The organism is Streptomyces sp. NPDC057249, assembly GCF_042669245.1.
In the GTDB taxonomy this organism is placed as follows: Bacteria; Actinomycetota; Actinomycetes; order Streptomycetales; family Streptomycetaceae; genus Streptomyces.
This window is the reverse complement of record NZ_JBHUXS010000007.1, coordinates 339,653-393,634: the sequence shown is the minus strand read 5'-3', so window position 1 is coordinate 393,634 and position 53,982 is coordinate 339,653. Positions and strand designations below refer to the sequence as shown.

52 protein-coding genes and 2 tRNA genes are annotated in these 53,982 nt (G+C 71.1%); 36 read left to right on the top strand and 18 right to left on the bottom strand.

Annotated features, from left to right (window positions below):
- Window positions 1-101 precede the first annotated feature (101 nt).
- Together ACFUJY_RS16395 and ACFUJY_RS16390 are read left to right on the top strand one after the other, a co-directional pair.
- Complete coding sequence (locus ACFUJY_RS16395; RefSeq protein WP_383299383.1) at window positions 102-1,535, top strand: NAD-dependent malic enzyme; 1,434 nt, start codon at window positions 102-104, stop codon at window positions 1,533-1,535.
- A 352-nt stretch (window positions 1,536-1,887) separates the two neighbouring features.
- Window positions 1,888-2,169: an HU family DNA-binding protein gene (locus ACFUJY_RS16390; protein WP_017237029.1), complete on the top strand. Its 282-nt coding sequence runs from the start codon at window positions 1,888-1,890 to the stop codon at window positions 2,167-2,169.
- 86 nt (window positions 2,170-2,255) lie between these two features.
- Here the strand turns inward: ACFUJY_RS16390 and murA are convergent, their stop codons facing one another.
- On the bottom strand, window positions 2,256-3,596 hold the full coding sequence (gene murA, locus ACFUJY_RS16385; RefSeq protein ID WP_383299380.1) for a UDP-N-acetylglucosamine 1-carboxyvinyltransferase: 1,341 nt from the start codon (window positions 3,594-3,596) through the stop codon (window positions 2,256-2,258).
- A gap of 276 nt (window positions 3,597-3,872) precedes the next feature.
- On the opposite strand from murA, the gene ACFUJY_RS16380 reads away from it, so the two are divergent.
- The 9 genes from ACFUJY_RS16380 (at window position 3,873) to ACFUJY_RS16340 (ending at window position 14,768) form a co-directional block, all read left to right on the top strand.
- Window positions 3,873-4,433 carry a YqgE/AlgH family protein gene (locus ACFUJY_RS16380; protein ID WP_161211409.1) on the top strand — a complete coding sequence of 187 codons (561 nt, stop codon included), beginning with the start codon at window positions 3,873-3,875 and terminating at the stop codon, window positions 4,431-4,433.
- A 29-nt stretch (window positions 4,434-4,462) separates the two neighbouring features.
- On the top strand, window positions 4,463-4,750 hold the full coding sequence (locus ACFUJY_RS16375) for a DUF3039 domain-containing protein (protein WP_026171211.1): 288 nt from the start codon (window positions 4,463-4,465) through the stop codon (window positions 4,748-4,750).
- Window positions 4,751-4,984: 234 nt separating this feature from the next.
- Window positions 4,985-6,289, top strand: coding sequence for an extracellular solute-binding protein (locus ACFUJY_RS16370; RefSeq protein WP_383299377.1), 1,305 nt, complete (start codon window positions 4,985-4,987; stop codon window positions 6,287-6,289).
- A 2-nt stretch (window positions 6,290-6,291) separates the two neighbouring features.
- Window positions 6,292-7,239, top strand: coding sequence for a carbohydrate ABC transporter permease (locus ACFUJY_RS16365; protein ID WP_383299375.1), 948 nt, complete (start codon window positions 6,292-6,294; stop codon window positions 7,237-7,239).
- Window positions 7,236-8,084 (top strand): carbohydrate ABC transporter permease, encoded by an 849-nt coding sequence (locus ACFUJY_RS16360; RefSeq protein ID WP_383299372.1) that lies wholly within the window; start codon window positions 7,236-7,238, stop codon window positions 8,082-8,084. Before ACFUJY_RS16365 ends, ACFUJY_RS16360 begins: the two co-directional genes overlap by 4 nt.
- Window positions 8,085-8,088: 4 nt before the next feature.
- The gene (locus ACFUJY_RS16355; RefSeq protein WP_383299370.1) at window positions 8,089-9,723 is read left to right on the top strand and encodes a beta-N-acetylhexosaminidase; all 1,635 of its coding nucleotides are present in this window, start codon (window positions 8,089-8,091) and stop codon (window positions 9,721-9,723) included.
- Between the two features lie 307 nt (window positions 9,724-10,030).
- The gene (locus ACFUJY_RS16350) at window positions 10,031-10,927 is read left to right on the top strand and encodes an FAD binding domain-containing protein (protein ID WP_361034052.1); all 897 of its coding nucleotides are present in this window, start codon (window positions 10,031-10,033) and stop codon (window positions 10,925-10,927) included.
- Complete coding sequence (locus ACFUJY_RS16345; RefSeq protein WP_383299367.1) at window positions 10,924-12,435, top strand: 2Fe-2S iron-sulfur cluster-binding protein; 1,512 nt, start codon at window positions 10,924-10,926, stop codon at window positions 12,433-12,435. Before ACFUJY_RS16350 ends, ACFUJY_RS16345 begins: the two co-directional genes overlap by 4 nt.
- Window positions 12,432-14,768, top strand: a complete 2,337-nt coding sequence (locus ACFUJY_RS16340; RefSeq protein WP_383299364.1) for a xanthine dehydrogenase family protein molybdopterin-binding subunit — start codon at window positions 12,432-12,434, stop codon at window positions 14,766-14,768. Before ACFUJY_RS16345 ends, ACFUJY_RS16340 begins: the two co-directional genes overlap by 4 nt.
- Window positions 14,769-14,821: 53 nt before the next feature.
- Here the strand turns inward: ACFUJY_RS16340 and ACFUJY_RS16335 are convergent.
- Window positions 14,822-14,896 (bottom strand) — tRNA-Cys (locus ACFUJY_RS16335).
- A 183-nt stretch (window positions 14,897-15,079) separates the two neighbouring features.
- On the opposite strand from ACFUJY_RS16335, the gene ACFUJY_RS16330 reads away from it, so the two are divergent.
- From ACFUJY_RS16330 to ACFUJY_RS16305, 6 genes are all read left to right on the top strand, one after another.
- Window positions 15,080-16,543, top strand: a complete 1,464-nt coding sequence (locus ACFUJY_RS16330) for an MFS transporter (protein WP_383299362.1) — start codon at window positions 15,080-15,082, stop codon at window positions 16,541-16,543.
- Between the two features lie 39 nt (window positions 16,544-16,582).
- Entirely contained in the window at window positions 16,583-16,783 is a 201-nt protein-coding gene (locus tag ACFUJY_RS16325; protein ID WP_266534908.1) for a CopG family transcriptional regulator, read from the top strand.
- The gene (locus ACFUJY_RS16320; RefSeq protein WP_383299360.1) at window positions 16,780-17,169 is read left to right on the top strand and encodes a type II toxin-antitoxin system death-on-curing family toxin; all 390 of its coding nucleotides are present in this window, start codon (window positions 16,780-16,782) and stop codon (window positions 17,167-17,169) included. The genes ACFUJY_RS16325 and ACFUJY_RS16320 overlap by 4 nt, the downstream gene beginning before the upstream one ends.
- A gap of 150 nt (window positions 17,170-17,319) precedes the next feature.
- A complete protein-coding gene (locus ACFUJY_RS16315) occupies window positions 17,320-19,101 on the top strand; it encodes a DEAD/DEAH box helicase (protein ID WP_383299358.1) in 1,782 nt (593 codons plus the stop codon).
- Between the two features lie 434 nt (window positions 19,102-19,535).
- Window positions 19,536-20,177, top strand: a complete 642-nt coding sequence (locus ACFUJY_RS16310; RefSeq protein ID WP_018100771.1) for an IclR family transcriptional regulator — start codon at window positions 19,536-19,538, stop codon at window positions 20,175-20,177.
- Window positions 20,178-20,227: 50 nt separating this feature from the next.
- Window positions 20,228-21,001, top strand: a complete 774-nt coding sequence (locus ACFUJY_RS16305) for a S16 family serine protease (RefSeq protein WP_383299354.1) — start codon at window positions 20,228-20,230, stop codon at window positions 20,999-21,001.
- A gap of 21 nt (window positions 21,002-21,022) precedes the next feature.
- Here the strand turns inward: ACFUJY_RS16305 and ACFUJY_RS16300 are convergent, their stop codons facing one another.
- Genes ACFUJY_RS16300 through ACFUJY_RS16280 form a run of 5 tightly spaced genes read right to left on the bottom strand, consistent with a single transcriptional unit; the run spans window position 21,023 to window position 25,250 of the window.
- Window positions 21,023-21,988, bottom strand: coding sequence for a glycine betaine ABC transporter substrate-binding protein (locus ACFUJY_RS16300; RefSeq protein ID WP_383299432.1), 966 nt, complete (start codon window positions 21,986-21,988; stop codon window positions 21,023-21,025).
- An 8-nt stretch (window positions 21,989-21,996) separates the two neighbouring features.
- Entirely contained in the window at window positions 21,997-22,869 is an 873-nt protein-coding gene (locus ACFUJY_RS16295) for an ABC transporter permease (protein ID WP_383299351.1), read from the bottom strand.
- Window positions 22,866-24,122, bottom strand: a complete 1,257-nt coding sequence (locus ACFUJY_RS16290; RefSeq protein ID WP_383299348.1) for a betaine/proline/choline family ABC transporter ATP-binding protein — start codon at window positions 24,120-24,122, stop codon at window positions 22,866-22,868. The genes ACFUJY_RS16295 and ACFUJY_RS16290 overlap by 4 nt, the downstream gene beginning before the upstream one ends.
- Complete coding sequence (locus ACFUJY_RS16285) at window positions 24,115-24,762, bottom strand: ABC transporter permease (RefSeq protein ID WP_018100766.1); 648 nt, start codon at window positions 24,760-24,762, stop codon at window positions 24,115-24,117. Before ACFUJY_RS16285 ends, ACFUJY_RS16290 begins: the two co-directional genes overlap by 8 nt.
- A gap of 14 nt (window positions 24,763-24,776) precedes the next feature.
- A complete protein-coding gene (locus ACFUJY_RS16280; protein WP_330315234.1) occupies window positions 24,777-25,250 on the bottom strand; it encodes an Lrp/AsnC family transcriptional regulator in 474 nt (157 codons plus the stop codon).
- A gap of 130 nt (window positions 25,251-25,380) precedes the next feature.
- Between ACFUJY_RS16280 and hppD the strand changes: the two genes are divergently transcribed.
- The gene (hppD, locus tag ACFUJY_RS16275) at window positions 25,381-26,526 is read left to right on the top strand and encodes a 4-hydroxyphenylpyruvate dioxygenase (RefSeq protein ID WP_383299344.1); all 1,146 of its coding nucleotides are present in this window, start codon (window positions 25,381-25,383) and stop codon (window positions 26,524-26,526) included.
- 58 nt (window positions 26,527-26,584) lie between these two features.
- Here the strand turns inward: hppD and ACFUJY_RS16270 are convergent, their stop codons facing one another.
- Window positions 26,585-28,288, bottom strand: a complete 1,704-nt coding sequence (locus ACFUJY_RS16270; protein WP_383299342.1) for a tetratricopeptide repeat protein — start codon at window positions 28,286-28,288, stop codon at window positions 26,585-26,587.
- A gap of 97 nt (window positions 28,289-28,385) precedes the next feature.
- Here ACFUJY_RS16270 and ACFUJY_RS16265 point away from each other — a divergent pair, with 97 nt between their 5' ends.
- A complete protein-coding gene (locus tag ACFUJY_RS16265; protein WP_383299340.1) occupies window positions 28,386-29,753 on the top strand; it encodes an FAD-binding oxidoreductase in 1,368 nt (455 codons plus the stop codon).
- 26 nt (window positions 29,754-29,779) lie between these two features.
- On the opposite strand, the gene ACFUJY_RS16260 is transcribed toward ACFUJY_RS16265, so the two are convergent.
- The gene (locus ACFUJY_RS16260) at window positions 29,780-30,256 is read right to left on the bottom strand and encodes an SsgA family sporulation/cell division regulator (RefSeq protein WP_383299337.1); all 477 of its coding nucleotides are present in this window, start codon (window positions 30,254-30,256) and stop codon (window positions 29,780-29,782) included.
- Between the two features lie 209 nt (window positions 30,257-30,465).
- Between ACFUJY_RS16260 and ACFUJY_RS16255 the strand changes: the two genes are divergently transcribed.
- Together ACFUJY_RS16255 and ACFUJY_RS16250 are read left to right on the top strand one after the other, a co-directional pair.
- Window positions 30,466-31,536 (top strand): RDD family protein, encoded by a 1,071-nt coding sequence (locus ACFUJY_RS16255; protein WP_383299334.1) that lies wholly within the window; start codon window positions 30,466-30,468, stop codon window positions 31,534-31,536.
- Window positions 31,537-31,600: 64 nt separating this feature from the next.
- Window positions 31,601-32,266, top strand: a complete 666-nt coding sequence (locus ACFUJY_RS16250; RefSeq protein ID WP_383299332.1) for an RDD family protein — start codon at window positions 31,601-31,603, stop codon at window positions 32,264-32,266.
- 25 nt (window positions 32,267-32,291) lie between these two features.
- On the opposite strand, the gene ACFUJY_RS16245 is transcribed toward ACFUJY_RS16250, so the two are convergent.
- Entirely contained in the window at window positions 32,292-32,579 is a 288-nt protein-coding gene (locus tag ACFUJY_RS16245) for a hypothetical protein (protein ID WP_383299330.1), read from the bottom strand.
- A gap of 369 nt (window positions 32,580-32,948) precedes the next feature.
- On the opposite strand from ACFUJY_RS16245, the gene ACFUJY_RS16240 reads away from it, so the two are divergent.
- Entirely contained in the window at window positions 32,949-35,345 is a 2,397-nt protein-coding gene (locus ACFUJY_RS16240; RefSeq protein ID WP_383299327.1) for an immune inhibitor A domain-containing protein, read from the top strand.
- Between the two features lie 124 nt (window positions 35,346-35,469).
- Window positions 35,470-35,811 carry a hypothetical protein gene (locus ACFUJY_RS16235; protein ID WP_383299324.1) on the top strand — a complete coding sequence of 114 codons (342 nt, stop codon included), beginning with the start codon at window positions 35,470-35,472 and terminating at the stop codon, window positions 35,809-35,811.
- Window positions 35,812-35,827: 16 nt separating this feature from the next.
- Here ACFUJY_RS16235 and ACFUJY_RS16230 read toward each other — a convergent pair whose 3' ends face one another.
- Both ACFUJY_RS16230 and ACFUJY_RS16225 read right to left on the bottom strand, forming a co-directional pair.
- Window positions 35,828-36,412 carry an isochorismatase family protein gene (locus ACFUJY_RS16230; RefSeq protein WP_383299322.1) on the bottom strand — a complete coding sequence of 195 codons (585 nt, stop codon included), beginning with the start codon at window positions 36,410-36,412 and terminating at the stop codon, window positions 35,828-35,830.
- A 100-nt stretch (window positions 36,413-36,512) separates the two neighbouring features.
- Window positions 36,513-37,841: a nicotinate phosphoribosyltransferase gene (locus ACFUJY_RS16225; protein ID WP_383299320.1), complete on the bottom strand. Its 1,329-nt coding sequence runs from the start codon at window positions 37,839-37,841 to the stop codon at window positions 36,513-36,515.
- Window positions 37,842-37,931: 90 nt separating this feature from the next.
- On the opposite strand from ACFUJY_RS16225, the gene clpS reads away from it, so the two are divergent.
- The 8 genes from clpS to ACFUJY_RS16185 all read left to right on the top strand — a co-directional run bounded on the left by clpS (window position 37,932) and on the right by ACFUJY_RS16185 (window position 43,872).
- Window positions 37,932-38,246 carry an ATP-dependent Clp protease adapter ClpS gene (clpS, locus tag ACFUJY_RS16220; RefSeq protein ID WP_073964985.1) on the top strand — a complete coding sequence of 105 codons (315 nt, stop codon included), beginning with the start codon at window positions 37,932-37,934 and terminating at the stop codon, window positions 38,244-38,246.
- A 67-nt stretch (window positions 38,247-38,313) separates the two neighbouring features.
- Window positions 38,314-38,898 carry a DUF2017 domain-containing protein gene (locus tag ACFUJY_RS16215; protein ID WP_383299317.1) on the top strand — a complete coding sequence of 195 codons (585 nt, stop codon included), beginning with the start codon at window positions 38,314-38,316 and terminating at the stop codon, window positions 38,896-38,898.
- Window positions 38,899-39,215: 317 nt separating this feature from the next.
- The gene (locus tag ACFUJY_RS16210) at window positions 39,216-40,664 is read left to right on the top strand and encodes an amino acid permease (protein ID WP_383299314.1); all 1,449 of its coding nucleotides are present in this window, start codon (window positions 39,216-39,218) and stop codon (window positions 40,662-40,664) included.
- Between the two features lie 92 nt (window positions 40,665-40,756).
- Window positions 40,757-41,188 carry a Mov34/MPN/PAD-1 family protein gene (locus ACFUJY_RS16205; protein ID WP_383299312.1) on the top strand — a complete coding sequence of 144 codons (432 nt, stop codon included), beginning with the start codon at window positions 40,757-40,759 and terminating at the stop codon, window positions 41,186-41,188.
- Between the two features lie 132 nt (window positions 41,189-41,320).
- Window positions 41,321-41,446 carry a putative leader peptide gene (locus ACFUJY_RS16200; RefSeq protein ID WP_275408399.1) on the top strand — a complete coding sequence of 42 codons (126 nt, stop codon included), beginning with the start codon at window positions 41,321-41,323 and terminating at the stop codon, window positions 41,444-41,446.
- Window positions 41,447-41,573: 127 nt separating this feature from the next.
- Window positions 41,574-41,852, top strand: coding sequence for a MoaD/ThiS family protein (locus tag ACFUJY_RS16195; protein WP_143616195.1), 279 nt, complete (start codon window positions 41,574-41,576; stop codon window positions 41,850-41,852).
- Window positions 41,852-42,802, top strand: coding sequence for a PLP-dependent cysteine synthase family protein (locus ACFUJY_RS16190; RefSeq protein ID WP_383299309.1), 951 nt, complete (start codon window positions 41,852-41,854; stop codon window positions 42,800-42,802). Before ACFUJY_RS16195 ends, ACFUJY_RS16190 begins: the two co-directional genes overlap by 1 nt.
- A 317-nt stretch (window positions 42,803-43,119) precedes the next feature.
- Window positions 43,120-43,872: an MBL fold metallo-hydrolase gene (locus ACFUJY_RS16185; protein ID WP_383299306.1), complete on the top strand. Its 753-nt coding sequence runs from the start codon at window positions 43,120-43,122 to the stop codon at window positions 43,870-43,872.
- Window positions 43,873-43,962: 90 nt separating this feature from the next.
- On the opposite strand, the gene ACFUJY_RS16180 is transcribed toward ACFUJY_RS16185, so the two are convergent.
- Together ACFUJY_RS16180 and ACFUJY_RS16175 are read right to left on the bottom strand one after the other, a co-directional pair.
- Complete coding sequence (locus tag ACFUJY_RS16180; RefSeq protein WP_383299303.1) at window positions 43,963-45,222, bottom strand: PTS transporter subunit EIIC; 1,260 nt, start codon at window positions 45,220-45,222, stop codon at window positions 43,963-43,965.
- A gap of 264 nt (window positions 45,223-45,486) precedes the next feature.
- Window positions 45,487-46,746 carry a PTS transporter subunit EIIC gene (locus tag ACFUJY_RS16175; protein WP_383299300.1) on the bottom strand — a complete coding sequence of 420 codons (1,260 nt, stop codon included), beginning with the start codon at window positions 46,744-46,746 and terminating at the stop codon, window positions 45,487-45,489.
- Between the two features lie 223 nt (window positions 46,747-46,969).
- Here ACFUJY_RS16175 and ACFUJY_RS16170 point away from each other — a divergent pair, with 223 nt between their 5' ends.
- From ACFUJY_RS16170 to ACFUJY_RS16160, 3 genes are all read left to right on the top strand, one after another.
- Window positions 46,970-47,203, top strand: coding sequence for a PTS glucose/sucrose transporter subunit IIB (locus tag ACFUJY_RS16170; protein ID WP_290349524.1), 234 nt, complete (start codon window positions 46,970-46,972; stop codon window positions 47,201-47,203).
- A 98-nt stretch (window positions 47,204-47,301) separates the two neighbouring features.
- A complete protein-coding gene (gene rph / locus ACFUJY_RS16165) occupies window positions 47,302-48,042 on the top strand; it encodes a ribonuclease PH (RefSeq protein ID WP_383299296.1) in 741 nt (246 codons plus the stop codon).
- A 123-nt stretch (window positions 48,043-48,165) separates the two neighbouring features.
- Window positions 48,166-48,558: a hypothetical protein gene (locus ACFUJY_RS16160; protein ID WP_383299293.1), complete on the top strand. Its 393-nt coding sequence runs from the start codon at window positions 48,166-48,168 to the stop codon at window positions 48,556-48,558.
- A 52-nt stretch (window positions 48,559-48,610) separates the two neighbouring features.
- Here the strand turns inward: ACFUJY_RS16160 and ACFUJY_RS16155 are convergent, their stop codons facing one another.
- On the bottom strand, window positions 48,611-50,203 hold the full coding sequence (locus ACFUJY_RS16155) for a carboxylesterase/lipase family protein (RefSeq protein ID WP_383299290.1): 1,593 nt from the start codon (window positions 50,201-50,203) through the stop codon (window positions 48,611-48,613).
- A 156-nt stretch (window positions 50,204-50,359) separates the two neighbouring features.
- Between ACFUJY_RS16155 and ACFUJY_RS16150 the strand changes: the two genes are divergently transcribed.
- Complete coding sequence (locus tag ACFUJY_RS16150) at window positions 50,360-50,926, top strand: TetR/AcrR family transcriptional regulator (protein WP_383299287.1); 567 nt, start codon at window positions 50,360-50,362, stop codon at window positions 50,924-50,926.
- Window positions 50,927-50,951: 25 nt separating this feature from the next.
- Complete coding sequence (gene rdgB / locus ACFUJY_RS16145; protein WP_383299284.1) at window positions 50,952-51,554, top strand: RdgB/HAM1 family non-canonical purine NTP pyrophosphatase; 603 nt, start codon at window positions 50,952-50,954, stop codon at window positions 51,552-51,554.
- A 61-nt stretch (window positions 51,555-51,615) separates the two neighbouring features.
- Here the strand turns inward: rdgB and ACFUJY_RS16140 are convergent.
- From ACFUJY_RS16140 to bcp, 3 genes are all read right to left on the bottom strand, one after another.
- Window positions 51,616-51,699, bottom strand: a tRNA-Leu gene (locus ACFUJY_RS16140).
- A gap of 93 nt (window positions 51,700-51,792) precedes the next feature.
- Complete coding sequence (gene proP, locus ACFUJY_RS16135) at window positions 51,793-53,289, bottom strand: glycine betaine/L-proline transporter ProP (RefSeq protein ID WP_383299282.1); 1,497 nt, start codon at window positions 53,287-53,289, stop codon at window positions 51,793-51,795.
- Window positions 53,290-53,461: 172 nt separating this feature from the next.
- On the bottom strand, window positions 53,462-53,929 hold the full coding sequence (gene bcp / locus ACFUJY_RS16130; RefSeq protein ID WP_383299279.1) for a thioredoxin-dependent thiol peroxidase: 468 nt from the start codon (window positions 53,927-53,929) through the stop codon (window positions 53,462-53,464).
- Window positions 53,930-53,982 lie beyond the last annotated feature (53 nt).

Below are 53,982 nucleotides of genomic sequence, written 5' to 3'. Positions count from 1 at the left end.
TTACCGGCTACCGGCCAGTAGGTGCGAATATCGGGAAGCGTGTCCGAGGCGAGCGCCCCGGCCGCGCAGCAATGAAGCTAGGGAAAGCGAAGGACTCGGCCATGGCAACGGCGCCCAGCGTCTCGTACTCGATGACGGTCAGGCTGGAGGTGCCCGCGAGCGGCACCGCGGTCTCCCAGCTCACCACGGCCGTGGAGTCCTCCGGCGGTTCGGTCACCGGCCTCGACGTGACCGCTTCCGGCCACGAGAAGCTGCGGATCGACGTCACGATCGCCGCCTCCTCCACCGCGCACGCCGACGAGATCGTCGAGGGGCTGCGCGGCATCGAGGGCGTCGTGCTCGGCAAGGTCTCCGACCGTACGTTCCTCATGCACCTCGGCGGCAAGATCGAGATGGCGTCCAAGCACCCCATCCGCAACCGCGACGACCTCTCGATGATCTACACCCCCGGCGTGGCCCGGGTCTGCATGGCGATCGCCGAGAATCCGGAGGACGCCCGCCGCCTCACCATCAAGCGCAACTCCGTCGCAGTCGTGACGGACGGCTCCGCGGTGCTCGGCCTCGGCAACATCGGCCCGAAGGCCGCGCTGCCCGTCATGGAGGGCAAGGCGGCCCTCTTCAAGCGCTTCGCCGGCATCGACGCGTGGCCGATCTGCCTGGACACCCAGGACACCGACGCCATCGTCGAGATCGTCAAGGCCATCGCGCCCGGCTTCGCCGGGATCAACCTGGAGGACATCTCCGCGCCGCGCTGCTTCGAGATCGAGGCCCGGCTGCGCGAGGCCCTGGACATCCCCGTCTTCCACGACGACCAGCACGGCACGGCGATCGTCGTCCTGGCCTCGCTGACCAACGCGCTGCGCGTGGTGGGCAAGGCGATCGGGGACGTGCGGGTCGTCATGTCCGGCGCCGGAGCGGCCGGTACGGCCATCCTGAAGCTCCTCATCGCCGCGGGCGTCAAGCACGCCGTCGTCGCCGACATCCACGGCGTGGTGCACTCCGGCCGCGAGGACCTGCGGTCCGCCGACCCGGACTCGCCGCTGTGCTGGATCGCCGACAACACCAACCCGGAGAACATCACCGGCACCCTCAAGGAGGCCGTGGTCGGGGCCGACGTCTTCATCGGCGTCTCCGCCCCCAACGTGCTGGACGGGGACGACGTGGCCGCCATGGCGGACGGCGCGATCGTGTTCGCGCTCGCGAATCCGGACCCCGAGGTGGACCCGGCGATCGCCCGCCGCACCGCCGCCGTCGTGGCCACGGGGCGCTCGGACTTCCCGAACCAGATCAACAACGTGCTGGTCTTCCCCGGCGTCTTCCGGGGCCTGCTCGACGCCCAGTCGCGCACCGTCAACACGGACATGATGCTCGCCGCCGCGCGCGCCCTGGCCGACGTGGTCGCCGAGGACGAGGTGAACGCGAACTACATCATCCCGTCGGTCTTCAACGACAAGGTCGCCGGTGCGGTCGCCGGTGCCGTCCGGGACGCCGCGCGGGCCGCCGGAGCCACTGTGACGGCGCCCACGTCCGTCTGACTACGGCGCGTCGCGGGTCGCGGCGCCCCAAACGCCCCTTTAGGGTGGGCGGGCGACGCGTCCCGCAGAGCCCCGCAATGCTGCGGACGGCTCTGGGGGAGTCGACGGGACGTCACCACGACGAGGCAGTGGTGCTGTTCGCGCGGCTCCCGGAGGGTGCCGGATTGGCTTTCCCGCCGCAGGTGGGGGCAGGATGCTTCCTCAAGGACTACGTCCAGGGGAGACCCCACAGGGCGCGAGGTCTACCGGACCCTCTCAAGGGCGGACCCGGGTACGGGGACTGTCCGAGGGCCCTGGCAGCATCGGCTTCGATCTCACGCCTCACAGGCAAGAAGAACACGGGAGTAACAACATGAACCGCAGTGAGCTGGTGGCCGCCCTGGCCGACCGTGCCGAGGTGACCCGCAAGGACGCCGACGCCGTGCTGGCCGCTCTCGCCGAGACCGTCGGTGAGGTCGTCGCCAAGGGCGACGAGAAGGTCACCATCCCCGGTTTCCTGACCTTCGAGCGCACCCACCGTGCCGCTCGCACCGCTCGTAACCCGCAGACCGGCGACCCGATCAACATCCCGGCCGGCTACAGCGTGAAGGTCTCCGCGGGCTCCAAGCTCAAGGAAGCCGCCAAGGGCAAGTAAGACCCCTGGGCACGACGAAGGGCGGCCACCCCCTCCAGGGGTGGCCGCCCTTCGGCATTCGGCCCGCCAGCGGCCGCTGAGGGCCCTCAGACGAGCGAGCCGCCCGGCAGCTCCACCTTGGCGCCCAGCTTCTCCAGCTTGTCCATGAAGTTCTCGTAGCCCCGGTTGATCAGGTCGATGCCGTGCACCCGGGAGGTGCCCTGGGCCGCCAGGGCGGCGATCAGGTACGAGAAGCCGCCGCGCAGGTCCGGGATGACCAGGTCCGCGCCCTGGAGCTCCGTGGGGCCCGACACGACAGCGGAGTGCAGGAAGTTGCGCTGGCCGAAGCGGCAGTCCGAGCCGCCCAGGCACTCGCGGTAGAGCTGGATGTGCGCGCCCATCTGGTTCAGCGCGGAGGTGAAGCCGAGCCGGGACTCGTACACCGTCTCGTGGACGATGGAGAGGCCCGCGGCCTGCGTCAGCGCGACCACCAGCGGCTGCTGCCAGTCCGTCTGGAAACCGGGGTGCACGTCCGTCTCCAGCGCGATGGCGTTGAGCGCGCCGCCCGGGTGCCAGAAGCGGATGCCCTCGTCGTCGATCTCGAAGGCGCCGCCCACCTTGCGGTAGGTGTTCAGGAACGTCATCATCGAGCGCTGCTGGGCGCCCCGGACGTAGATGTTGCCCTCGGTCGCCAGTGCGGCGGACGCCCAGGAGGCGGCCTCCAGGCGGTCCGGGAGGGCACGGTGGGTGTAGCCGTCGAGGCGGTCCACACCGGTGATCCGGATGGTCCGGTCGGTGTCCATCGAGATGATCGCGCCCATTTTCTGCAGGACGCAGATCAGGTCCTCGATCTCCGGCTCCACGGCCGCGTTGGACAGCTCCGTGACGCCCTCGGCGAGCACCGCGGTCAGCAGCACCTGCTCGGTGGAGCCCACCGAGGGGTACGGCAGCCGGATCTTGGTGCCGCGCAGCCGCTGCGGGGCCTCCAGGTACTGCCCGTCCGCCCGCTTCTCGATGGTCGCGCCGAACTGGCGCAGCACGTCGAAGTGGAAGTCGATCGGCCGGCCGCCGATGTCGCAGCCGCCGAGCCCCGGGATGAAGGCGTGGCCCAGGCGGTGCAGCAGCGGACCGCAGAACAGGATCGGGATGCGCGAGGAGCCCGCGTGGGCGTCGATGTCGGCGACGTTGGCGCTCTCGACGTGCGTGGGGTCCAGGACCAGCTCGCCCGGCTCCTCGCCGGGGCGGACCGTCACCCCGTGCAGCTGGAGCAGCCCGCGCACCACGCGTACGTCGCGGATGTCGGGCACGTTGCGCAGCCGGCTGGGCCCGCTGCCGAGCAGCGCGGCGACCATCGCCTTGGGCACCAGGTTCTTGGCGCCTCGGACGCGGATCTCGCCCTCCAGCGGGGTTCCGCCGTGGACAAGCAGGACATCGTCTGTGCCGGTCATGAATCTCGCGTTCCGGAGTGGTCGGGCAGGGGGGCCAAACGAAAGGGTAATGGCCCCGCACCCCCGTTCCGTAAGGGAACGGGTGGTGTACGAACGTCGTGAATCCGCCTCGACACGCTCTGCTGCGCGGGACGTGCGGAGGGTCACCGTCCGGATCGGCGGCCCGGTCGTGCGCTCCTCGTGCACCCGTGCGCCCTGAGCTGCGCTCGGGCACCGAACGCGACGACCACGTCACTTGGCCCCCGCCGAGGCCGCGGATGCGGGATCATTTCTGCCATGACCGAGGTGTCCTCGCTCACAGGGCGGCTGCTCGTGGCCGCGCCCGCCCTGGCGGACCCGAACTTCGACCGCGCGGTCGTGCTGCTCCTCGACCACGACGAGGAGGGCTCCCTCGGCGTGGTCCTCAACCGCCCCACCCCGGTGGGCGTCGTGGACATCCTGGCGGGCTGGGCCGGGCTGACCGGCGAGCCGGAGGTCGTCTTCCAGGGCGGTCCGGTCTCGCTGGACTCCGCCCTCGGGGTCGCGGTGATCCCCGGCGGCGAGGGGCCCCTCGGCTGGCGCCGGGTGTACGGGGCGATCGGGCTGGTGGACCTGGAGGCGCCGCCCGAGCTGCTGGCGGCGGCCGTGGGCTCGCTGCGGATCTTCGCCGGGTACGCGGGCTGGGGGCCGGGACAGCTGGAGCGCGAGCTGTCCGAGGGCGCCTGGTACGTGGTGGAATCGGAGCCCGGTGACGTGTCCTCGCCGCGCCCGGAGGGCCTGTGGCGTGCGGTCCTGCGCCGGCAGCGCAGCGAACTGGCCATGATCGCCACGTATCCGGACGACCCTTCGCTGAACTGATGTCCCGTTCTTCAGTACGCTTGGCGGTTATGAGCACTCTTGAGCCCGAGCGCGGGGCAGGTACCGGAACCCTCGTGGAGCCGACGCCACAGGTGTCGAACGGCGACGGCGACCACGAGCGCTACGCCCATTACGTCCAGAAGGACAAGATCATGGCGAGCGCCCTGGAGGGCACTCCCGTGGTCGCACTGTGCGGAAAGGTCTGGGTACCGGGGCGCGACCCCAAGAAGTACCCGGTCTGCCCGATGTGCAAGGAGATCTACGAGTCCATGGGCGCCGGCGGCGACAAGGGCAAGGGCGGCAAGGACAAGAAGTAGCGGCCACCGGTACGGCCCGCAGCTGAACGTCCGGGAGACCCCCGGGGTGCGCATCCGCGTGCCCCGGGGGTCTTTCGCATGCCGTTGCACGGGCTGCTCCGCGAGGTCACGGAGTGGTGCAGAGGTGGTGCAGACCACTTGTCGCCGTCCCGGACCCCACCTACTCTCCTGCCTGTTGTGCAGAACGAAACACGCGTTGCGCATGCTGCAACGCTGACCGGTAGGGGTTCCCGGATGAAGTTCTCTGCCCGAATCGCCGCTCCCGCCGCGGCGCTCGTCCTGGCGGGCCTCACCGCCACCGCCTGTGCCCCGCAGACCTCCGACACCGGTGCCAAGGGCGACGAGAAGACCGGCACGCTGCGTGTCTGGCTGTTCCAGGAGGTCGGCAACAAGCCGAAGGAGAAGGTGGTCGACACCGCGGTCGCCGCCTTTGAGAAGGCCCACGAGGGCGCCGAGGTCGAGATCGAGTACATCCCGGTCGAGACCCGCGCCCAGCGCGTCAAGGCCGCCTTCAACGACCCGAAGAGCGCCCCCGACCTCATCGAGTACGGCAACACCGACACCGCCGGGTACGTCAAGGACGGCGGGCTCGCCGACATCACGTCCGAGTTCGGAGCCTGGGCGGACGCGAAGGACACCGACCCGGCCGCCGAGCAGTCCGTGACGGTCGACGGCAAGGTCTACGGGGCCCCGCTCTTCGTCGGCGTCCGGGCGCTGTACTACCGCACCGACGTCTTCGCGGACCTGGGCATCGCACCGCCCAAGTCCCAGGCCGAACTGATCTCCACCGCCAGGAAGATCCACCGGAAGCGGCCGGACCTGTACGGGCTCGCCGTCGGCGGCGCCTACACCTACGGCGCGATGCCGTTCATCTGGGCCCACGGCGGCGAACTGGCCGACCGGGACGGCTCCTCGTACAAGGCGGCCATCAACAGCGCGAAGGCCCGCAAGGGCATCGAGGCGTACACCTCGCTGTTCGGCGACGCCAACTGCCCGCCCGCCAAGTGCGCGGCGATGGGCGGCAACGCGACCGTCACCGCCTTCGCGTCCGGCAAGGCCGCCATGGCCATCGGCGGCGACTTCAGCCACGCGGCCGTCGAGGCCGGCAGCGTCAAGGGCACGTACGCGGTCGTCCCGCTGCCCGGCGTCGCCGAAGGGTCCGTCGCGCCCGCGTTCGCCGGCGGCAACAACATCGGCGTGCTGAAGAGCAGCGAGCACCGCAGCCTGGCCGTCGGCCTGATGAAGGAGCTGACCGGCAAGGCGTCCCAGGCCCGCATGTTCGACGCGATGGGCTTCCTGCCGACCTACACCGACGTGCGCGCCGCCGCCGCGAAGCGCGAGCCCTTCGTCGAGCCCTTCGTCAAGACGCTCGGCGCCGGCGCCAAGTTCGTCCCCGCCTCCCCGGCCTGGGGGCAGATCGACTCCTCGCTGATCCTGCCCACCATGTTCCAGGAGATCGTCAGCGGCCGTAAGGACGTGGCGAAGGCGGCCGACGACGCCGCGAAGAAGATGGACGCGGCGTTCGCCGAAGCGGGCTGACGATGACCGCGAACAGCACGGCGTACAAGACGCGTCCCGCGACCGGTCCGCGCCGCCGCCCCGCCTCCCCGGCCCGGCGGCCGGGCTGGACCCCCTGGCTCTATCTGCTGCCCGCGCTCGTCCTGCTCGGCGGGCTCCTGGTCTACCCGATCTACCAGCTCGGCCTGATCTCCTTCCTGGAGTACACCCAGGCCCAGGTCAGCGGTGGCGAACCGGCCACCTTCCAGGGGTTCGGCAACTACACCACCCTGTTCGGGGACGGCCAGTTCTGGCAGGTCCTCCTCGCCACCGTGGTCTTCGCCGCGGCCTGCGTGCTGGCCACCCTGCTCACCGGCTGCGCGCTGGCCGTCCTGCTGACCCGGATACGGGCCGTGCCCCGGCTCGCCCTCATGCTGGCCGCGCTCGGCGCCTGGGCGACGCCCGCGATCACCGGGTCGACGGTCTGGGTCTTCCTCTTCGACGCCGACTTCGGCCCGGTCAACCGGATTCTGGGGCTCGGTGACCACTCGTGGACGTACGGGCGCTACAGCGCCTTCGCGCTGGTGCTCCTCGAAGTCCTGTGGTGCTCCTTCCCGTTCGTGATGGTCACCGTGTACGCGGGAATCCGGGCGATCCCCGCCGAGGTGCTGGAGGCCGCGGCGCTGGACGGGGCCTCGCAGTGGCGGACCTGGCGTTCCGTCACGGTCCCGATGCTGCGGCCGCTCCTGACCGTCGTCACCATCCAGTCGGTCATCTGGGACTTCAAGGTGTTCACCCAGATCTACGTCATGACCAACGGCGGCGGGATCGCCGGGCAGAACCTGGTGCTCAACGTGTACGCGTACCAGAAGGCGTTCGCCTCCTCGCAGTACAGCCTCGGCTCCGCGATCGGCGTCGTGATGCTGCTGATCCTGCTCGCCGTCACGCTCGTGTACCTGCGTCTCGTACGCCGTCAGGGGGAGGAACTGTGAGCCTGCCCGCCCGTTCGCCCGTCCGCCGGCCGGGCCGGCTCGCCGCCGAGGCCGCGGCCCTGCTCATCGCCGCCGCCGTCGCCTTCCCGCTGTACTGGATGGTGCTCTCCGCCCTCAAACCGGCGGGCGAGATCCAGTCCGCGCACCCCCGGCCCTGGACCCTGTCGCCGTCCCTGGACTCCTTCCGGCGGGTCTTCCAGCAGCAGGACTTCGGGCGCTACTTCCTGAACAGCCTGCTCGTCGCCGGTACCGTCGTCGTCGCCTCCGCGCTCATCGCGTTCCTGGCGGCCACGGCGGTCACCCGGTTCCGGTTCCGCTTCCGGACCACGCTGCTGATCATGTTCCTGGTGGCGCAGATGGTGCCGGTCGAGGCGCTGACGATCCCGCTGTTCTTCCTGATGCGGGACTTCGGCCAGCTGAACACGCTCGGCTCGCTGATCCTGCCGCACCTGGCGTTCTCGCTGCCGTTCGCCATCTGGATGCTGCGCGGCTTCGTCCGGGCCGTGCCGGACGCCCTGGAGGAGGCCGCGTACATCGACGGGGCGAGCCGCACCCGCTTCCTGTGGCAGATCCTCTTCCCGCTGGTCTTCCCCGGCCTCGTGGCGACGAGCGTCTTCTCGTTCATCTCCACCTGGAACGACTTCCTGTTCGCGAAGTCGTTCATCATCAGCGACACCTCCCAGTCGACGCTCCCGATGGCGTTGCTGGTCTTCTTCAAACCCGACGAGAACGACTGGGGCGGGATCATGGCAGCCTCGACGGTGATGACCGTGCCCGTGCTGGTCTTCTTCGTACTCGTACAGCGACGCCTGGTCTCCGGACTGGGCGGAGCGGTTAAGGACTGACGTCATGGCCATGGAACTGATCCCGGCGCCCCTGCGTGCCGACGGACGGGGGCGCTGCGCGACCGTCCTCGACGCGTCCACCACCATCGCGGCGGCCCCGGGCACCGAGACCACCGAACGCTGGCTGCGCGCCACCCTGGGCGCCGCCTTCGGGTTCCCCTTCGCCCCCGGCCCCGGGCGCACCCGGCGCGCCGTCGAGCTGCGCATCGACGCCGGACTGCCCGCCGAGGGCTACCGGCTGACCACCACGCCCGACGAGGGCGTCCTCATCGCCGGCGGCAGCCCGGCCGGGGTCTTCTGGGGCGCCCAGACCCTGCGCCAGCTGCTGGGCCCCGAGGCGTTCCGCCGGGCGCCCGTGGGCGAGGCCGCCGTCCGCGGCTTCGGGTTCACCGACATCGAGGACGCGCCCCGCTTCGGCTGGCGCGGCCTGATGCTCGACGTGGCACGGCACTTCATGCCCAAGGACGACGTCCTGCGCTACCTCGACCTGCTGGCCGCCCACAAGCTGAACGTCTTCCACTTCCACCTCAGCGACGACCAGGGGTGGCGCGTCGAGATCAAGCGGTACCCGCGCCTCACCGAGGCCGGCGCCTGGCGCCCGCGTACGAAGTACGGGCACCGGGCCTCCGAACTGTGGGACGAGACCCCGCACGGCGGCTACTACACCCAGGACGACATCCGCGAGATCGTCGCCTACGCCGCCGCCCGGCACATCCGGGTCGTCCCCGAGATCGACATCCCCGGCCACTCGCAGGCCGCCATCAGCGCCTACCCGGAGCTGGGCAACACGGACGTCGTCGACACCTCGGCGCTCGGCGTCTGGGACAACTGGGGCATCACACCGAACGTCCTGGCCCCCGCCGACCACGTCCTGCGGTTCTACGAGGGCGTCTTCGAGGAGATCCTCGAACTCTTCCCGCCGGAGACCTCGCCGTTCGTCCACGTCGGCGGCGACGAGTGCCCCAAGGACCAGTGGAAGCGGTCGCCCGCCGCGCAGGCCCGCATCGCGGAGCTCGGACTGGCCGACGAGGACGAGCTGCAGTCCTGGTTCATCCGCCACTTCGACACCTGGCTCACCGCGCGGGGGCGCCGCCTCATCGGCTGGGACGAGATCCTGGAGGGCGGCCTGGCGCCCGGCGCCGCCGTCTCCTCCTGGCGCGGTTACGCGGGCGGCATCGCGGCCGCCGAGGCCGGGCACGACGTGGTCATGTGCCCGGAGCAGCAGGTCTATCTGGACCACCGTCAGCACGGCGGCCCCGACGAGCCGATGCCCATCGGATACGTCCGCACCCTGGAGGACGTCTACCGCTTCGAACCCGTGCCGCCGTCCCTGAGCGAGGAGGCGGCCCGGCACGTCATCGGCACCCAGGCCAACGCCTGGTCCGAGGTCATGCAGAACCGGGCCCGCGTCGACTACCAGGTCTTCCCCCGCCTCGCCGCCTTCGCCGAGGTCGCCTGGTCCGCCCTGCCCGCCCCGGACGAGCGGGACTTCGCCGGGTTCGAGAGCCGGATGACCGCCCACTACGCCCGGCTGGACGCCCTCGGCGTCGGCTACCGGCCGCCGTCCGGACCGCTCCCCTGGCAGAAGCGCCCCGGCGTCCTCGGACGCCCGATCGAGGGGGCACCCCCGAACGTGTGAGCCCGGCCCCGACCCGCTCTCCCGCCACCACGGCCCCTGCGACCGTGGTGGCGGCGGCCGTTCGGAGCGGCGCCGCCCCGGCGACAGAGAAAGCGGTACGGACATGCGGAAGACCGGCAAAGGGTGCTCACCGCCGAACCGGCCCGAAAACCGGACCATTACCCTGACCATGGACGGATACACCCTTCGCGGACCTGCGCGTCGGGCCGGTCCGAAGATGTGCCAGAGTTGCCACGTCCGGGCTTCGAGCACGTACCGTACGGCGAAACAGGCGGGAGCGCCGGGACACCGGGAAGGGGCAGCTGGGTTGACCACGCACGCACCGCAGGCGACGCAGTCCGTGACGCTGCCTGCCTCGCTGGACGAGGCGGTGGCGGCACTCGGCGCCATGCCGGCCGCCGTCCCCGTGGCAGGCGGCACGGACCTGATGTCGGCCGTCAACAAGGGGCTCCTGCGCCCCTCCGGCCTGGTCGGACTCGGCCGGATCAGCGAGCTGCGCGGCTGGCACTACCAGGACGGGCACGCCCTGCTGGGCGCCGGCCTGACCCACGCCCGCATGGGGCGGCCCGACTTCGCCGCCCTGATCCCCGCGCTCGCCGCCTCCGCCCGCGCCGCGGGCCCCCCGCAGATCCGCAACGCCGGCACGCTCGGCGGCAACATCGCGACCGCCGCCCCGACCGGGGACGCGCTGCCGGTGCTCGCCGCCCTGGAGGCCGAGCTCGTCATCGCCGGACCCGGCGGAGCCCGCCGCGAGATCCCCGTCTCCCACCTGCTGGCCGGCCGCGAGATGCTGGAGCCCGCCGAGCTGATCGGCTTCGTCCGGGTGCCCCTGCTGCACGCCCCGCAGGTGTTCCTCAAGGCCACCGGCCGCACCGGACCCGGCCGCGCCACCGCCTCCGTCGCGATCGTGCTCGACCCGGCCAGGCGCGGAGTGCGCTGCGCGGTCGGCGCCATCGCACCGATGCCGCTGCGCCCGCTGGAGGCGGAGCGCTGGATCGCCTCGCTGATCGACTGGGACGGGGCGCGCGGCCTCGCGCCCGACGCGCTGGCCGCCTTCGGCGAGTACGTCGCGGCCGCCTGCATCCCGGACCCCGAACCACCCGCCGACGGGGGAGAGGCACCACCGCTGTCCCCCGCCGTACTGCACCTGCGGCGCACCGTCGCCGCGCTCGCCCGACGCGCGCTGGGGAGGGCACTGTCGTGAGCAAGGAGAACCCCGCCGAGCAGCACGGGGGCTGGCAGCCGACCCCGCAGGGCGACTACGACGGCGACGCGACGGCCTTCGTCCAGTTGCCGCCGGAGGACCTGGCGGACATCCCGCTGGCCGCGCCCGGCCACGGCTACACCCCGCCGATGATCCTGCCGCTGACCCCGGCCGCCGGCCTCGACCCGGCGGCCACCGGCAACTGGTCCGTCCAGACCCCGGAGCAGCAGCCCGCACCGGACGCGGTGCACTGGCCCGACCCGAACCAGCAGTCCGGCTACGGCTATCCGCACCCCGAGCCCGAGCAGCACACCGGCTCGTACCAGGAGCCGTACGGTACGGACCCGGCCGCCACGGGCCAGTGGCAGGTGGACACCTCGTCCTGGCCGGCCCCGGCCGCCCCGCTCTCGGACGACTCCGGCGAGCTGTACACCCCGCCCCCCGCCGCCGACTGGTACGCGGACCGCCCGGCCACGCTGCCGGGCGGCGCCCCGGCACCCTGGGCGGTGCCGGACGCGGCCGGAGCCGCGGAGCCGGAGGCGGGTGAACCCGCCGATGTCCCGGCCGACGCGGAGGCCGGCGTCCCGGCCGACGGGCTGTCAGGCGTACCGGCCCATGAAGCGGTGGGCGTCACGGCCGACGCCCTGGCCGGAGGCCCGGCTGACACGTCCGCCGGCGCCCCTGCCGAGAGCGCTCCCGAGGCGGCGGAGGCCGCCGAGGGCGAGCGGCCCGCCCCTGGCCCGGAGGCGGAGGACGTCGCGGCGCCCGGCGCGGAGCCGGTCCCCGAGCCTGTGCAGGCGGCTCCCGACCTGGCGGGCCGGGACGAGGAGCCCGTCGCGGACGCGGGCGCCGAGGCCGACGCGGACCACGGCACAGCGGCGCCCCCGGCGCCCGACGCCCCGGAGGGGCCCCCGCCGCCCAGCGAGCACCCCGCCGCCTCGTACACGCTGCACGTCAACGGCGTCGACCGGCCCGTCACGGACGCCTGGATCGGCGAGTCCCTGCTCTACGTGCTGCGCGAACGCCTCGGCCTGGCCGGCGCCAAGGACGGCTGCTCGCAGGGCGAGTGCGGGGCGTGCAACGTCCAGGTGGACGGCCGGCTCGTCGCCTCCTGCCTGGTCCCCGCCGCCACCACCGCCGGCAGCGAGGTCCGTACGGTCGAGGGCCTGGCCGTCGACGGGGAACCGTCCGACGTGCAGCGGGCACTGGCGGACTGCGGCGCCGTCCAGTGCGGCTTCTGCATCCCCGGCATGGCGATGACCGTCCACGACCTCCTGGAGGGCAACCACCGCCCCAGCGAGCTGGAGACCCGGCGGGCGCTGTGCGGCAACCTCTGCCGCTGCTCCGGCTACCGGGGCGTCCTGGACGCGGTCAACGAGGTCATCGCGGCCCGCGCGGCCGCCGAGGAGTCCGGGGCCGAGGAGCCGGAGGAGCCCCGCATCCCGCACCAGGCGGCACCGGGCGCCGGTAGTGTGCAGGCCCACCAGCAGGACGGAGGCATGGCGTGAGCAACGACGCGGCCGGCGCCACCCCCACGACGATCAGCATCCCGTCGCCGGCCGGCCCGGGCGGACCCGAGGCCGAGCAGCCGCGGCTCGGCATCGGCGCCTCGCTGCCGCCGGCCGACGCCCGCGCCAAGACCGAGGGCACCTTCCCGTACGCCGCCGACCTGTGGGCCGAGGGCCTGCTCTGGGCGGCCGTCCTGCGCTCCCCGCACGCGCACGCCCGCATCGTCTCCATCGACACCTCGGCCGCCGTCGAGATGCCCGGGGTGCGCGCGGTCGTCACCCACGAGGACGTCCCGGGCGAGGCCCTGTACGGCCGCAAGGTCGTGGACCGCCCCGTCTTCGCCTCCGACCTGGTCCGCCACCACGGCGAGCCGATCGCCGCGGTCGCCGCCGACCACCCCGACACCGCCCGGCTCGCCGCCGCCGCGATCGCCGTCGAGTACGAGGTACTGGACCCGGTCACCGACCCGGAGAAGGCGTTCGAGGCCGAGCCCCTGCACCCCGACGGCAACCTCATCCGCCACATCCCGCTGCGCTACGGCGACCCGGAGGCGGCCGGCGAGGTCGTCGTGGACGGGCTGTACCGCATCGGACGGCAGGACCCCGCCCCGATCGGCGCGGAGGCCGGGCTCGCCGTGCCCCGCCCGGACGGCGGCGTCGAGCTGTACACCGCGTCCACGGACCCGCACACCGACCGCGACCTGGCCGCCGCCTGCTTCGGCCTCGAACCGGAGCGGGTCAAGGTCGTCGTCACCGGCGTGCCCGGCGCGACCGGCGACCGCGAGGACCCCGCCTTCCAGCTGCCGCTGGGCCTGCTCGCCCTGCGCACCGGCTGCCCGGTCAAGCTGGCCGCCACCCGCGAGGAGTCGTTCCTCGGCCACGCCCACCGCCACCCGACCCTGCTGCGCTACCGCCACCACGCGGACGCGGAGGGGCGCCTGGTCAAGGTGGAGGCCCAGATCCTGCTGGACGCGGGCGCCTACGCGGACGCCTCGTCGGAGTCGCTGGCCGCCGCGGTCGCCTTCGCCTGCGGCCCGTACGTCGTCCCGCACGCCTTCATCGAGGGGTGGGCCGTCCGTACGAACAACCCGCCCTCCGGCCATGTCCGGGGCGAGGGCGCGATGCAGGTCTGCGCCGCCTACGAGGGCCAGATGGACAAGCTGGCCGCGAAGCTGGGGATCGACCCGGCCGAGCTGCGCATGCGCAACGTGCTGGCCACCGGCGACATCCTGCCGACCGGGCAGACCGTGACCTGCCCCGCGCCCGTCGCCGAACTGCTCACCGCCGTCCGGGACCACCCGCTGCCCGCCCTGCCGAAGGACGCCCCGGAGGACGACTGGTTGCTGCCGGGCGGGCCCGAGGGCGCGGGCGAACCGGGCGCGGTGCGGCGGGGTGTCGGATACGCGCTGGGCATGGTCCACATGCTGGGCGCGGAGGGCGCCGACGAGGTGTCCACGGCCACGGTCCGGGTCCACGACTCGGTCGCCACCGTCATCTGCGCGGCCGTCGAGACCGGCCAGGGCTTCTCCACGCTGGCCCGGCAGGTCGTCCAGGAGACCCTCGGCGTCGAGGAGGTGCACGTCGCCTCCGTCGACACCGACCAGCCCCCGGCGGGCGCTGCCACGCACGGCCGCCACACCTGGGTCTCCGCCGGAGCGGTCGAACGGGCCGCGAAGATGGTCCGCACCCAACTCCTCCAGCCCCTGGCGCACCAGTTCGGGATGTCCACGGAGCTGCTCCAGATCACGGACGGCAAGATCACCTCGTACGACGGGGTGCTCTCGACGACCGTGTCGGAGGCGCTGGACGGCAAGGAGCTGTGGGCCACCGCCCAGTGCCGCCCGCACCCCACCGAACCGCTGGACGGGTCCGGGCAGGGCGACGCCTTCGTGGGCATGGCCTTCTGCGCGGTCCGCGCGGTGGTGGACGTCGACATCGAGCTGGGCTCGGTCCGGGTGGTCGAGATGGCCGTCGCCCAGGACGTCGGCCGCGTCCTCAACCCGTCCCAGCTGGCGACCCGTATCGAGGCGGGCGTCACCCAGGGCATCGGCGCCGCCCTCACCGAGAACCTCCGCACCGCCCGCGGCCTGGTCCGCCACCCGGACCTCACGGGCTACGCCCTGCCGACCTCGCTGGACACGCCGGAGATCCGCATCGTGAAGCTGGTCGAGGAGCGGGACGTGGTCGCCCCGTTCGGCGCGAAGCCCGCCTCGGCGGTCCCGGTCGTGACCTCCCCGGCCGCGGTGGCCGCCGCGGTCCGCGCGGCGACCGGCCGCCCGGTCAACCGTCTCCCGATCCGCCCCCAGGCGGCGGTCGCGGCCCCGAAGGGCTGAGACGCCCCGCACACGGAAACCGCCCGCCCCCGAAGCGGGGGCGGGCGGTCACATGGAGACCGTGACCGGATTCGAACCGGTGTAACTCGAGTTGCAGTCGAGCCCCTGAGCCTCTCGGGCACACGGTCCTGCGTGGTGTCGCCGAACCGACCGTAGGCCCGGCCGCGCGGGGCGCTCAAGGGTTCCGGCCGGCGTGCAACGCGACTGCCATACGCCGTTCACGTCCGGCGCGGGGACGTAGGACCAACGGCCGAGGCCGGGGCGGACCACCGACAGGGTTCATCAGGCGTTTCGCCCCTTACTCTTGGCTCATGACCGCCCTGGAACCGCGCGACGCCGATGTCCCGCCCCTCATCGAAGACGTCGACGCCCCCGCCGCGGTGGGGCCCGTGCTGCCGGAGGGCATTCTCGGGCGGACGTACCGGGCGCTCAGCATCGGCATCGTCTCCGTGGTGTTCCTGATCGCCTTCGAGGCGACCGCCGTCGGGACCGCGATGCCGGTCGCCGCGCGTGAGCTGCACGGCATCCCGCTGTACGCGTACGCGTTCTCGGCGTACTTCACCACCAGCCTCTTCGCCATGGTGCTGTCCGGGCAGTGGGCCGACCGGCGCGGGCCGCTCGCCCCGCTGGCCACCGGGATCAGCGCCTTCGCGGCGGGGCTCCTGCTGTCCGGGACCGCGGGCTCGATGTGGATGTTCATCGCGGGCCGCGCCGTCCAGGGGCTCGGCGGCGGGCTGGTGATCGTCGCGCTGTACGTGGTGATCAGCCGCGCCTACCCGGAGCACCTGCGGCCGGCGATCCTGGCCGCGTTCGCCGCGAGCTGGGTCATCCCCTCGGTCGTCGGGCCGCTCGCCGCCGGCAGTGTCACCGAGCACCTGGGCTGGCGCTGGGTCTTCGTCGGCATCCCGGTCCTGATCGTCTTCCCCCTCGCACTCGCGCTCCCGGAGATCCGGCGCATGGCGTCCGGCCCGGCGGACCCGGAGGCGCCGGTGGAGGCGTACGACCGCCGGCGCATCGCGCTCGCGCTGGGCATCTCGCTGGGCGCCGGGCTCCTCCAGTACGCCGGCCAGGAGCGGAACTGGCTCTCGCTGCTGCCGGCCGCCGCCGGGGCCGCGCTGCTCGCCCCCGCGATCCGGGGCCTGCTGCCCCACGGCACGTGGCGCGCGGCGCGCGGGCTGCCCGCGGTGGTGCTGCTGCGGGGCGTCGCGGCCGGGTCGTTCATCGCCGCGGAATCGTTCGTCCCGCTGATGCTGGTCACCCAGCGCGGCCTGTCCCCGACCCTGGCGGGCCTCTCCCTGGCGGCCGGCGGCGGCACCTGGGCCCTGGGCTCGTACGTGCAGTCCCGGCCCCGCCTGGAACCGCACCGCGAGCCCCTGATGGTCGGCGCCATGGTCCTGGTCGCCGTGTCCATCGCGGCGGCCCCGGCCGTGCTCATCACCTCCGTGCCGGTCTGGACCGTGGCCGTCGCCTGGGCCTTCGGCTGCTTCGGCATGGGCGTGGTGATCGCCTCCACCAGCGTGCTGCTCCTGAAGCTGTCCGCCCCCGAGGAGGCCGGGGCCAACTCGGCCGCCCTCCAGATCTCCGACGGCCTGTCCAACGTCCTCCTGCTGGCCGCGGGCGGCGCCGCCTTCGCGGCCCTGGGCGGCGGCACGATGGACGTCACGGAGAAGGCCGCGACCAGCTCCCACCCGGCCGCCTTCGCGGTCGTCTTCTTCCCGATGGCCGTGGTGGCCCTGGCGGGGGCGTGGGTGGCGGGCCGGGTGCGGGAACGGTGAGTGGTACCAGTTTGACCCCACCGATGGTACCGTTCTGGTATGGCCATGAACCTGCGTCTCCGCGACGACCAGACCGAAGCCCTCAAGCAGCGTGCCGAGCAGGAGGGCACGAGCATGCACGCCCTCCTGCTCAAGGCCGTGGACGACTACCTGGCCCGGACCGCACAGCAGGCCATCGTCCGCCGGACGGCACAGGAGCAGGCCGCCAAGTGGAGTGAGCTCATGGAGCGGCTGAAGTGAGCTGTGTCTACCTGAGCTCCGAGGACGTTCTCGTCATCGCCGAGCACGCCTGCCCCGACATGCGGGTCGTGCTTCGCGACGCAGGACTTCTGGAGTCGGCCGCTCACCGGCCGTCGGCGTCCATGTTCGGGCAGGAGGCGTACCCGGACGTCCTCGACAAGGCGGCCGCGCTCCTGCAGTCGCTGGCGGTCAACCACCCGTTCTTCGACGGCAACAAACGTACCGCCTGGCTGTCCTGCGTCACCTTTCTCGCCATGAACGGGGTCGACCTCCGGCCCGACATCGACGCGGCGGAACGCCTGGTCATCGCGGTCGCGACGGGTGAGGCCGATGAGGTCGCGGTCATCGCGAAGGGGTTGCGCGAACTGGTGGCCGGCCTCGTGTGAGAGCCGTCGCACTTGCGTGTGCGGTGGCGCGGTACGCCGTGGTGCGGGGCACTCGCACCGGTAGGGTGGCCCGGTTGTCGTATCGCGTGCGGAGCCGGTCCGGCCCGCGCGGACAGCGCCCACGTACCCGAGAGACCCGAACCGGAGACCGTGACTACTACCGCCTCCCACCACCTCTCACCCGCCTTCCCCGGCCGCGCCCCCTGGGGCACGGCCGGAAAGCTGCGAGCCTGGCAGCAGGGCGCCATGGAGAAGTACATCCAGGAGCAGCCGCGCGACTTCCTCGCCGTCGCCACCCCCGGCGCCGGGAAGACCACCTTCGCGCTGACGCTCGCGTCCTGGCTGCTGCACCACCACGTCGTGCAGCAGGTCACCGTCGTCGCGCCCACCGAGCATCTGAAGAAGCAGTGGGCCGAGGCGGCCGCCCGGATAGGGATCAAGCTGGACCCCGACTACAGCGCGGGTCCGCTGAGCAAGGAGTACCACGGGGTCGCCGTCACCTACGCGGGCGTCGGCGTCCGCCCGATGCTGCACCGCAACCGGTGCGAGCAGCGCAAGACCCTGGTCATCCTCGACGAGATCCACCACGCCGGTGACTCCAAGTCCTGGGGCGAGGCGTGCCAGGAGGCGTTCGACCCCGCGACCCGGCGGCTCGCGCTCACCGGCACCCCCTTCCGGTCGGACACCAACCCGATCCCGTTCGTCGTGTACGAGGAGGGCGACGACGGCATCCGGCGCTCCTCCGCCGACTACACCTACGGCTACGGCAACGCCCTGGCCGACGGCGTCGTGCGCCCCGTGATCTTCCTGAGCTACAGCGGCAACATGCGCTGGCGCACCAAGGCGGGCGACGAGATCGAGGCCCGGCTCGGCGAGCCGATGACCAAGGACGCCATCGGGCAGGCGTGGCGCACCGCCCTGGCGCCCACCGGCGACTGGATTCCCAATGTGCTGAGCGCCGCCGACAAGCGCCTCACCGAGGTCCGCAAGGGCATCCCGGACGCGGGCGGGCTCGTCATCGCCACCGACCAGGAGTCGGCCCGCGCGTACGCCAAGATCCTGAAGAAGGTCACCGGCGAGTCGGCCACCGTCGTGCTCTCCGACGAGAAGGCCGCCTCGAAGAAGATCGACAAGTTCAGTCAGGACGACTCGCGCTGGATGGTCGCCGTCCGCATGGTGTCCGAGGGCGTCGACGTGCCCCGCCTGGCCGTCGGCGTGTACGCGACCACCATCTCGACCCCGCTCTTCTTTGCCCAGGCCGTCGGCCGCTTCGTACGCTCCCGCAGGCGCGGCGAGACCGCGTCCGTCTTCGTCCCCACCATCCCGATGCTCCTCGAATTCGCCAACGAGATGGAGGTCGAGCGGGACCACGTCCTCGACAAGCCCAAGAAGGGCAGCGACGAGGAGAACCCGTTCGCCGAGGAGGACAAGCTCCTCGCCGACGCGGAGAGGCTGGAGGACGAGGAGACCGAGGAGCAACTGCCCTTCGAGGCCCTGGAGTCCGACGCGGTCTTCGACCGGGTGCTCTACGACGGCGCCGAGTTCGGCATGCAGGCGCACCCCGGCAGCGAGGAGGAGCAGGACTACCTCGGCATCCCCGGGCTCCTCGAACCCGACCAGGTCCAGCTGCTGCTCCAGAAGCGGCAGACCCGGCAGATCGCGCACAGCCGGCAGAAGCCCGCCTCCGAGGCCGACCTCCTGGAGAAGCCCGCCCAGGACCGCCCGGTCGTCACGCACAAGCAACTGCTCGGCCTGCGCAAGCAGTTGAACACCATGGTCTCCGCCTACACCCACCAGAGCGGCAAGCCGCACGGCGTGATCCACACCGAGCTGCGCCGGGTCTGCGGCGGGCCGCCGAGCGCGGAGGCCACCGCCGGGCAGATCGAGCAGCGGATCAAGAAGGTCCAGGAGTGGGCCACCCGCATGCGGTGACCCGCGTACGGCGCCCAACCGGCCCCGGAACCCTCGCACCAGGGTCCCGGGGCCTTGTCGATCAATGAATCGGCCGAAAAAATTTTCACGGTGAGTTAACCGTGGTTCACATCCGGTCTACGGAGCGTCGCTGGAGAGTCGGCCGACATGGACGCGCGTAGATCCGCAGTGAACCGCTCGCGCGCCGCTGACCGGCACTTATGCTCGTACGGTGCAACCGGGTTTTTGAGGAAGACCGGATTCTGGACGAGGGCTTCCGCTGAGCGGACTCGCTCGCTACTGTCCAAAAAATGTGAACGCCCCGTGGCAACGCCGCCGCGGAGCGCAGCCGGTGCCTTGGCCAGGCCGGCGGCCTCTCCGTGCGTCGCCCCCGGGACCGGTGGCGCACATCCCACGGGACAGCCGCGGCCGCTCACCACGGAGGAGAGGGCGTCGTGACCGCGGAGACCTCCCAGACGCTCGACAGAGGACTGCGTGTCCTCAAACTGCTCGCCGACACCGACCACGGCCTGACGGTCACCGAGTTGTCCAACAAACTCGGCGTCAACCGCACCGTGGTCTACCGTCTGCTGGCCACGCTGGAGCAACACGCCCTGATACGCCGCGACTTGGGTGGGCGGGCGCGGGTGGGCCTCGGCGTCCTGCGCCTGGGCCGCCAGGTCCACCCCCTCGTCCGCGAGGCGGCGCTGCCGGCGCTGCGCTCGCTGGCCGAGGACATCGGGGCCACCGCCCATCTCACCCTCGTCGACGGCTCCGACGCGCTGGCCGTCGCGGTGGTCGAACCGACCTGGACCGACTACCACGTCGCCTACCGGGCGGGCTTCCGCCATCCGCTGGACCGGGGCGCCGCCGGCCGGGCCATCCTCGCCGCCCGCCAGAAGCCGGTGGGCGAGACCGCCTTCACCCTCACCCACGGCGAGCTCGAAGCGGGTGCCTCCGGCGCGGCGGCGGCGCTGATGGGTGTGACGGGGGTTGAGGGGAGCGTCGGCGTCGTGATGCTGGCGGACTCCGTCCCCGAGCGGGTGGGACCCCGGGTGGTGGACGCGGCCCGTGAGGTAGCGGACGCGTTGCGCTGACGGACCCGGTGGCCCGAAGCGGCGGGCGGGCCGCACGTTAGATTGGACCGGTGTCCAGACAGCGCCTCGCCCTCGCCGCCCTCCCCGTAGCCGCCCTCCTCGGCGTAGCCGCGTTCGCGCCGCTGCCCTTCACGCTGGCGCAGCCCGGGACGACCGCGGACGTGCTCGGGGACGACCACGGCACCCCGGTGATCAGCATCGAGGGTGTGCCGACCCGGTCCACCGAGGGCGAGCTGCGGATGACGACGATCGTGGCGACGGGCCCGAAGGCGGACGTCGGCCTCGGGGACGTCGTGGACAGCTGGTTCCGGACGGACCGGGCCGTGCTGCCCCGCGACTCCGTCTACCCGACCGGCGGCTCCGAGAAGGAGATCGAGAAGCACAACCTGGACGACATGGCGGAGTCGCAGGACGCCGCCGTCGACGCCGCGCTGAACTACCTGGGCCGCAGGCCCGGCTCGGTCGACGTCACCCTGCACCTGGCGGACATCGGCGGTCCCAGCGCCGGACTGTTCTTCGCGCTCGGCATCGTGGACAAGCTGGACGGCGACGGCTCGGGCGGCGACCTCACCGGCGGCCGCACCGTCGCGGGCACGGGCACGATCGACGCGGACGGCACGGTCGGCGCGGTCGGCGGGGTCTCCCTCAAGACGCAGGCCGCCCGGCGGGACGGGGCGACCGTCTTCCTCGTACCGAAGGCGGAGTGCTCCGAGGCGAAGTCCGAGCTGCCGAAGGGGCTGCGGCTGATCCCGGTCACGACGCTGAAGAACGCGGTGAACTCGCTGCGGGCCCTGGAACACGGCGGCAAGATCCCCGGCTGCTGACCGGGAACGGCGCAGGCCGGGTCAGCCCTCCTTGATGAACCCCTCCGCGATCAGCCAGTCCTTCGCCACCTCGTGCGGGTCCTGGCCCTCGACGTCCACCCTGGCGTTCAGCACCTGGGCGACCTCCGTGTTCAGCCGCTTGCTGAGCGGATCGAGGAGGCCGGCGATCTCCGGGTACTTCTCCAGCGTCGGGGTGTGCACCACGGGCGCCGCGTTGTAGTTGGGGAAGAAGTGCTTGTCGTCCTCCAGCACCTCCAGGTTCATCGCCTTGATGCGCCCGTCCGTGGTGAAGACCTCGCCGAGCAGGCAGGAGTCGGACGTGGAGACCTGGGTGTAGATGATGCCCGCGTCCATCTTGCGGATGTTGGACGCCGGCAGGGACATCCCGTACGCCTTCTCCATGCCGGGCAGCCCGTCGTCGCGCGAGGCGAACTCGTTCTCGACGCAGACCGTCACCGCCGACGGGTCCTTCTTCGCCAGGGCGGCCACGTCGGAGAGCGTCTTCAGGTGGTACCTGGCGTTGTTCCTGCGGCTGATGGCCAGCGCGTACGTGTTGTTGAGGGTGGACGGCCGCAGCCAGGTCACCCCGTTCTTCAGGTCCGCGTCGCGCACCGCCTTCCACTGCTCCATCGGGTCGGTGATCGGCTTCGCGTGCCCGAGGTACGTGATCCAGCCGGTGCCGGTGTACTCGTACTCGGCGTCCGCGTCGCCCTGGATGACCGCCTCGCGGGCGCTGATCGAGCTCGGCAGGTTCGTCCGGTCCAGGACCTCCGCCCCGGCCGCCTTGAAGATCAGCCCGATCATCTGGCCCAGGATGATGTTCTCGCTGAAGTTCTTCGAGGTGACGGTCAGCGACGCGCCGTCCAGCGGCTGCCCCTGCCCGACCGACCCGGGCACCACGTCGTCCACCATCGGCGACCCGCTCTTCAGCCCGCACCCGGCCAGCACCAGGGACAGCGCGGCCCCCGCCGCGAGAGCCCCGCGCATCCGCGTCCTCATCGCCCCACCTCCAGGCCGCGCGGGGTCAGCGCCACCTCGGCCAGCGAGGCCAGCCAGTCCACCAGGAGCGCCAGCACCACCGTCAGGACCGAGCCGAGCACCAGGACCGGCATGCGCTGGGTCTGGATGCCCGAGGTGATCAGGTCGCCCAGCCCGCCGCCGCCCCCGAAGGTCGCCAGGGTCGCCGTGCCCACGTTCAGCACGAGCGCGGTCCGGACCCCGGCCAGGATCAACGGCACGGCGAGGGGAAGTTCGACCCTGGTCAGAGTGCCCATGGCCGACATGCCGATGCCGCGTGCCGCCTCCACCATGTTCGGCTCGATCGCCTTGAGACCGGCGACCGTGTTGGACAGCACCGGCAGCACCGCGTAGATCACCATGCCGGTGATCGCGGTGGACGGGCCGATGCCGAGCCAGATCACCAGCAGCGCCAGCAGACCGATCGCCGGGGTCGCCTGCCCGATGTTGGCGATCGCCGTCACCACGGGGGCCGCCTTGCTCAGCCCGCGCCGGGTCAGTGCGATGCCCAGCGGAATGGCGATGATCAGCACCCAGAACGTGGAGATCGCCGTCAGCTTCACATGCTGCCACCAGCGCACCTCGACCGTGTCCCCGGCGATCGAGTTCTCCGCGATCGAGTCCAGGTGCACGTTCTCGATCCAGACGTACGTGAGGACCAGCACGACCGCGAGGACCGCCGGGAGCACCACCAGCTTGCGCCAGGTGATCCGGCGCGCCGGCTTCGCCGGCTGCGGGACGGGCTCGGCCTCCTCCTCGTCGCGGAAGGCGTGCCCCCGCACGTCGTGCTCGCCCGGCGGCCGTTCGCGGCCCGGGGCGCGGGAGGAGCCGGACGGGGAGTCGGGGGTCATGCGCCCGCACCGCCCTCCAGCTCCTCGGCGGTCTGGTGGACCCGCAGCTCCTCCAGGTCGTGCTGGTGCTCGATGGCGGCGAGCCGGTCCGCCTCCAGGAGTTCGTGCACCGAGTTCATCAGGGTGTGCATGTCCACGACCCCGGTGAACTCGCCGCGCCGGCCGGTCACCGCGACCCGCCCGCCGCTGTCGGTGAGCACCGCCTCCAGCGCGTCGTGCAGGGTCGCGTCCCGGGTCACCGTGTCGTGGACCAGCTGCCCGGCGCGCGCCAGGGAGCCCCGGGCGCGCATCAGGTCGCCGCGCCGCAGCCACTTGTAGGGGCGGCCCCGGCGGTCCAGCATCAGCAGCTCGTTGTGCGAGCCGCTGCGCAGCTTGTTGAAGATCGACTGGAGCGGGTCGTCCACGGTCACGGTCGGGAAGTCCGCGATCTCCACCTCCCGCACCCGGGTCAGGTTGAGCCGCTTCAGCGCCGCGCCCGCGCCGACGAATCCGGAGACGAAGTCGTCCGTCGGGTTGGTGAGGATGGCCTCCGGAGTGTCGAACTGCGCGATGTGCGAGCGCTCGCGCAGCACCGCGATCCGGTCGCCCAGCTTGATCGCCTCGTCGAAGTCGTGGGTGACGAAGACGATCGTCTTGTGCAGCTCGTGCTGGAGCCGGATCAGCTCGTCCTGGAGGTGGTCGCGGGTGATCGGGTCGACCGCGCCGAACGGCTCGTCCATCAGCAGCACCGGCGGGTCGGCGGCCAGCGCCCGGGCCACGCCGACGCGTTGCTGCTGCCCGCCGGAGAGCGCGCGCGGATAGCGGCCGTGGAACTCGCGCGGGTCGAGCCCGACCAGGTCCAGCATCTCCTCGACCCGGTCCTTCACCCGGGACTTGGACCAGCCCACCATCTTCGGCACCAGGGCGATGTTCTCGGCGACCGTCATGTGCGGGAAGAGCCCGGAGGACTGGATCGCGTACCCGATCTTCCGGCGCAGCTTCACCGGGTCGATGTCGGTGACGTCCTCGTCGTCGATCCGGATGCGGCCCGAGGTGGGTTCGATCAGCCGGTTGATCATCTTCAGCGTGGTGGACTTCCCGCAGCCGGACGGGCCCACGAAGATCACGGTCTCGCCGGCCTTGATCTCCATGGAGACGTTCTCCACGGCGGGGTTCGGGTTGCCCGGATAGCGCTTGGACAGGTTCTCCAGCTGGATGGCGGCGCCGGAGGTGGCCGCCGGCTCCGACGCGGTCTCGGTCGCGGTCTCAGACACGGATACCCCTCGGGATGGTGAGCCGGCCCAGCAGGACGTACGCGGCGTCGAAGAGGAGGGCGAGGATGACGATGCCGAGGGTGCCCGCGAGCACCTGGTTGATCGCGTTGGCGCTGCCCAGCGAGGCGATGCCCCGGAAGATCTCGTTGCCGAGGCCGGGCCCGGAGGCGTACGCGGCGATGGCGGCGATCCCCATCAGCATCTGGGTGGAGACCCGGATGCCGGTCAGGATCGGCGGCCAGGCCAGCGGCAGCTCCACCTTGAACAGCCGCGCGGTCCGCGACATCCCGATGCCCTTCGCCGCGTCCACCAGGGCCGGGTCGACGCCGCGCAGGCCCACGATCGCGTTGCGGACGACGGGGAGCAGCCCGTACAGCGTCAGCGTGATCACCGTGGGCGCGACGCCCAGGCCGACCAGCGGGATGAGCAGACCGATGGCGGCCAGGGACGGGATGGTGAGCACGGTGGCCGTGGAGGTGATCGCCACCGAGGAGCCCCAGCCGCTGCGATAGCTGACGACGCCGATCAGGACGCCGAGCACGGTGGCGATGACCATGCACTGGAAGACCGCGCTGACGTGCTGGAAGGCGTCGGTGAGCAGCTGCTGATGGCGGTTGGCCACGTACTCCCAGAAGCTCACCCGTCCTCCTCGGCTCAGTCGGTGTCGCGCGCCGCCTGTTCCACGAGCGGGATGACGCGCAGCGGCACGGGGTTCTCCATGACGATGGCCGTGGAGGCCCGGACGATGCCATCGAATCCGACAACCCGGTCGATCACCCGCTGGAGATCCGCGTTGGACCGGGCCACGAGCCGGCACAGCATGTCCCCGTGCCCGGTGGTGGTGTGCAGTTCGAGCACCTCCGGTACGCCACTCAAGTGCGCCCGTACGTCGGCGCCTTGGCCCTGTTTGATCTCCAGCGTCGCGAACGCGGTGACCGGATAGCCGAGGGCCGCCGGATCGACGTCCGGGCCGAATCCGCGGATGACGCCATTCGACTGAAGACGGTCCAGACGCGCCTGCACCGTCCCGCGCGCCACGCCCAGCCTGCGGGACGCCTCCAGGACACCGATCCTGGGCTCACGCGCGAGCAGCACGATGAGCCGCCCGTCCAGTCGGTCGATCGCCATGCCCCGGCCTCCGTCGGTGTGATGGGCACCATGTACAGATAGTCCGGCCATCATGGCCGGGTGGTGTGCAGATTGACCAGTGAATACGGGAACTGTTGCGCACCTTGCGGAGTGGCGGGAACCTCTGGGCATGACAGAGACGATGCACAGCACCCCCGAGACGTCCCGGCAGGCCGACCCCTTCCCCGTCAAGGGGATGGACGCCGTCGTCTTCGCCGTGGGCAACGCCAAGCAGGCCGCGCACTACTACTCGACCGCCTTCGGCATGAAGCTGGTGGCCTACTCCGGCCCCGAGACCGGCAGCCGCGAGACCGCCAGCTACGTGCTGACCAGCGGCTCCGCCCGCTTCGTCCTCACCTCCGTCGTGAAGGCGTCCACCGACTGGGGTCACTTCCTGGAGGACCACGTCGCCGCGCACGGCGACGGCGTGATCGACCTCGCCATCGAGGTCCCGGACGCCCGCGCGGCGTACGCCTACGCCGTCGAGCACGGCGCCACCGGCATCGAGGAGCCCTACGAGACGAAGGACGAGCACGGCACCGTCGTGCGCGCCGCCATCGCCACGTACGGCAAGACCCGCCACACCCTGGTCGAGCGCTCCGGCTACGACGGCCCGTACCTGCCGGGTTACGTCGCCGCCGACCCGATCGTCGAGCCGCCGGCCAAGCGCTTCTTCCAGGCCATCGACCACTGCGTCGGCAACGTGGAACTCGGCCGGATGAACGAGTGGGTCGCGTTCTACAACAAGGTCATGGGCTTCACGAACATGAAGGAGTTCGTGGGCGACGACATCGCCACCGAGTACTCCGCGCTCATGTCCAAGGTCGTCGCCGACGGCACGCTCAAGGTCAAGTTCCCGATCAACGAGCCGGCCATCGCGAAGAAGAAGTCGCAGATCGACGAGTACCTGGAGTTCTACGGCGCCGCCGGTGTCCAGCACATGGCGCTCGCCACCAACGACATCGTCGCCTCGGTGAAGGCGATGCGCGCCGCCGGGGTGCAGTTCCTCAACACCCCGGACTCGTACTACGACACGCTTGGCGAGTGGGCCGGTGAGACCCGCGTACCGGTCGAGACCCTGCGCGAGCTGAAGATCCTCGTGGACCGCGACGAGGACGGCTACCTGCTCCAGATCTTCACCAAGCCGGTCCAGGACCGTCCGACCGTCTTCTTCGAGATGATCGAGCGCCACGGCTCCATGGGCTTCGGCAAGGGCAACTTCAAGGCCCTGTTCGAGGCGATCGAGCGCGAGCAGGAGAAGCGCGGCAACCTCTGACGCGCCGGGCACGGGGGAGGGGCGGGCCGCTCGCGGTCCCGCCCCTCCCGTCCGTACGTCAGCGAGCGGCCACCGCCGGCGCCGCCGAAGCCTCCACGGGGGCCTGCGCGACCGCCGCCGCGGGCGCCGGACCGCCGCCGGGCGCGGGCTGCTGCTCGGGAGCCGGAGCCTGCGGAGCCGGAGCCTGCGGTGCCGGGGCCTCGGGCGCGGGAGCCTGCGGTGCGGGCGCCTGCGGGGCCGGGGGCTCGGGTGCCGGGGGCGGCTGCATGTCCGCCGGGCCGCCCGCCGGGGGCTCGCCCAGGCTGTCCAGCGCCTCCCGGGCCAGCGGCGCGTCCAGCGGCGAGAACTTCGGGTTGGTCCGCAGCGCCCCCTCCAACTGGCGGCGCGCCGAGCCGTAGTCGCCCAGGGCGCGCTGCACCATGCCCAGGTGGTAGGCGTAGGAGGCGTTCTGCCCGCCCGAGTCCACCGCCCGCTGCGCGTACTCCAGCGCCCCCTCCGAGTCGCCCGACCGGTGCAGCGCCCAGCCCAGCGCGTCCGCCACCGCCGCGCTGTGGTGGCCCCGCTTCCACTCCGCCCGCAGCAGCTCCACCGCCGCGTCCGCGTCGCCGTGCGCGGCCTCGAAGCGGCCCAGCGGCAGCGACTCGTCCACGCCGCGCGCCTTGCCCCGGTCCAGGGCCGCCCGCAGCTTCTCGTACTGGCCCACCGAGTCGCCGTCGAGCCCCAGCGACTCGTACAGCTCGCCCAGTTCGAGCAGGTAGCCGGGGCGCGGCGACTTCGCCAGGGCGGCCTGGTAGTCCCGCACGGCCTCGTCGGTGCGCCCGAGGGCCGCCAGCGCCCGGGCCCGCCCGGCCAGCGAAGGGTGGTGGCCCTTCTCGACGCGCAGCGCCGCCCCGTACTGCGCCACGGCCTCCTTCGGCTCGCCCCTCTCCCACGCCAGATCGCCCAGCCGGGACAGGCAGGCGGCCTTCTCGGCGGGCGTCTTCGCCCGGTTCGCCGCGTCCTGCGCGGTGGCCAGCGCGTCCTCGCGCCAGCCCCGGTCGCGGTACATCTCGGCGGCCCGGCCCAGCGCCGGGACCCCGGCCCGCAGTTCGGTGAACCGCTCCACCGCCGTGATCGCGGACTTCTGGTCGCCCAGGCCGTTGTAGGCGTCGATCAGCTGCGGGTAGACCGTCCACTCCTTCGGGGTGCGCGTGCGGACCGTCTCGCCCCACTTCTTGGCGGTCACGAAGTCGCGGCGGGCGTTGGCCAGCGATGCGAGGCCCACCCAGGCGGCCGTGTTGCCGCTCTCGCCGGGGCGCACGTCCAGCGACCGCTTCAGCGCCTGCTCGGCGCGGGTGTAGTACGCAGGGTCGGCGGCCCGCCGCCCCACCTCCACGTACGCCGACCCCAGCACCGCCCAGGAGTCCGCGTCCGAGGGGTGCGTGCCCACCCACTTCTGCCGGTCCCCGATGAGCGCCGTCAGATCGGCGAGCGCGGCGGGGGAGCCGGCGGCCGTCGCGCTCATCGCCCGTGAGACCGGGCCGGCCACGGGCGGGGCCGCGTCCTTGTCGTCGTCGGGCACCGCGACCACCGCGCCCGTCACCAGGACCGCGCCCGCCACGATGCCGAAGGCGGCGCGGCGCAGCGTCGTGCGCATCGTGGGGGGCGGCGGCTCGGCCAGGGACGCGGGGTCCGGCGGGGACGCGTCCGGGGCGGGCCAGTCGGTGTCGAAGGAGTACTCGGGCCCGGAGGCCCCCGGGGGCTGCTGAGGCGTGAGATCCATGCCGCTCACTGTGCGTCAGTATGAAGATCACACCGAGCCTTGGGATCGCCACCGCAGACGGGTTCACACCAATGGGCCCGGGTGCCACGCTTGGATCATGGACGATCTCCTCGAACGGCTGCGGGCGGGTCTTCCCGCCGGGGCCGTGCTCACCGACCCGGACGTCACCGCCTCCTACGCCCACGACATGGCGAGCTTCTGCGAGGCCGGCGCCCCGGCCGTCGTCGTGCTCCCCCGCACCGTGGAGCAGGTCCAGCACGTCATGCGCACCGCCACCGCGCTGCGCGTCCCGGTCGTCCCGCAGGGTGCCCGCACGGGCCTGTCGGGCGCCGCCAACGCCACGGACGGCTGCATCGTGCTCTCCCTGGTGAAGATGGACCGCATCCTGGAGATCAGCCCCGTCGACCGGGTCGCCGTGGTCGAGCCCGGGGTGATCAACGCGGTGCTGTCCCGCGCGGTGGACGAGCACGGTCTGTACTACCCGCCGGACCCCTCCAGCTGGGAGATGTGCACCATCGGCGGCAACATCGGCACCGCGTCCGGCGGCCTGTGCTGCGTGAAGTACGGGGTCACCGCCGAATACGTCCTCGGTCTCGACGTCGTCCTCGCCGACGGGCGCCTGCTCAGCACCGGCCGCCGCACCGCCAAGGGCGTCGCCGGATACGACCTCACCCGCCTCTTCGTGGGCTCCGAGGGCAGCCTCGGGATCGTCGTGAAGGCCGTCCTCGCGCTGAAGCCCCGGCCGCCCCGGCAGCTCGTCCTGGCTGCCGAGTTCGCCGGCGCGGCGGGCGCCTGCGACGCGGTCTGCCGGATCATGGAGGGCGGCCACACCCCGTCACTCCTCGAACTGATGGACCGTACGACCGTCCAGGCGGTCAACCGGATGGCGAACATGGGCCTCCCCGAGACCACCGAGGCCCTGCTGCTCGCCGCCTTCGACACCCCGGACCCGGCCGCCGACCTCGCCGCCGTCGCCGCCCTGTGCACCGCCGCCGGCGCCACCGACGTCGTGCCCGCCGAGGACGCGGCCGAGTCGGAGATGCTGCTCCAGGCCCGGCGGATGTCGCTGACCGCGCTGGAGACCGTCAAGCCGGCGACGATGATCGACGACGTGTGCGTACCGCGTTCGCGGCTCGGCGAGATGCTGGCGGGCACGGCGGAGATCGCCGAGAAGTACGGCCTCACCATCGGCGTCTGCGCCCACGCGGGGGACGGCAACACCCACCCCGTCGTCTGCTTCGATCCCGCCGACGCCGACGAGTCCCGGCGGGCCCGGGAGTCCTTCGACGCGATCATGGCGCTCGGTCTCGCGCTCGGCGGCACGATCACCGGCGAGCACGGGGTGGGCGTGCTGAAGAAGGACTGGCTGGCCCGGGAACTCGGCGAGACCGGCGTGGAGCTGCACCGGGGCATCAAGCAGGCGTTCGACCCGCTCGGGCTGCTCAACCCGGGCAAGGTGTTCTGACCGGCCCCGGCCCCGGTCCCCGCGCCTCAATGCTCCCCGTCCTGCGACTCGTCCGACGGCCACGGGTCGCTCATCCACAGATCGTCGGCCGGCAGCGGCGCGAGGAGTTCGGCCAGCCCCTCGTCGATGCCGAGCCGTTCGGTCTCCGTACCCGGCGGCACCACGCGCAGCGTCCGCTCCACCCAGACCGCGACCGCCGCGGACGGCACTTCGAGGAGCGCGTTGCCGTCCGGCGACGTCAGCGCCACGCAGATGACACTGTTCCCGTCCACCTTGGTGGGCCAGATCCGCACGTCCCCCTGCCCGCACGGCCGGAACACCCCCTCCACCAGCAGATCGCGGGCGAACGTCCAGTACACCGGCGAGTCCGAGGTGATGTGGAAGGTGATGTGCACCGCGTACGGGTCCTCCGTGCGGTACGTCAGCCGGGCGGGTACAGGGATGCTGCGCTCGGGCGACAGGACCAGCTTGAGCTCCAGCTCGCGTTCCACAACGGTGTGCATGACGGCGTCCTTCCGTTCTCCGGGGCCCGGTCCCACGACCGGCCCGCACAGGTGAGAGCGGTCCGCAGGCCATCCATTACGCGACTTCCCGAAAAAAGTTCGCGTGACCGGAAAGTGGGCCAAACATCCGGAGCGGCCCGGGAGCACGTGCCGGTCTGGTAGATGTGGACCCCTGTATTGAGGCCGCGAAGAGATACGGGACCACGGTGATGAGCGCCCCAACCCCGGCACCCGGTGACGAGAGCCCCCGCGAGGGGTACTACCCCGACCCGTCCATCCCCGGTTACGTCCGCTACTGGAACGGCGCCTCCTGGGTGCCCGGCTCCAGCCGCCCGGCCCCGGAGCCGGGGCCGGCGGAGCCGGCGGTGGTCGAGGAGACCGGCCCCGTCTTCCTCGACGAGAAGGGCCACGAGGACGGCCGCCCCGAACCCGCCATCGCCTGGCAGGCCGACGCCTCCCGCCAGTCCGGCTTCGCCGGAGCGCGGCAGGTGGCGTGGCCGGAGGCCGCGGGGGCCCCGGAGGCCCCGGCCGCCGAGGACGCGACGCCCCCCGCGCCGAGGGTTCCGTCCTCAAACGCCGGACGGGCTGGGATGTCCGAGCTCGTCCAGCCACCCCAAGCCCGTCCGGCGATTGAGGACGGAACCGGTACGCCGGAGCCAGCCGAGGGCACTCTCGCCATCCGCGCGCTCGCACCCCGCCCCGCGCCGGAGGGGCCTGTCGCACCGTGGAAGCCCCCCGCCCCCGAGCCCTTCCAAGGGCTCATCGCGGCGCGGACCGAGGGCCGCCCCGCCCCGCTCGGCAAGCGGTTCGCCGCCCGGCTCATCGACACCGTGGTGCTGGGCGCGCTCACCGCCGCGGCCGCCGTGCCGCTGGCCGGCCGGGCCGTGGACCACATCGACGGGAAGATCGACGCGGCGGAGCAGACCGGCGAGACGGTCACCGTGTGGCTGCTGGACTCCACCACGGCCGCGCTGGGCGGCGCGGCGCTGGGGGTGTTCCTCGGGCTGGGCGTACTGCTCGACGCGGTGCCGACCGCGAAGTGGGGCCGTACGCTCGGCAAGAAGCTGTGCGGCCTCGACGTACGGGACATCGAGTCCCACGAGACCCCCGGCTTCGGCGCCGCGCTCCGCCGGTGGCTGGTCCAGGGCGTGCTGGGCGTCCTGCTCATCGGGGTCGCCGACGTGCTGTGGTGCCTGGTGGACCGGCCGTGGCGCCAGTGCTGGCACGACAAGGCGGCCCGGACCTTCGTCGCGGGCCGGCGGTCGCCGTCCGACAGCTGACGGCCTGTCCCCCGAACGCACCTGAGCCGTTGCGGGGGCCGGGGCCCCGCGATGCACTGCCCCCATGAGCAACGATCAGCCGCCGCCCGGTCAGCCGCCCGAGGACGACCCGTTCAGGAAGCAGCCGCCCGGGGACCAGCCGCCGCCGTCGTCCGGCTCGCCCTACGGCGGCAGCGCGCCGCCTCCGCCCCCGCCGTACGGCCCGGGGCCCCACGGGGGCGGCGGTCCGTACGGCGGCGTGGACCCGCTGGCGGGGATGCCGCCGCTCGCGGAGCCCGGCAAGCGCATCCTGGCCCGGCTGATCGACTTCCTGATCATCTCGATCCCGCTGTACCTGATCTCGCTGCCCTGGGGCGGCGCAGTCGGCGCCGGGGACGGCAACGACGACGACGTCAGCGACGTCTTCGCCCAGACCTACAGCGGGCATCAGCTGCTCTGGTCGCTGATCGGACTCGTCTGCTACGTCGCGTACGACACGTACTTCACGCACAAGGACGGCCGCACGCTCGGCAAGCGGCTGCTGAAGATGCGGGTCGCGATGCTCAACGACGGCAGGGTGCCGGACACCGGCGCGGCCTTCCTGCGGGCCGTGGTGCTGTGGCTGCCGGCGCTGCTGTGCTGCCCGTGCCTGTGGTGGCTGATCAACATCGTGCTGATGTTCACCGACAAGCCCTACCGCCAGGGACTCCAGGACAAGGCGGCCAAGACGGTGGTCGTCACCGTCAACTGAGCCGCGACCCGGGCGCGACCGGCACTCAGCGCCGGCTCTGCGCGGAGACGGGCGCGCGCTCCTCGTCGCGGGCGGCGGGCGCGGTGCCGCGGTGCGCGGACACCGGCGCGGCCGTTCCCGTCGCCTCCGCCGCGTAACGGCGGGGCTTCGCGGGTACGGTGACGGACACCACGAGCCCGAGGGCGAGCGCGACCGTGCCGACGGCCGCGATACCGATGCCCGAACTGGTGCGGAACAGCAGCAACATGGCCAGGGTCGAGAAGACGACGGTGACCGAACCGTAGGCGAGCTGTGCGGCGGTAGGACGCGGCATGGCGTTTTTCCGTCCTCGGGACGTCGGATGGGCGGTCTCTCGACTCGGTCGCGCTGTCGAGCGACTCTATGACGGTGGATGCCCTGGAGGAACGGGTGGTAAGCGTAACCTAACCCACAGTGCCGGTGCATGGGGGGCGCACGGAGTCATCCCCCCCGCCCCTGGGGAGGGTTGACGCGCCGGTGGATCGCGAACGCCTCGTCCGGATACCGGAAAGGTGCTCCTGCATAGTGCACTTGCTCCGTTCAAGTCAAGGTCTGTCTTTTCTTCCGTAACTCCGGTCGAATGTCGTCACTTGTGACGCGTTCCGCGCGCGGCCTCTCCACACTCCCGGGCCGTCGCCGCGGGCGCCGGGGAGGACTGCATCACGTGATCATTAAGAGAAGGGCGCTTCGGACCGGAGCGGTTGTCGTGGCCATGGCCGCGACCGCCGCGACCGCATCCGCCTTCGCCACCGCTCAGGCAGATGACCAGGCGTCGGGTACCGCTGCCTCCATCGACCGCCGGGACCCGGGGTCGGCCAAGGGCAACAACCACGACCTGGAGGGCCCGTTCAGCAAGCAGCAGGCCGCTCAGCGCCAGGCTGCCCTGGAACAGGTCATATCCGGCGACAAGAAGGTTTCGTCGCGCGGAGGCTCCAAGGTCGTCAAGCTCGACAGCAACAAGTACGTCGAGCTCGGCCGTGAGAAGACCGACAAGATCTTCACCGTCCTGGTGGAGTTCGGCGACCAGGTCGACAACACGACCATGTACGACCCGGACGGCGCCGGCCCCAAGCCCGCCGTCAAGAAGTACGGCGGCACGCCGGGACCGCTGCACAACCAGATAGCCCAGCCGGACCCGAAGAAGGACAACAGCACCGCCTGGCAGGCCGACTACAACCAGGCCCACTTCCAGGAGCTGTACTTCGGCGAGGGCGCCGGCAAGCACTCCCTGAAGACGTACTACGAGAAGACCTCGTCCGGCCGTTACTCGGTCGAGGGTGAGGTCTCCGACTGGGTCAAGGTCCCGTACAACGAGGCGCGCTACGGCTCGAACTACTGCGGTTCGACCAACTGCGCCAACGCCTGGGACATGATCAAGGACGGCGTCAACGCCTGGGCCGCGGACCAGAAGGCCAAGGGCCGCACGCCCGAGCAGATCAAGACGGACCTCGCTCAGTACGACAAGTGGGACCGTTACGACTACGACAACGACGGCGACTTCAACGAGCCCGACGGCTACATCGATCACTTCCAGATCGTGCACGCGGGTGAGGACGAGTCGGCCGGCGGCGGCGTCGAGGGCACCAACGCCATCTGGGCGCACCGCTGGTACGCGTACGGCACCAACGCCGGCGCCACCGGCCCGGCGGACAACAAGGCCGGCGGCACCGAGATCGGCGACACCGGCATCTGGGTCGGCGACTACACCGCGCAGCCCGAGAACGGCGGCCTGGGCGTCTTCGCCCACGAGTACGGCCACGACCTCGGTCTGCCGGACCTGTACGACACGACCAACACCGCCGAGAACTCGGTCGGCTTCTGGTCGCTGATGTCGGCGGGCTCCTGGCTCGGCACCGGCAAGAACAGCATCGGGGACATGCCCGGTGACATGACCGCCTGGGACAAGCTCCAGCTGGGCTGGCTGAATTACGCCGAGGCCAAGGCCGCGACGAAGTCCACCCACAAGCTGGGCGTGTCCGAGTACAACACCAAGGACAAGCAGGCGCTCGTCGTCACGCTGCCCGAGAAGCCCGTCACCACCGCCGTCACGACGCCCGCCGAGGGCGCCAAGCAGTGGTGGAGCGACATGGGCGACAACCTCAGCAACACGCTGTCGCGCTCCGTCGACCTCACCGGCAAGTCCAAGGCGTCCCTGGACCTCCAGGGCTGGTGGGACATCGAGAAGGACTACGACTACCTGTACACCGAGGTGTCCACCAACGGCGGCACCAGCTGGACCGCGATCGACGGCACCGCCGACGGTCAGCCGATCCCGCGCGACGCCAGTGACAAGCCGGCCCTGACCGACGTCTCCGGCACGTACCAGAAGCTGTCGTACTCGCTGGACGCCTACGCGGGCCAGAAGATCGACATCCGCTTCCGTTACGCCACCGACGGCGGCGCGGGCGGCGTGGGCTTCGCGGCCGACACCATCTCGGTGACCGCCGACGGTGCCGCGCTCTTCACGGACAACGCCGAGGGCGACGACAACGGCTGGACCGTCAAGGGCTTCTCGCGGGTCGGCAAGTCGTTCACCAAGGACTACCCGCAGTACTACATCGCGGAGAACCGTCAGTACGTCAGCTACGACGAGACGCTCAAGACAGGCCCGTACAACTTCGGGTTCTCCACGACCCGTCCGGACTGGGTCGAGCACTTCCCGTACCAGAACGGCCTGCTGGTCTGGCTCTGGGACACCTCCCAGAAGGACAACAACGTCTCCCAGCACCCGGGCCACGGCCTGATCCTGCCGGTGGACGCGCACGCCAAGCCGCTGAAGTGGGCGAACGGCTCGGTCATCCGCAACAAGATCCAGCCCTTCGACGCGCCGTTCAGCTGGTACCCGACGGACGGCTTCACGCTGCACCTGGCCGACCAGGCCGTGAAGATCAAGCCGCAGCTCGGCGTCCCGTCCTTCGACGACCACAAGGGCACCTACTGGTACGAGGAGAACCCGACCGGAAGCGTCAAGGTTCCTGACACCAACACCAAGATCACGATCATCAGCGAGCCGCTCAACGGCGACACGATGACCGTCCAGGTCGGTGCCTCGAAGAAGTAGAACCGCATCACCGCAGGTCACAGCATGATCGGCCGTCGCCCTCTAGCGGGCGGCGGCCGATCGTGTTTAGGTGCCCCTGTTCACTTTCTTATTGACACGATGTCTCACGGGGGAGCTCGTACGCATGGCAGGCGGAGGATTCAGCAAGTTGCCGAACGGCAGTGTGGTCGTCGCGATCACCCTGCCGAGCCCGGCGGAGGGCCCGGGCCCGGGCGCCCCCGTCCGGGTCCTGGTGCACGCGGCGAACCGGGCCCGCGCCCTGACCCGGCTGCGCAACCTGGGCCTGCGCGCCGTCTACCTCCGGGGCAACGCCGAGCCGCCCACCCCGGACGAGATCACCGCCGTCCTGCACCACCCGGACGGCGTCCTGTGGCGGGCGAGACCCGGCTGCGCGCAGGAGCTCTGGCACCCCATCCGCGCCCTGCTCAGGCCCGCCGCGCCCGCCGTCCCGGCCGGCCGGGGCTGACCCCGGCCCCGGGGGCTCAGACGACCGGCTTGCCGGTCAGCGTCACGCCCGCGCCGCGCAGCTCGGCCAGCGCCCGCTCCGTCGTCGCCTCGGCGACGCCCGCGGTCAGGTCCAGCAGCACCTGCGTGGCGAAGCCCTCGCGGACGGCGTCCAGCGCGGTCGCGCGCACGCAGTGGTCGGTCGCGATGCCGACCACGTCGACCTCGCGGACGTCCCGCTCGCGCAGCCAGGCGGCCAGGCCGGTGCCGTTCTCGTCCAGCCCCTCGAAGCCGCTGTACGCCGCCGCGTGGGCGCCCTTGTCGAACACCGTGTCGATGGCCCCGGAGGCGACCGCGGGCGCGAAATTGGGGTGGAAGCCCACCCCCTCCGTACCGGCCACGCAGTGCGGCGGCCAGGAGTGCTCGAAGTCGGGGGCCGACGAGAAGTGGTCCCCGGGATCGATGTGGTGGTCCCGGGTGGCCACCACGTACCGGTAGGCGGGCCGGCTCTCGCCGATCAGGTCGGTGATGGCGGCGGCGACATCGGCACCCCCCGCCACGGCGAGACTCCCGCCCTCACAGAAGTCGTTCTGAACGTCCACGACGATCAAGGCGCGGTGCATGGTGGCTGTCCTTCGGGGAGTGGGGGAGCGGTACGGGGATGGCTTCGAGCCTAGAGTTTCCTCGGAGGCAATCAAGCCCGTCAGGGCCTCGGGTCCCCCGTCACACGTACTCCGTGGGGATCACCGCCTCGCCGCGCGACAACTGCATCGCCGACAACGGCAGCCCCGCCCGCGCCGCGATGTGCCGGTCCCGCGCCGCGTCCAGCGGCTCCCGGGCCACCACCTCGCCGCCCCGGACCAGCTCCACCAGCAGCTGCCGCCCGGCCAGCTCCTCCGGCACCGGGCCGGTGCCGATCACCTCGGCCTCGGCCACGCCCTCCTCGTCCAGCCGGCGCGCCGCCCACTTGCGGCCGCCCTTGGACGACTTCGCGCCCATCGACTTCTTCGCGACCGGACGCAGCTCGTCGGCCGGGTCGCCGGACCCCGCGCGGGCGACGAGCTTGTAGACCATCGAGCAGGTGGGGTGCCCGCTGCCCGTGACGAGCTGCGTGCCCACCCCGTACGCGTCCACCGGCGCGGCGGCCAGCGAGGCGATGGCGTACTCGTCCAGGTCCGAGGTCACCACGATCTTCGTCTCCGTGGCGCCCAGCTCGTCCAGCTGCTGGCGCACCCGGTGGGCGACGAGCAGCAGGTCGCCCGAGTCGATCCGTACCGCACCCAGCTCGGGCCCGGCGATCTCGACGGCCGTACGGACCGCCTCGGCGACGTCGTACGTGTCCACGAGCAGCGTCGTACCGCGCCCCAGCGAGTCGACCTGGGCGCGGAAGGCGTCCCGCTCCGAGTCGTGCAGCAGGGTGAACGCGTGGGCGCTCGTGCCGACCGTCGGGATGTTGTAGCGGAAGCCGGCCGCCAGGTCCGAGGTGGTGTCGAAGCCGCCGACGTACGCGGCGCGCGCCGAGGCGACCGCCGACAGCTCGTGGGTGCGGCGGGCGCCCATCTCGATCAGCCGGCGCCCGCCCGCCGCCGCCGACATCCGGGAGGCCGCCGCGGCGATGGCCGAGTCGTGGTTGAGGATCGAGAGGATCACCGTTTCGAGCAGCACGCACTCGGCGAACGAGCCCTCGACCCGCAGGACCGGCGAGCCGGGGAAGTACACCTCGCCCTCCGGGTAGCCCCAGATGTCGCCGCCGAACCGGTAGTCCGCCAGGTAGTCCAGCGTCGGCCCGTCCACGATCGCCTGGTCGCGCAGGAAGCCGAGCATCTCCTCGTCGAAGTGGAAGTTCTCCACCGCGTCCAGGACCCGCCCGGTGCCCGCGACGACGCCGTAGCGCCGCCCCTCCGGCAGCCGGCGGGTGAACGCCTCGAAGACCGACCGCCGCCCGGCCGTCCCGGCCTTCAGCGCGGCCTGCACCATCGTGAGCTCGTACTGGTCGGTGAAGAGCGCTGTCGACGGCACGCCGACCCGTCGCCCGAGGTCCGCTGAGTTCATGCCGGGGATGCTACCCCTATTTCGTCAGAGTGACGAGATGGGGAGTCCGGGGCGGGGCCGTTTGTGCGCCGGGCCCCTGCGAGTGGCAGCATGGGACAGGTGAGCGTCGCCCCTACAGAGATCGAACGTCCCGAATCGGCCGAGGACCACCTCGTCGTCCCCGAGCCCGACGTCCCCTGGGTGACGCTGGTCCACAACGACCCGGTCAACCTCATGAGCTATGTGACCTATGTCTTCCAGGCGTACTTCGGCTACTCCAAGGACAAGGCGCACAAGCTGATGCTCGACGTCCACCAGAAGGGCCGCGCCGTCGTCTCCAGCGGCAGCCGCGAGGAGATGGAGCGCGACGTCCAGGCCATGCACGGCTACGGGCTGTGGGCCACGCTCACCCAGGACCGCAACTAGCACCGCACCACCCCAACCGGCACCGCACGGCCCACCCGCACCGCCCGACCATCATCGGAGAGAACCCATGGCCGGCCACTTCGAGGCCACTCCCGGCGGCGGCGCGGCCGTCGCGCTCGACGAGGTGGAGATCGCGATCCTGCGCTCCCTCGCCGTCCAGCTGCTCGAACTCATCGGCCCCGGCGACGAGCTCGCCGAGGGCGAGGACCCGCTCGCCGCGCTCTTCGCCGAGGGCCCCAGCGAGCCGCCCGCCGACCCGGCCCTGGCCCGCCTCTTCCCCGAGGCGTACGGCGACGAGGACGACGAACTGCGCGCCGCCTCCGCCGAGTTCCGCCGCTTCACCGAGAACGACCTGCGCACCCGCAAGCGCGAGGACGCGCTCGTCGTCGTACGCACGCTGGACGCGCTGACGCCCGCCGGCGAGGGCGGCGCCGTGCTCACGCTCGGCGCCGAGGAGTGCCGGAACTGGCTCGGCTCGCTCAACGACCTCCGGCTCACCATCGGCACCCGCCTCGAAGTCGGCGACGAGGACGAGGACGAGGAGAGCTCGCTCTACCGGCTCCCGGACAGCGACCCCAGAAAGCCCATGGTCATGGCGTACCTCTGGCTCGGCATGCTCCAGGAAACCCTGGTCGAGACCATGATGCCGTGACACCGGGTGGCCGCCCGACCGTCGTGTTCGCTCAACGGACACTCAAATCCGAATAACGATCGCGTCACCTGAACGGTCTTTTTTGCAGCGCCCGTTCCGCCTTGTCCGCTTTTACTTGTGGTGTGCGCCACACAACGTCCGCCGGATCGCCTTCACGCCCGTGATAAATCTTCACGACCACCCGGGAACGACACCCCTGTTCCCGGGTAGGCGCTATCAGCCGGTAACCACCGGCGGCACTCCATCCGTATCCGGGGGGATCAGGACCTGATCCGCGGCCGAAAGGCGCGGATCGGCGTGGAGAAAGGCGCAACCACATGACATCGGCGCAGATCGACGACAAGGGGCCCGAAGGCCCGCACGCCGCGGCCGCGGATGCCGCCACCTCCGCCGAGGGCTACCAGAGAGCACTCGGTGCCCGCCAGATCCAGATGATCGCGATCGGCGGGGCCATCGGCACCGGCCTCTTCCTCGGCGCCGGCAAGGCCATCGCCAAGGCCGGACCCAGCCTCATCCTGGCCTACGCCATCGCCGGCCTGGTCATCTTCTTCATCATGCGCGCGCTCGGCGAACTCCTCATGTACCGCCCGGTCTCGGGCTCCTTCTCGGAGTACGCGCGCGAATTCATCGGCCCCTTCGCGGGCTTCGTCACCGGCTGGACGTACTGGCTGTTCTGGGTCGTCACCGGAATCACCGAAGTCACCGCGGCCGCCCAGTACATGACGTTCTGGTTCGACATTCCGCAATGGGTATCGGCCCTGGTCTTCACGATCATTCTGTACGGCGTGAACCTCATCTCCGTAAAGCTCTTCGGCGAGCTGGAGTTCTGGTTCTCGATGGTCAAGGTCACCGCCATCGTCGGCATGATCCTCATCTGCGCCGGAATCCTCACCCTCGGCTTCTCCGACGCCGGTGACACCGCGAGCGTCACCCATCTGTGGTCCGACGGCGGCTTCTTCCCGCACGGCATCTCGGGCACCCTGATGACCCTGCAGATCGTGATGTTCGCCTTCCTCGCCGTCGAACTCGTCGGCGTCACCGCCGGTGAGTCCAAGGACCCCAAGACCGTCCTGCCCAAGGCCATCAACACCGTGCCCTGGCGCATCGCCGTCTTCTACATCGGCGCCCTGATCATGATCCTCTCGGTGGTGCCCTGGACCGAGTTCTCGCCCGGCGTCTCCCCGTTCGTGGAAGCCTTCAGGAAGATGGGCCTCGGCGTCGGCGCAGGCATCGTCAACTTCGTCGTCCTCACCGCCGCGCTCTCCTCCTGCAACTCCGGCATGTACTCCACCGGCCGCATGCTGCGCGACCTCGCGCTCAACGGCCAGGGCCCGAAGTTCTTCACCCGGCTCACCCGCAGCGGCACCCCGCTCATCGGCACCACGTTCTCCGCGGCGCTCATGCTCGTCGGCGTATGGGTCAACTACCAGTGGCCCGGCGACGCCTTCACCTACGTCGTCTCCTTCGCCACGATCTCCGGCATGTGGGCCTGGATCATGATCCTGGTCAGCCAGATCCGCTACCGCCGCCTGGCTGACCGCGGACTGCTCCCGCAGTCCTCCTTCCGGGCCCCCGGCGCCCCGTACACCAGCGTCTTCGCCCTCGCGTTCATCATGACGGTCATCGTCATGATGGCCATCGACGAGGACGCCAGGATCTCGCTGTACTGCGCCCCGCTGTGGGCCCTGATCCTCGGCGTCTCCTACCTGGTCCTGAAGGCCAGGAACCCGGACGGCAAGGCCTTCGCGGAGCGCGTCAAGCGCTGAGACGTACGCCTCCGACCTGGAGCGTTTCACGATGCGGGCCCCGGCGTACCACTCCTCGGTACGCCGGGGCCCGTCGTCCTATCCTGGGCGCCATGCTGACCATCACCCAGACGCTGTACGACCAGATCGTCGCGCACGCCCGCGCCGACCACCCCGACGAGGCGTGCGGCGTCGTCGCCGGACCCGCCGGCAGCGGCCGTCCCGAGCGCTTCATCCCCATGCTCAACGCCGCGCGCTCGCCCACGTTCTACGAGTTCGACTCCGCCGACCTGCTCAAGCTCTACCGCGAGATGGACGACCGCGACGAGGAGCCGGTGATCGTCTACCACTCGCACACAGCGACCGAGGCGTACCCCTCGCGCACCGACGTCACGTACGCCAACGAGCCCGGCGCCCACTACGTCCTCGTGTCCACCGCGGACACCGACGACGCGGGCCCCTTCCAGTTCCGCTCGTACCGCATCGTGGACGGCGAGATCACCGAGGAGGAGGTCCGGGTCGTGGCGGCGTACCCGGCCGCCTGACCGCCCCGGAGCCCGCCTCCGGGGGGCCGGGACGGGGCCGGGCGACCGGCCCTGTCCGCCCACCGAACGCCGACCATCCACCAGCTGAGATCACACTCCGAATCACCGGCCGGGAATCGATACGATGACCGCATGGTTCCCCATGACGTGAGTGACAAGACGCCGGGCTCGCTGCTCGTGGCGCGCCTGCACGTCGACCTGTGCCGCCTCTCCAGCGCGATCTGTACGAACCACCGGTCCGCCGGCCGCGAGGCCTGAGCCGGGCCATGCCCGGGCGCCGCCGACCGGCCGGGCGCCCACCGCACCACGTACCGACCCCGCGCGGGGGCAGAGCCGCACGCCCCACGCCCACCGCCACCACTCCGCTTCGACAGGAGCCCACGCCATGGCCATCGAGGTCCGCATCCCGACCATCCTCCGCACCTACACCGACGGCGCCAAGGCCGTCGAGGGCCAGGGGGACACCCTCGCCGACCTCTTCACGGACCTGGAGACCCGCCACACGGGCATCCGCGAGCGGATCGTGGACGGCGACCAGTTGCGCCGCTTCGTCAACGTCTACCTGAACGACGAGGACGTCCGCTTCCTGGACGGCATCTCCACCAAGCTGAGCGACGGCGACAGCATCACCATCCTCCCGGCCGTCGCCGGCGGCATGAACTGATGCGCTTCGACAGCCCGCTCGCCGCGGTGGGCAACACCCCGCTCGTCCGCCTGCCGCGGCTGTCACCCTCGGACGACGTCCGCATCTGGGCCAAGCTGGAGGACCGCAACCCCACCGGCTCGATCAAGGACCGCCCCGCGCTGCACATGGTCGAGCAGGCGGAGAAGGACGGCCGGCTCACCCCCGGCTGCACGATCCTGGAGCCCACCAGCGGCAACACCGGCATCTCGCTCGCCATGGCGGCCAAGCTCAAGGGCTACCGCATCGTGTGCGTGATGCCGGAGAACACCTCCCAGGAACGGCGCGACCTGCTCGCCATGTGGGGCGCCGAGATCATCTCCTCCCCGGCGGCGGGCGGCTCCAACACCGCGGTCCGCGTCGCCAAGGAGCTCTCGGCCGAACACCCGGACTGGGTGATGCTCTACCAGTACGGCAACCCCGACAACGCGGGCGCCCACTACGCGACGACCGGCCCGGAGATCCTCGCCGACCTCCCCTCGGTCACCCACTTCGTCGCGGGGCTCGGCACGACGGGCACCCTCATGGGCGTCGGCCGCTACCTGCGGGAGCACGTCGAGGGCGTCCGGATCGTGGCCGCCGAGCCGCGCTACGACGACCTGGTCTACGGCCTGCGCAACCTGGACGAGGGCTTCGTCCCCGAGCTGTACGACGCGTCGGTCCTCACCACGCGCTACTCGGTCGGCTCCGCCGACGCGGTCACCCGCACCCGCGAACTCCTCCAGCAGGAGGGGATCTTCGCGGGCGTCTCCACGGGGGCGGCGCTGCACGCCGCGATCGGCGTCGGCAACAAGGCGGTGAAGGCCGGGGAGACCGCGGACATCGTGTTCGTCGTGGCCGACGGAGGCTGGAAGTACCTGTCCACGGGCGTGTACACCGCGCCCACCACGGAGGCGGCGATCGCCACGCTCCAGGGGCAGCTCTGGGCGTAACCCGTGATCGGGGGCGCTGCCCCCGTACCCCCGCTCCTCAATCGCCGGAGGGGCTTGATTTTGCCCCCGTTGCCGCACACCCGCGGCAACGGGGGCTTTTTCGGCTGCGCCGCACCATCCAGCCCCGCCGGCGTGTGAGGCGCGGGGTCCGGGGCGGGGCCCCGGTGCCACCCGAACCGGTGACAGCGCAGGTGAGTTCCCCCACAACGAGCCACCCCGAAGGAGCGACCCGCACTTTCGCGCCTTACGCTCAACAAACCGCACCGCGAGAACCGCACGAACCCTCCCCGTTCCCACGTCTCGGAGGTTCACGCTCCATGAAGCTCACCGTCGTCGGCTGCTCCGGCTCGTTCCCCTCCGCGGGATCGGCATGTTCGAGCTACCTCGTAGAGGCCGACGGCTTCAGGCTGCTCCTCGACATGGGCAACGGCGCCCTCGGCGAGCTGCAGCGCCACGTCGGTCTCTACGACCTCGACGCGATCTTCCTCAGCCACCTGCACGCCGACCACTGCATCGACATGTGCGCGTACTTCGTCGTGCGGTACTACCCGCATGGCGGCGACCGCCCCGCCCGCATCCCGGTCTACGGCCCCGAGGGCACCGAGCAGCGGCTCACCACCGCGCACGCGGACACCCCGTCCGACCACGCGATGAGCGAGGTCTTCGACTTCCACACGCTGAAGCCGGGCTGGTTCGAGATCGGCCCCTTCTCGGTGCGCACGGAGAAGCTCCGGCACCCCGTGGACACCTACGGCATCCGCATCGAGCACGGCGGCTCCTCGCTCACGTACTCCGGCGACACCGGCACCTGCGAGGCCCTGGACGAGCTGGCCGAGGGCACCGACCTCTTCCTCTGCGAGGCGTCCTTCGTGCACGGCAAGGAGGACATCCCGGACCTCCACCTCAACGGCCGCGAGGCCGGCGAGCTGGCGGCCCGGGCGGACGTCGGCCGGCTGGTGCTGACGCACATCCCGCCGTGGACCGACGCCGGACGCAACCTCTCCGACGCCCGCGAGGTCTTCACCGGCCCGACGGAACTCGCGGTCCCGGGCGCGGTGTACGAAGTCTGAGCGGTGCGCTCGTACGCGTACGGCGTGCGGGTACGACGAAGCCCTCACCTTCCGCCGGGAAGGTGAGGGCTTCGAGCTGTCGGGCCGGACCTACTTGGTCAGGTCCTCGACCTCCTCCTCGGGCTCGCGGCCCGGGGTGGTGAGGTTGAACTTGGTGATCGCGAAGCGGAAGACCACGTAGTAGATCGCGGCGAAGACGAGACCGATCGGAATGATCAGCCAGGGCTTCGTGTCGAGCTTCCAGTACAGGGCGTAGTCGATGAGACCGGCCGAGAAGTTGAAGCCCGCATGGACGCCGAGGGCCCAGGTCACGGCCAGCGACACGGCCGTGAGGACCGCGTGGATCACGTACAGCAGCGGCGCGATGAACATGAACGAGAACTCGATCGGCTCGGTCACACCGGTGACGAACGAGGTCAGGGCCAGGGAGACCATCATGCCCATCACGGCCTTGCGACGCTCAGGGCGAGCGGTGTGCGCGATGGCGATCGCGGCGGCCGGAAGGCCGAACATCATGATCGGGAAGAAGCCCGACATGAACATACCGGCGGACGGGTCACCCGCGAGGAAGCGGCCGTAGTCGCCGTGCGCGACCTCGCCGGCGGCGTCGGTGAAGTCACCGAGCTGGAACCAGGCGACGGTGTTCACGAACTGGTGCATGCCGATCGGGATCAGCCCGCGGTTGATCAGGCCGAAGAGCGCGGCGCCGCCGGAGCCGAGGCCGGTCATCCACTCGCCGAAGTTGGATATGCCGTCGCCGATCGGCTCCCAGACCAGGCCGAAGAAGACGCCGACGATGACGCCGACGAAGGCCATGATGATCGGCACCAGGCGGCGGCCGTTGAAGAAGCCGAGCCAGTCGACCAGCTTCTTGCGGTGGTACCGCTGCCACAGGACCGCGGTGAGCAGACCCATGATGATGCCGCCGAGGACACCGGGGTCGTTGAACGTCGCGGCGACGTCGACACCCTTGTTGGCCGTCGTGTTGACCACGGCGTCGGTGACGGGGAACGCCTGGAGCACCTTGTTGTAGACCAGGAAGCCCACGAGAGCGGCGAGGGCGGTGGAGCCGTCCGCCTTCTTCGCGAAGCCGATGGCCACACCGACGCAGAACAGGATGGGCAGGGAGCCGGTGATCGCGCTGCCGGCGTTGCCGAAGACAGCCGCGACCTTGTCCCACCCGAGCCCGTCGGGGCCGAACACGTCGTCCTGCCCCAGCCGGACCATGAGGCCGGCGGCCGGCAGCACCGCGATCGGCAGCTGCAGGCTGCGACCCACCTTCTGCAGGCCCTGGAACAGGCCGGAGCCCCGCTTCTTCGCGGGGGCCGCCGTAGCGGTGGCCGTACTCATCAACTTCCTCCAGTAAGCAAGGCGCCGCCGGGGACAGGGGGTTTTTGGTGGGCGACGACTCGAGAAACGTGTCGCGTGAAGCTTCACGTGGTCTGGACCACTGAGTGGTGTAGACCAGTTGTAGCACGGTGAGGGTTAGATAAGGAACCTCCAATTTGCGACTACTTCGCAGCAGCTGCCGCATACGCACCGTGACATGCGAAAAGCCCCCGGACCGCATGGTCCGGGGGCCGTACGCACAAGATCAGTGACCTTGCATAAAGGCTACTTCGTGAGGTTCCTCTCGATGTCCTCCTCCACGTCCTCGGGCTCGCGCCCGGGCGTCGGGAGGTTGAACTTGGTGATCGCGAACCGGAAGATCACGTAATAGATCACCGCGAAGCAGAGCCCGATCGGGATGATCAGCCATGGCTTCGTATCCAGGTGCCAGTTGACGACGTAGTCGATCAGTCCCGCCGAGAAGCTGAACCCGGCGTGCACGCCGAACGCCCAGGTGACCCCCATCGACACACCGGTCAGGATCGCGTGCACCCCGTACAGCAGCGGCGCGACGAAGAGGAACGAGAACTCCAGCGGCTCCGTCACACCCGTCACGAACGACGTCAGCGCGACGGACAGCATCAGCCCCGCCACCTCCTTGCGCCGCTCCGGCCGCGCGGTGTGCGCGATGGCCAGCGCCGCCGCGGGCAGCCCGAACATCATGATCGGGAAGAAGCCCGAGGTGAACTGCCCGGCAGACGGGTCCCCGGCGAAGAACCGGGAGATGTCGCCCTGGACGGTGCCCCCGTCGGTCCCGGTGAACTCGCCCGCCTGGAACCAGAAGAACGTGTTCAGGAACTGGTGCATGCCGATCGGGATCAGCAGCCGGTTGGCGAAGCCGAAGATCGCCGCGCCCCAGGCGCCCAGGTCGATCAGCTGCTTGGCGAACCAGGTCAGCGCGTCACCCACCGGCTGCCACAGCAGTCCGAACAGCACGCCCAGGATCGCGCAGAGGAACGCCATCAGGATCGGGACCAGCCGGCGGCCGTTGAAGAAGCCGAGCCAGTCGACCAGCTTGGTGCGGTGGTAGCGCTGCCAGACGACGGCGGTCAGCAGCCCGATGATGATGCCGCCCAGCACACCGGGGTTCTGCGGCACCCCCTCCGGAACCTCCTTGGTCACCGAACCGTCCACCGGGAACGCCGTCAGCACCCCCCGGTAGACCAGGAAGCCGGCGACCGCGGCCAGGGCCGTCGAGCCGTCCGCCTTCTTGGCGAAGCCGATCGCGACCCCGATGCAGAAGAGCAGCGGCAGGCCCAGCTCGCCGTCGAGGATCGCGCTCCCGCCGTTGAGGAGGACCTTCGCGGTCTTGTCCCAGAAGCGTCCGTGCAGCGACGAGTCGAAGAGGTTGCCGAGGCTGACCAGCAGGCCGGCCGCGGGCAGGACGGCCACCGGCAGCTGCAGACTGCGGCCGACCTTCTGCAGGCCCTGGACCGGCCCGTTCCACCACTTCCGCTGCGGTAGCGCGGCCGCGTTCGAACTCATCGGCATCCTCCCGGAACACGCCTGGTTTGGCGGTCGTCGCATACTGGTGTAGACCAGTCGCGATACGGTGCGGAGCCCGGCCCGGAAGGCGGGGCGCCGGTGATCGTCATCATTGGGGACCGTGCGGTTGCCCGCCCGAGAAGTTGGGCCAACCGTGCGTTACCGTGACGAAACGGACCCATGGTGGGCCGTCGCACGCACATGAGGAACCAGGGAGAAGGCCATGGCCAGCAAGGCTGAGAAGATCGTCGCCGGGCTCGGCGGAATCGAGAACATCGAAGAGGTCGAGGGCTGCATCACGCGCCTCCGCACCGAGGTCGTCGACCCGGGCAAGGTCGACGAAGCCGCGCTCAAGGCCGCCGGCGCACACGGCGTCGTGAAGATGGGCACCGCGATCCAGGTCGTCATCGGCACCGACGCGGACCCGATCGCGGCCGACATCGAAGACATGATGTGACGACCGCCTGAACCCGCTCCCGCAGGCCCCGCCCACCCGGACGGGGCCTGCGGCGCACCCGGAAACCGAGGCCCCCGCCACCCGATAGGCTCGGCGCCATGTCTCGTATCGACGGCCGCACCGCCGACCAGCTCCGTCCCGTCACCATCGAACGCGGATGGAGCAAGCACGCCGAAGGTTCCGTACTCATCTCCTTCGGCGACACCAAAGTCTTCTGCACCGCCTCCGTCACCGAAGGCGTGCCGCGCTGGCGCAAGGGCAGCGGCGAGGGCTGGGTCACCGCCGAGTACTCGATGCTGCCCCGGTCCACCAACACCCGCGGCGACCGCGAATCCGTACGCGGCAAGATCGGCGGCCGGACCCACGAGATCAGCCGGCTCATCGGCCGCTCCCTGCGCGCCGTCATCGACTACAAGGCGCTTGGCGAGAACACCATCGTCCTGGACTGCGACGTCCTCCAGGCCGACGGAGGCACCCGCACCGCCGCCATCACCGGCGCTTACGTCGCCCTCGCCGACGCCGTCGCCTGGGCCCAGGGCAAGAAGATCATCAAGCACGGCCGCAAGCCGCTGACCGGCACCGTGGCCGCCGTCAGCGTCGGCATCGTGGACGGCACCCCGCTCCTCGACCTCTGCTACGAGGAGGACGTCCGCGCCGAGACCGACATGAACGTCGTCTGCACCGGCGACGGCCGCTTCGTGGAGGTCCAGGGCACCGCCGAGGCCCAGCCCTTCGACCGTACGGAGCTGGGCGCCCTGCTCGACCTCGCCACCGCCGGCTGCGTCGACCTCGCCCGGCTCCAGACCGAGGCACTGGCCGCCACCGCCCCCGGCGCCTGAAAAAACGGACCGAGAAGGTAAAGAGGCAACCAAGTCCCGCCGAGCGGCGTCGATACGCATACGGGCGCACGGGTCGAACCGTGCGCCCGTCCGCGTATCCGCATCCCGGGGAGGGACCACACCATGGCCACGCGCCACCGGCTCCACCGCACCGCACTGGCCGTCACCGCCGTACTGATCACCGCCACCGCGGCGGCGGGCTGCGGCGCCCTCGACAAGACGCTCGACTGCGTCCGCACCGCCGACGCCATCGCCACCAGCGTCGACAACCTCAGCCAGGCCGTGTCCAACGCCTCCAGCGACCCCACCCAGGCATCCGAGGCCCTGGACCAGATCCAGGAGGAGCTGGGCAACCTCGGCGACACGACGGACGACGCCGACCTCTCCAAGGCCGTGGACGACCTCCGCTCCGGCGTCACCAACGTCCGCGACGCCATCGACAAGGGCGACGCCACCCCGGACATCAGCCCGGTCACCGACGCCGCGGCCGAGATCGGCAAGGTCTGCACCCCGTGACGCGCCGGTGTCCCCGGCGGCGCGCAGACCGCCGGGGACACCCGGACCCGGCTCAGGACGAGGCGAGCCCCTTCCAGAACGCGTAGTGGTGGTCCGCCGCGAAGTCCGTCCGGCCGACGTTCCCGGACGCGAGGCGCTGCACGTACGCGTCACCGTTCGAGAACCGCTGCCACGACGGCAGCCCCGGACCGTTCATCCGGCCGGTGCTCGCGAACCGGCTCCAGTAGCCGACCACCGTGTCCGACAACTCCGCCTGCGCCGCGTCCAACGGCTCGAAAAGCTCGTTCTCGAACAGGTAGGCCAGATCCGTCATGTGACCCGTGCCCAGGGAGAAGCTCGCCGGACGCGGCACGTTCCGGAAATACGGCGCCGACGCCTCGGCGAACTCGTACGCGTACACCGAGGTGTGCCGCGCCAGCGCCCGCTGGGTGTCCAGCGCCGCCATCGACCAGTCCGCATCCGTCAGCACCGCCGACAGCGCCGCCGCCGGAGCCTCGTACCGCTCCACCGGATACTCGGCCAGCACCGCCGGAGCGTCCGCACCGAACCGGTCCGCCACCTTCTCCGCGTACCCCTCGGCGGTCAGCGGCTTCCCCGTCATGAGCTCGTCCAGACCGGCCAGGCCGCTCATCTCGTCGTGCGTCGAACCGTGCAGCACCGGCACCCGCGCGAACCGCCCCGCCGCGATCGCCCGCGCCGGCGCCTCCGGCACCACTTCACCGTCCACCACCGGCCGGAACCCGTCGTGACCAGACACCGAGGCGGCGACCAGGTCGGCCGTCGACAGGGCCCGCAGACGCGAGTCGACGTCCTTCGCCTCCGCGCCGCCGCCCAGGGCCGCCGCGACGACCGCCTCGCCCTGCTCCTCCGCCTCGGCCCTGGTGAACGAACCGTCCGGCCCGACACACCCCGCGCTCTGCAGGATCGCCTTGTGGAACAGCCCCCGCGCCCCCGGTGACACCATCTGGGCACACACGCTGTAGCCCCCGCCCGACTGGCCCATGAGCGTCACATTCTCCGGATCGCCGCCGAAGGCGCCCGCGTTGCGCGCCACCCACCGCAGCGCCGCCTGCTGGTCCAGCAGCCCCAGATTCGCCGGAGCGCGCAGACCGGGCGCCGACAGGAACCCGAACGCCCCCAGCCGGTAATTGACCGTCACCACCACCGCGCCCTGCCGCGCCGCCGCCAGCTTCGCCGCGCCGTAGCTCGCCCCGTCCCCGTAGGCGAAGCTCCCGCCGTGAATCCACACGATCACCGGCCGGGGCCGAGCCGACCGGACGGCCGGCGTCGTGACATTCAGATACAGGCAGTCCTCACCGCCCCCGCCGGCGATCGAGATGGGCTGATCCGCCGGCTGCGCGCACGCGCTCCCCGGGGTCCGGGCATCCAGCGTGCCCGACCACGGCCGGACCGGCCGCGGCTTCTTCCACCGGCGCTCACCGGTCGGCGGAGCCGCGTACGGAATGCCCTGGAACGTACGCACCGCACCGGCGACCGCTCCCCGCACGGGGCCTTCGGCGGTCACCACCCGGGTCGGAAGCGGACGCTCCGCGGCGTCGGCGGCCGGCGCCAGGACCGTGGTGGTGAGTGCCGCGCCGACGACGGCTGCGGCCAGGGCGGTGACACGGGACTTCAGGGGACTCATGCGGACTCCAGAGCTCGACGTGGTCTTCGGTGCGCCAACGGGACCAACGTAGCGGCCAGTTGGGCAATCGTGCAAGACGCTTGTTTAAGGCGAACGCGCAAAACCTTTGCGTCAGGCGCTCGTCTCACTCCCTCGGGCGGCCCTAGGATGCGGCGCATGGGTATGGGAAACCGGGAGAAGCTGCTGGAAGCGGCCAGGAAGTGCCTCTTCGAGAAGGGGTACGACCGCACCACGGTCCGCGACCTCGCCTCGGCGGCGGGCGTCAGCATGGCGGCCATCGGCTACCACTTCGGCTCCAAGGAGGCCCTGCTCAACCAGGCGCTCTTCGAGGCGCTCGACTCGGGCGGGCAGGCGTTCGGACCGGCCGAGCGGGACGGCGATGTCCAGGCCCTCTGGAGCCGCCTCATCGAGGCGTTCTCGGCCAACAAGACCTTCTGGCTGGCCAATCTGGAGACGATCCTGCGCGCCCAGCGCGACCCGGAGCTCCGCGAGCAGGTCGCCTCAGGGCTGCGTCACGGGCGCAGCGGCATGGCGCACGAGGTCACCGGGACGCCCGAGGACGAACTCTCCGAGGAGACCGTGCGCACCCTCGGCTCCGTACAGCTCGCCCTGGTCGGCGGGCTGATGATGCAGCACATCACCGACCCGGAGTCGGCCCCCACCGCCGACGAGGTGCTGGCCGGCATCCGCGCCCTGGCCGCCCGCCTGCCCGACGAGGCGTGAGCCCGGGTCCGGCGATACTGGTCGCATGACCCGCCTCATCCTCGCCACCCGCAACGCCGGGAAGATCACCGAACTCCACGCGATCCTCGCCGACGCCGGCCTCACGCACGAGCTCGTCGGCGCCGACGCGTATCCGGAGGTCCCCGACGTCAAGGAGACCGGCGTCACCTTCGCCGAGAACGCCCTGCTCAAGGCCCACGCCCTCGCCCAGGCCACGGGCCACCCCGCGATCGCCGACGACTCCGGCCTCTGCGTGGACGTCCTCGGCGGCGCCCCCGGCATCTTCTCGGCCCGCTGGTCCGGCACCCACGGCGACGACCGCGCCAACCTGGACCTGCTCCTCGCCCAGCTCGGTGACATCTCCGACCCCCATCGCGGGGCCCACTTCGCCTGCGCCGCCGCGCTCGCCCTCCCGGACGGCACGGAACGCGTGGTCGAGGGCCGCCTCACCGGCACCCTCCGCCACGCCCCCGCCGGAGTCCACGGCTTCGGCTACGACCCGATCCTCCAGCCGGACGGCGAGACCCGCACGTGTGCGGAACTGACCCCGGCGGAGAAGAACGCGATCAGCCACCGGGGGAAGGCGTTCCGGGCGCTGGTGCCGGTGGTGCGGGAGCTGGTGGGGTGACACCCCTCGTGAACGCAGCAGGCCCGACTCGCCGCTGAGCGAGTCGGGCCTGCTGAGGGGGTACGCGAGGAGGGACTCGAACCCTCACGCCGCTAGGGCACTGGTACCTAAAACCAGCCTGTCTAACCAATTCCAGCACTCGCGCCTCCCCGGCAGTCTACAAGGGGACGCACCGTCGGCTCGGAGGTTTACGGCGTGCTCGTCTCTTTGGGGCCGCGGTTGCGACCGGGCGGAGGGGTCAGAACTTCGGGTCCGGGGTCTGGGCCGCGACCAGTTCCGCGGCCTCCTCGCTCGTCTCCACCGACGGCGGGGAACCGTCCAGCGGCTTGTTCGCGGTCTCCTTCATGCAGGCCACCGCGATCACACCCACCAGGGCCGCCGCCATCGAGTAGTACGCCGGCATCAGGTTGGTGCCGGAGACGCTGATCAGGGCCGTGATCACCAGCGGGGTCGTACCGCCGAAGATCGACGCCGAGAGGTTGTAGCCCACCGACAGCGAGCCGTAGCGGACGTTCGTGGGGAACAGGGCCGGGAGCGCCGCCGACATCGTGCCGAGCATGCAGACCAGGGAGAGGCCCAGCATCAGCATGCCGATGATGATGGCGGGGATGCTGCCCTGGCGGATGAGGAGGAAGGCGGGGAGCGAGAAGATCAGGAAGCCGAGCATGCCGGTCATCAGGAGCGGTTTGCGGCCGAAGCGGTCGGAGAGCTTGCCGACCTGGCTGATGATCAGCATCAGGAACACCATCACGCCGAGCAGGATCAGCAGGCCGTGCGTCTCGCTGTAGCCGAGTTCGTCGGAGAGGTACGTCGGCATGTACGACAGCAGCATGTAGTCGGTGATGTTGTACGCGCCGACCAGGCAGATGCAGAGGATCAGCGTCGGCCAGTAGTCGCGGAAGATCTTCGCGAGGTCCCCCTTCGCCGTCGTCTCCACGTGGTCCGCCGCCTCCGTGGCGTGCGCCGTGCCGCCCTCCAGCTTCTGGAAGGCCGGTGTCTCGTCCAGGCGCAGTCGCAGGTAGAGGCCGACGAGGCCGAGCGGACCGGCGACGAGGAACGGGACGCGCCAGCCCCAGGTCTCCATCTGGGCGTCGTCGAGGAGCGCGTACAGCAGCGTCACCAGCCCGGCGGCGCCCACGTAGCCGGCCAGCGTGCCGAACTCCAGGAAGCTGCCGAAGAAGCCGCGCCGCTTGTCGGGGGCGTACTCCGCGATGAAGGTCGAGGCGCCGCCGTACTCACCGCCCGTCGAGAAGCCCTGGAGCATGCGGAAGAAGATCAGCAGGACGGCCGCCCAGACGCCGATCGTGGCGTGGGAGGGGATCAGGCCGATCGCGAAGGTGCCCGTCGCCATCAGGATCATGGTGAGCGCCAGGACCTTCTTGCGGCCGATCTTGTCGCCCATCGGCCCGAAGAACATGCCGCCCAGGGGGCGTACGAGGAAGGCGACCGCGAAGGTGGCGAAGGAGGACAGGAGCTGGGTGGTGTCGTTCCCGGACGGGAAGAACACGTGGCCCAGGGTGGCGGCAAGGTAGGAGTAGATGCCGAAGTCGAACCACTCCATGGCGTTGCCGAGGGAGGCCGCCTTGACCGCGCGCTTGACCGCCTGGTCGTCCGTGACCGTGATGTCGGTGCGCCGGAGCTTGGGGTTCTGGCGCTTCCGGATGGCACGGAACAGCGCGGGGTGGCGTTTGACCGCTTCCGGGTCGGCCACCTGGTGGGGGTCGGAGGCCGCCATGGCCGGTTCCTTTCCTCGGCAACTGTTACAGGAAAGGCTTCTGCGCGGACATGGCGGCCGCAAACCGGTTCATCGAAGGAATGGGATGTCCATCACATGATTTCGGCCATTCAGCCCAGTGAATGGCCCGTTTCGGTCCGTTCCGTGCGGCTCGTGGACACCCCGCCGTGCCTCAGATCTTGAGGTCCTTGATGATCTTGGCGACATGGCCGGTGGCCTTGACGTTGTAGAAGGCGTGGGCGACCTTGCCCTCCTCGTCCACCACGACGGTGGACCGGATGACGCCCGTCACCGTTTTGCCGTAGAGCTTCTTCTCCCCGTACGCGCCGTACGCCTCAAGGGTCTCCTTGTCCGGATCGCCCACCAGTGTGACCTTGAGGTTCTCCTTCTCGCGGAACTTCGCGAGCTTCTCCGGCTTGTCCGGGGAGACCCCGATGACGTCGTAGCCGGCCCCGGCGAGCAGATCGAGGTTGTCCGTGAAGTCGCACGCCTGCTTGGTGCAGCCGGGGGTAAGCGCTGCGGGGTAGAAGTAGACGATGACCTTGCGGCCCTTGTGGTCCGCGAGCGAGACGTCGTTGCCGTCGGCGTCGGGGAGGGTGAAGGCGGGGGCGGTGTCGCCGGGCGTGAGGCGCTCGCTCATGGTTCTCCTCGTTGGTACGTGGGGTCTACGGGACCGAGCGTAATGGGGGTGCC

Bases quoted from the DNA above. Each gene is read 5' to 3' on its own strand.
- ACFUJY_RS16255 (WP_383299334.1), top strand. From the start codon at position 30,466: ATGAGCGCCCCAACCCCGGCACCCGGTGACGAGAGCCCCCGCGAGGGG.
- ACFUJY_RS16155 (WP_383299290.1), bottom strand. From the start codon at position 50,203: ATGAGTCCCCTGAAGTCCCGTGTCACCGCCCTGGCCGCAGCCGTCGTC.
- proP (WP_383299282.1), bottom strand. From the start codon at position 53,289: ATGGCGGCCTCCGACCCCCACCAGGTGGCCGACCCGGAAGCGGTCAAA.
- ACFUJY_RS16260 (WP_383299337.1), bottom strand. From the start codon at position 30,256: ATGCACACCGTTGTGGAACGCGAGCTGGAGCTCAAGCTGGTCCTGTCG.
- ACFUJY_RS16180 (WP_383299303.1), bottom strand. From the start codon at position 45,222: ATGAGTACGGCCACCGCTACGGCGGCCCCCGCGAAGAAGCGGGGCTCC.
- ACFUJY_RS16195 (WP_143616195.1), top strand. From the start codon at position 41,574: ATGGCCATCGAGGTCCGCATCCCGACCATCCTCCGCACCTACACCGAC.
- ACFUJY_RS16355 (WP_383299370.1), top strand. From the start codon at position 8,089: ATGGCCATGGAACTGATCCCGGCGCCCCTGCGTGCCGACGGACGGGGG.
- hppD (WP_383299344.1), top strand. From the start codon at position 25,381: ATGACAGAGACGATGCACAGCACCCCCGAGACGTCCCGGCAGGCCGAC.
- rdgB (WP_383299284.1), top strand. From the start codon at position 50,952: ATGACCCGCCTCATCCTCGCCACCCGCAACGCCGGGAAGATCACCGAA.
- bcp (WP_383299279.1), bottom strand. From the start codon at position 53,929: ATGAGCGAGCGCCTCACGCCCGGCGACACCGCCCCCGCCTTCACCCTC.
- ACFUJY_RS16205 (WP_383299312.1), top strand. From the start codon at position 40,757: ATGCTGACCATCACCCAGACGCTGTACGACCAGATCGTCGCGCACGCC.
- ACFUJY_RS16215 (WP_383299317.1), top strand. From the start codon at position 38,314: ATGGCCGGCCACTTCGAGGCCACTCCCGGCGGCGGCGCGGCCGTCGCG.
- ACFUJY_RS16300 (WP_383299432.1), bottom strand. From the start codon at position 21,988: ATGCGCGGGGCTCTCGCGGCGGGGGCCGCGCTGTCCCTGGTGCTGGCC.
- clpS (WP_073964985.1), top strand. From the start codon at position 37,932: ATGGGACAGGTGAGCGTCGCCCCTACAGAGATCGAACGTCCCGAATCG.
- ACFUJY_RS16280 (WP_330315234.1), bottom strand. From the start codon at position 25,250: ATGGCGATCGACCGACTGGACGGGCGGCTCATCGTGCTGCTCGCGCGT.
- ACFUJY_RS16375 (WP_026171211.1), top strand. From the start codon at position 4,463: ATGAGCACTCTTGAGCCCGAGCGCGGGGCAGGTACCGGAACCCTCGTG.
- ACFUJY_RS16365 (WP_383299375.1), top strand. From the start codon at position 6,292: ATGACCGCGAACAGCACGGCGTACAAGACGCGTCCCGCGACCGGTCCG.
- ACFUJY_RS16295 (WP_383299351.1), bottom strand. From the start codon at position 22,869: ATGACCCCCGACTCCCCGTCCGGCTCCTCCCGCGCCCCGGGCCGCGAA.
- ACFUJY_RS16160 (WP_383299293.1), top strand. From the start codon at position 48,166: ATGGCCACGCGCCACCGGCTCCACCGCACCGCACTGGCCGTCACCGCC.
- ACFUJY_RS16245 (WP_383299330.1), bottom strand. From the start codon at position 32,579: ATGCCGCGTCCTACCGCCGCACAGCTCGCCTACGGTTCGGTCACCGTC.
- ACFUJY_RS16370 (WP_383299377.1), top strand. From the start codon at position 4,985: ATGAAGTTCTCTGCCCGAATCGCCGCTCCCGCCGCGGCGCTCGTCCTG.
- ACFUJY_RS16230 (WP_383299322.1), bottom strand. From the start codon at position 36,412: ATGCACCGCGCCTTGATCGTCGTGGACGTTCAGAACGACTTCTGTGAG.
- ACFUJY_RS16210 (WP_383299314.1), top strand. From the start codon at position 39,216: ATGACATCGGCGCAGATCGACGACAAGGGGCCCGAAGGCCCGCACGCC.
- ACFUJY_RS16270 (WP_383299342.1), bottom strand. From the start codon at position 28,288: ATGGATCTCACGCCTCAGCAGCCCCCGGGGGCCTCCGGGCCCGAGTAC.
- murA (WP_383299380.1), bottom strand. From the start codon at position 3,596: ATGACCGGCACAGACGATGTCCTGCTTGTCCACGGCGGAACCCCGCTG.
- ACFUJY_RS16330 (WP_383299362.1), top strand. From the start codon at position 15,080: ATGACCGCCCTGGAACCGCGCGACGCCGATGTCCCGCCCCTCATCGAA.
- ACFUJY_RS16265 (WP_383299340.1), top strand. From the start codon at position 28,386: ATGGACGATCTCCTCGAACGGCTGCGGGCGGGTCTTCCCGCCGGGGCC.
- ACFUJY_RS16395 (WP_383299383.1), top strand. From the start codon at position 102: ATGGCAACGGCGCCCAGCGTCTCGTACTCGATGACGGTCAGGCTGGAG.
- ACFUJY_RS16250 (WP_383299332.1), top strand. From the start codon at position 31,601: ATGAGCAACGATCAGCCGCCGCCCGGTCAGCCGCCCGAGGACGACCCG.
- ACFUJY_RS16225 (WP_383299320.1), bottom strand. From the start codon at position 37,841: ATGAACTCAGCGGACCTCGGGCGACGGGTCGGCGTGCCGTCGACAGCG.
- rph (WP_383299296.1), top strand. From the start codon at position 47,302: ATGTCTCGTATCGACGGCCGCACCGCCGACCAGCTCCGTCCCGTCACC.
- ACFUJY_RS16170 (WP_290349524.1), top strand. From the start codon at position 46,970: ATGGCCAGCAAGGCTGAGAAGATCGTCGCCGGGCTCGGCGGAATCGAG.
- ACFUJY_RS16325 (WP_266534908.1), top strand. From the start codon at position 16,583: ATGGCCATGAACCTGCGTCTCCGCGACGACCAGACCGAAGCCCTCAAG.
- ACFUJY_RS16390 (WP_017237029.1), top strand. From the start codon at position 1,888: ATGAACCGCAGTGAGCTGGTGGCCGCCCTGGCCGACCGTGCCGAGGTG.
- ACFUJY_RS16200 (WP_275408399.1), top strand. From the start codon at position 41,321: ATGGTTCCCCATGACGTGAGTGACAAGACGCCGGGCTCGCTGCTCGTG.
- ACFUJY_RS16150 (WP_383299287.1), top strand. From the start codon at position 50,360: ATGGGTATGGGAAACCGGGAGAAGCTGCTGGAAGCGGCCAGGAAGTGC.
- ACFUJY_RS16235 (WP_383299324.1), top strand. From the start codon at position 35,470: ATGGCAGGCGGAGGATTCAGCAAGTTGCCGAACGGCAGTGTGGTCGTC.
- ACFUJY_RS16175 (WP_383299300.1), bottom strand. From the start codon at position 46,746: ATGAGTTCGAACGCGGCCGCGCTACCGCAGCGGAAGTGGTGGAACGGG.
- ACFUJY_RS16190 (WP_383299309.1), top strand. From the start codon at position 41,852: ATGCGCTTCGACAGCCCGCTCGCCGCGGTGGGCAACACCCCGCTCGTC.
- ACFUJY_RS16380 (WP_161211409.1), top strand. From the start codon at position 3,873: ATGACCGAGGTGTCCTCGCTCACAGGGCGGCTGCTCGTGGCCGCGCCC.
- ACFUJY_RS16185 (WP_383299306.1), top strand. From the start codon at position 43,120: ATGAAGCTCACCGTCGTCGGCTGCTCCGGCTCGTTCCCCTCCGCGGGA.